This window comes from Streptomyces sp. NPDC055287 (assembly GCF_053646035.1).
The window spans coordinates 1-56287 of record NZ_JBSHNE010000017.1 but is presented as its reverse complement, the minus strand read 5'-3'; the positions used below and the strand labels follow the sequence as shown (position 1 = coordinate 56287).

The window sequence follows — 56287 nt, the reverse complement described above, 5'->3', positions numbered from 1 at the left end:
GTGGGGGAAAGCCCAGCTCCGTGCCCGCGCCGACAAGGTGAACGCCCGCGTCGAGCGCGACCGGCTCGCGGTCGTGGCGGCGGGCGTCGACGGTGCCGGACACGGTGACACGCAGCGGCCGGACGAGGTCGATGCGTACGGTGTCGTCGATCCGTACGACGGTGTGCTCGCGGAAGGTCGCGGGCTCCGCGAACCTGGCGCGCGGCGCGTCGTCCCCCAGCCAGGCGACGACGAGGAACAGCGCGGGCACGAGCAGTGCGGTGAGCTTGAGCCAGTACTGGAAGGCCTGCACGAAGGTGATGCTGCGCATCCCGCCGGCTGCCACCGCCCCCGTCACGACGAGCGCCACGACGAGTCCGCCGACCCAGTCGGGTGCGCCGGTGAGGATCTCCAGTGTCAGGCCCGCGCCCTGGAGCTGGGGCAGCAGGTAGAGCCACCCGATGCCGACCACGAAGAGGCTGGCGAGCCTGCGGACCTGCGGCGATTCGAGCCGGGCCTCGGCGAAGTCGGAGAGGGTGTAGGCCCCCGAGCGGCGCAGCGGGGCCGCGACGAGGACGAGGAGTACGAGATATCCGGCGGTGTAACCGACGGGGTACCAGAGCATTTCGGGGCCCTGGAGGAGGACCAGGCCCGCAACGCCGAGGAAGGAGGCGGCGGAGAGGTACTCGCCGCTGATGGCGGCGGCGTTCAGGCCCGGCTTGACGCTGCGGGACGCCACGTAGAAGTCGGAGGTGGTGCGGGAAATGCGCAGGCCGAGCGCGCCGATGAGCACGGTGGCGAGCACGACGACGGTGACGGCGGCCACCGCGTACGCCTGGTTCACTCAGCGTCCTTCGACGAGCTTGCTGAACGCGCGCTCGCCCCGCTCCGCGCGCCGGACGTACCAGCGGGCGATCAGCCACATGACCGGGTAGACCGCCACGCCGAGCACGGCCCAGACGAAGGGCCCGGGCGACGGCAGGTCGGAGGCGGTGAAGACCTCCGGGAGCGAGAACAGCAGCGGCAGCGACCCGACGAGCAGGGCGAGCGCGCCCAGCGAGATCAGCGCGGTCCGCAGCTGGCTGCGCATCAGGGAGCGCACGTACGTCGCCCCCAGGGTCGTCTGCTCGGTGATCTCGGACCGCGCCGGTGCGTGCCCCGGAGGGCGCCGGGCGCTGCGGGGTACGCCGGTGACGGTCTCGCGGCGCGGCGGACGGCCCGGGGACGGCTGCGCCGAGGACGGCTGATCTGCGGACATCGGCGCGAGTCTACGCAGCGCTGATTACGCCGGGTAGGGCCCCCGCCCGGGCTTTCGGCCGCTTCCGCCGCAGTCGTCCAGCGCGAATTCCAGCTCGACGTACGACTCCTCGGCCCTGCGGAAGGCGATCTCCAGGGCGGCGGCGGTGCGCGGGCCCGCGATGCGCTGTGCCGCCTCCCGCACTTCGTACAGCACATCGGCCCAGCGGCCCGCCGCGCTCTTGATCCCGGTCAGCAGCGCTTCGAGGTCGCGCGCGTCGGACGGCCGGGCCGGCGGCAGCCTGCGGAGTTCCTCCAGCAGTGCCTCGAGTTCGGACATCCGGGCTCCTTGTGACGGGTGGCCCGACCGAGCGTAGGCGGCGCGCGGGGGCCGCACGGCCGTGCGCGGATCAGGTGCGGCGAGCGGCAGGTGTACGGCGGCGAACGGCGGCCCGGGCCGGGTCAGCGGTCGGCCGGGCAGCGGCGTCCGCCGTCGTCGGTCAGCCGCGCGCGCGGCGCATCAGCAGGTCGCGGAGCTCGCGCGCGTGGCGGCGGCTCACCGCGAGTTCGGCGGCTCCGACCCGCACGGTCGTCGCCCCCGCGTCCAGCCTCAGTTCGTCGATGCGGCCGAGGGCGACGAGGTGACGCCGGTGGATCCGGACGAATCCGCGGGTGGCCCAGCGCTCCTCCAGGGTGGAGAGCGGTATCCGTACAAGGTGGCTGCCGGCGTGCGTATGGAGACGGGCGTAGTCGCCCTGCGCCTCGACGTACGCGATGTCGTCGATCGGGATGAAGCGGGTGACGCCGCCGAGTTCGACGGGGATCTGGTCGGCGGCGGCGCTCTGCGGCAGCACGCCGGGCGAGGAGGCCGTCGGGAAGCCGACCGTTGGTGCGGGGCTCGCTTCGACCTGGTCGCAGACGCGGCGCACCGCTTCGGCCAGGCGTTCCCGGCGCACGGGCTTGAGCACGTAGTCGACGGCCTTGAGGTCGAAGGCCTGGACGGCGAACCCCTCGTGGGCGGTGACGAAGACGATGAGCGGCGGGCGGGCGAATCCGGCGAGGAGCCGGGCGATGTCGAGGCCGGTGAGTCCGGCCATGTGGATGTCGAGGAAGACGACATCGATGGCGTCCTCGCCGCCGGGGCCCGCGTCGAGGGCGCGGTTGATCCGGCGGAGGGTCCCGGTGGCGTCGGTGGCTCCTTCGGCGCTCCGGACCCGGGGGTCGGCACGCAGCAGGTAGAGGAGTTCCTCCAGCGCCGGTCGCTCGTCGTCGACAGCCAGTGCACGCAACATGGTGGGGAGTGTAGGAGCAGGCGGGGTGACCTGGACATACGGTCGGGCAGGCCAGTGCGGTGAGGGCGGCTTCGGTCGGTGTCGTGGCCCGCCGCCGGGCCGTCCCGTTCCGCGCGGAGCGCCGGGCGCCCCACAAGAACCGCCCGCCACACGGCAATCCGGCCGCATCGCCTCTTTGCGTGAGCAGAAACCCCGTGGATTGCGTATCTGAGGATGACCCGTCGGTTACCCCACGAACCACGCGAGACCCCTAGGAATTGCCCCATGAGCCCGTACCAGCGGCATCGGGACGTCGGCGCGTACGCGCTCGGCGTCCTCGATCCAGCGGAATCGTTCCGCTTCGAGGAACATCTGGCCGACTGCGCGACGTGCGCCGTGCGGCTCAGCGAGTTCGCCGGACTGGAGTCGGCGCTGGCCGCGTACGCCCATCCCGGCGGGGGCGTGGAGGTGCTGCTGCCTCAACGCCCCGCACCCGCACTTCTGGACCGGCTGCTCGCCGGGGTGGACGCGGGGCGCCGGCGCCGCGGCAGGCGCCGCTTGCGGCTGGTCGCCGCGGCGGCGGCGCTGATCATCGCCGGTCCGGTCGCGGCGCTGGGCCTTCAGGCGCGGGCCGGTGCGGACGGCGGCGGTACGGTGCAGCGGTACGCCGCGACGGACCCGGCCTCGGGTGTCTCGGCGTCGGTCGCGCTCCAGGAGCGCGGCTGGGGCTCGGGGGTGGGGCTCGAACTCGCACGGGTCGAAGGACCACTGGCCTGCGAGCTGGTCGCCGTCGGCAAGGACGGTGAGGAGCAGACGGTCACCACCTGGGCGGTACCGCCGGGGGGGTACGGGATGCCGGGTGTCGAGGGCCACGAGGAACCGCTGCGCACCGAGGGCGGCGCGGCGCTGAGCGGCGCCGAGATCGACCGCTTCGAGGTGCGCACGCTCGACGGAAAGCGCCTCGTGACGATCAAGGCGTAACCCGGACGCTATTTGAGCAGCCGCGACAGTCTGCGGTCCGCGAGCGGCTTGCCGCCCGTCTGGCAGGTCGGGCAGTACTGCAAGGACGAGTCGCTGAACGACACTTCGCGGACGGTGTCGCCGCAGACCGGACACGCTTCCCCGGTTCGGCCGTGCACGCGCAGCCCGCTCCTCTTCTCCGCCTTCAGCCGGCCCGCGGCCAGCCCGCGCGAGCGCTCGACGGCCTCGCCGAGGGTGGCGCGCATCGCCTCGTACAGCGTCGTGATCTCTTCGTCGGTCAGGTGCGCGACGGGCTTGAAGGGCGACATCTTCGCCGCGTGCAGGATCTCGTCGCTGTACGCGTTGCCGATCCCGGCGATCAGGCTCTGGTCGCGCAGCGCGCCCTTGAGCTGGCGCCGTTCCCCGTGCAGCAGCTCGGCGAACCGCTCGCGACCGAATCCGTCGGCGAGCGGGTCGGGGCCGAGCCGGGCGATGCCCGGCACATCGGCGGGGTCACGTACCACGTAGACGGCGAGGCTCTTCTTCGTGCCGGCCTCCGTCAGGTCGAAACCCGCGCCGTCGGCCAGGGCGACGCGCAGCGCGAGGGGCCCCTTCCCGGGGCGCGGCGGTTCGGCCGGCAGGTCGTCCCTCCAGCGGAGCCAGCCCGCCCGGGCGAGGTGGGTCACCAGGTGCAGACCGCCCGCGGCGATGTCGAGGAACTTGCCGTGGCGGCCGACCGAGGTGACCGCGGCGCCCTCCAGGGCGGAGGGCGGCGGGTCGTACGTCTTGAGGACACTGACCGCGGCCGGGACGACCCGTGCGATCTCCCGGCGGACCAGGTGTTCGTCGAGGAACTCTCTCAGCGCTTCGACTTCCGGCAGCTCAGGCACGTTCCCAGCGTGCCTCAGCCCGTGGCGGCCCGCAGCAGGGCTGCCAGCTCGTCGGTCATGCTCCCGGCCAGCCGGTCCAGGTCGGGGACCGCCTTGGCGTCCGCGACAAGACCGACGTGCACCTGGCCGCCGTACGTCGTCAGGGCGACGGCCAGGGACTGGCCACGGGCCAGCGGCGCCATCGGGTAGATCGCGCCCAGAGGGCTGCCGCCCAGCGAGAGAGTGGAGCGGGGCAACGGCACGCTCGTCACGAGTACGTCGAAGAGCATCCTGGCCGCGCTGCCCGCGAGCGGTGCGCCGAACCGGTGGGCGAGCGGCGGAAGGTGGTCGGCGAGGACCGCCACCGCACCGGCGCCGCGCCCCGGCCCATCGGCCTTGCTGCGGTCCATGGCCCGGCGCACCGACGTGAGCCGCGCCCAGGCGTCGGCCTCCGAGACGGGCAGGCCGACCAGGTACGCCGACAGTTTGTTGCCGGAGGCCGCAGCGCCGCCGGGGCGGCGCCGGGAGACCGGCACCAGGGCGCGCGGGTCCGCGACGGGCAGCTGTTCGCCGCGCTCCAGCATCCACCGGCGCAGACCGCCCGCGACGACGGCGAGCAGCACGTCGTTCGCCGTGCCGCCCGCCACCCTGCGGATCCTCATGACGTCGTCGAGGCCGAGCACGGCGGTGCCGAGCCGCCGCGTGCCGCTGGACCCCGCCGCGAAGGCGCTCGCTCCCCACAGGTCGAACCTGCTGGCCCGCATCACGGACGCGCCGATGCCGACGGCCCGCCCCACTTCCTCGATCCGGTCGCGGGCGAAGCCGACGACCTGGTGCGGGCCCGGCAGCCAGGACCGGGGCGGCACGCTGCGCTCCCGCCGGGCGCCCGCCGCGCCGGCGCCCGCGATCTGGTCGAAGATGCCGGCGCCGATGGCGACGGCGCGCATGCCGTCGGCGAGGGCGTGGTGCAGCTTGACGAGTACGGCGAAGGTGCCGGAGCCGGCCGCGGTCAGGACGTACATCTCCCAGGGCGGCAGACCGCGTTCGAGCGGCTGTTCCATCAGCTCCCCGGCGATCTCGGTGGCGTGAGCCGCGAAGTCGCCGTCGGGGAGCCGGATCTGCCGGACGTGGCGGCGTACGTCGAAGTTCTTGGCCGTGGACCAGGCGGCCCCGCCGATGGGCAGCCAGACGGTGCGTACGCGCATTCTCAGCCGGGGGATCGCGGTGGCGCGCTCGGCGAGCAGCTTCGCGACACGGTCGCCGTCGGCCTCCTCGTCCCCTTCGAAGAAGGCGAGCGCGCCGAGATGCATGGGGTGTTCGGTGGATTCGAGGTGCCAGAACGCCAGATCAAGAGGTGCCAGAAGCTCCGTGCTCAATGAGCCCTCACGTCGTCGGAGGCCGGTGGAGAGCCGCAGTCAATCCCGAACGTTCGGTTACGGTCAAGTATGTAAGGACCACACACCGTTACCGAACGGTACGGTCAGCAGTGTTCAAAGTCGGTCGGGCACGATGAACTCGCACCAGACGCACTTGCCGCTCCCCCGCGACTCCACGCCCCAGACGTCCGCCAGCCGGTCGACCAGCATGAGCCCCCGCCCCGAGACACCGGACTCCCCCGCCTCCCGGCGGCGCGGCAGCGCGCTGGAGCGGTCCTCGACCTCGATCCGCAGCCTGCGCTGCGCCCCCGCCAGCACGCGGGCGGTGATGATGGCCCCGCCGTCCGTGTGCATCAGGGCGTTGGTCATCAGCTCGTCGGCGGCCAGCTCGATCTCGTCCGCCCGCTCCCGGGCGCCCCAGGCCCGTACCGCCGCACGGACCATGTGCCGCGCGGAGCTGAGCGCTTCGGGATCGTTCTGCGCGACATGCTGCTGGAGCCGCCCGCCGGTCTGCGGTACCTCCGCGCCCTTGCGACGCAGGAGCAGCAGCGCCACATCGTCCTGGCCGCCCCGCTCGTCGACCACTTCGCAGAGCTTGTCGGCCAGCTCCTGGAGGTCGCGGGGCCCGTCGCGGACCAGGGCGGACAGCATTTGCATGCCGTCGTCGAGGTCGGCGCCGGGCAGCTCCACGAGCCCGTCGGTGCACAGCAGCAGCGTCTGGCCGGGGTCGAGTTCGACGGTCGTGACGGGGTAGTCGAGCTGCCCGAACTCCGCGGAGAGGCCCAGCGGCATGCCGCCGGCGGCGGGCAGCCGGCGGCACGTGCCGTCGACGTGCCGCACGAGCGGGTCGATGTGCCCGGCCCGTACCAGCTGGACCACGCCGGTGGTCAGGTCGGTCTCCGCGTAGGTGCAGGTGGCGAAGCGGTCGGTGTCCAGCTCGTCGAGGAAGACGGACGCGCGGGCCATCACCGTGGCCGGGGTGTGCCCCTCGGCGGCGTACGCGCGCAGCACGATGCGCAGCTGTCCCATGACGGCGGCGGCGTGCGTGTCGTGGCCCTGTACGTCGCCGATGACCGCGCCCACGCGTCCGTTGGGCAGCGCGATCACGTCGTACCAGTCGCCGCCGATGTCGCGGCCGAGGCGGGCCGAGCGGTAGCGGACGGCGATCTGCGCGCCGGGGACGTTGGGGATGCGGCGCGGCAGCATGGCCTGCTGGAGGCCTTCGGCCAGGTCCTTGTCCTGCTCGAAGAGCATGGCCCGCTGGAGGCTCTGCGCGATGCTGCTGCCCAGCGCGATCAGGACGTTGCGTTCGTCCGACGTGAACCCGATCCGGTCGCTGTAGAGCAGACCGAGCGCGCCGATTGGGCGGGCCTGGGCGATCAGGGGCAGATAGGCAGCGGAGGTGATGCCGAGACTCCTGATGTGCGGCCACAGGACGGGGTAGGAGGTGGCGAAGTCCTCCGGCGACTCGATGAAGCGGGGAGCGAGGGTACGGACCACCTCGCTCATCGGGTACTGCTCGTCGATGCGCGTGTAGCGCGTGCCGGGCACGAACGAGCCGTCGGGGCCGTCGGCGACGAGATGGATGCGGCCCGCTTCGACCAGTCCCACCACCAGACTGGTCGCCCCGAGGTTCTCCAGTCCCTGCGAGTCGTTGAGTACGTCGATGACGTCCTTCACGGTGCGCGCGTGGGCCAGGGCGGCCGTGGTGCCCTGGACCACGCTGGTCCGGCGGCGCCTCTCCGCGTCGTGTTCGAGCCGGTCGGTGGAGTCGGCGAGTTCTTGGGTGGCGTCGCGGACGATGCCGATGATGCGGCGCGGCCGGCCGGTGGCGTCGCGGCGAACGCAGCCCTGGGTGTGGGTCCAGCGCAGGGTCCCGTCGCGGCAGCGGATGCGGAAGTAGGCGCCGTACGTGACGCTGCCGCTCTTCAGCGCCTCGGAGACGAGGGAGTCGAGGCGGGCACCCTCGCTGGGCGGCACGTGCACGCCGAGCTCCTCCGGACGGCCGGAGTACTCGTCGCGGCGCAGATCGAACACGGCAAGGGCGGAATCGTCCATCCGCATGAGGCCGCTGTCGAGGTCCCAGTCGAATCCCCCGAGGCCCAGCTCGGATCCGTACACGTCGAAAAAGCAGCAGGCCACGCCCTCCTCCCGCTCCCAGCAGGCGCAGTACTCCGCCGCCTCTCCACCCCCTGCGCCCGCGTCCATGGGATCACGCTAGGCGCACCCAACGGCGCGCGCATGCGGGGCGGGGACACGCTTGAGAACAGCAGCCATTTCCATACAGTGCGCGGGTGAACCCTCCCCGCGTCAGCGCACGCGGCGACCCTCCGGCGGCGCGGCGCCCGGCCCCTCCTCGGCCTCCTACGGAGAACGAAGACTTGAACGCGTTCAAGAAACGCCGTAGGGTCGGGCCAGGATTGAATTGAACATGTTCAACTCTGGGGGTTTCGCGGTGTCCGTGCTGGTCAACCTGATCGTCATGCTGGGGATGCTCGTCATCGTCCCCGTGGGACTGCGTCTCGTCGCTTCACCGGGGCTCAGCCGCCTCCGGCGGCTGTGGCCGCTGCTCGCGGCGCCCGGTGCCGTCGCCCTGTGGCTGCCACGCGGCCCGGCCGCGACCGCGCTCGCCGCGGTGTACGCCGCCGGAACGGTCGCTCTCGCGCTGCACGCCCCGGCGCGGCTGGCCCGTACGCGCTCCCTCGCCCCGGCCGAGATCGCGGTGCTCACCGCGTTCGCCACGCCGTCGGTCGCGGGGCTCGCGCTGGTCGCCGAGCGTTCCGGACACGAGCTTTTCGGCTTCGACCTCGAGATCCTCGCGCTCACCGTGCCGCACTTCCACTTCGCCGGCTTCGCCGCCGCGCTGGTGGCGGGCCTGGTGTGCCGGACGGCCGCGGACCGGTCGGCGGGCCGGTTCGCGGCCCTGAGCGTGCCGCTCGGCACGCTCCTGGTCCTCGCCGGGTACTTCGTCGACGACTGGGCCGAGCTCGCCGGAGCGCTCGTGCTCACCGCGGGCATGTGGGCGGTGGCGCTGCTGACCTGGCAGGACGTACGCGACGACCGCCAGGACCGGACGACCCGCACCCTGCTCGCCGTCTCGGCCGCCGTCCTCGTCGCGACGATGCTGCTGGCCCTCAGCTGGGCGCTCGGCGAAGCGACCGGCATCCCCCACCCCAACCTGACCTGGATGGCCGCGACCCACGGCCTGGGCAACGCGCTGGGCTTCGCACTGTGCGCGGTGCTGGCCTGGCGACGACTCGAGGAGAGCACCGTATGAGCAGGCTGAACTACCCCGAGACCGGCGCCACCCGGCAGGACACCCTGCCCGCCGGCTACCACCACCTGCGCCACCGCGTGCCCGTGGGCACCGGCCGCGCCGCCTTCGAAACGGCGGGCGCGGCGGTGACCACCTGGCGGCTGCACCGGGAGTCGGGCGTGAAGGTACGGGCGGACGCGGTACGGGCGGCGCCCGGCGTGGCCGTCGAGTGTTCGCTCGGCGTCGGGCCGCTGCGGGTGGCCGCACCGTGCGAGGTGGTGTGGACGGCGTACGAGAACGACAGGATCGGATTCGCGTACGGGACGACCGGCCGGCATCCGGAGCTCGGCGAGGAGTCGTTCGTCGTGGAACGTGCGGACGACGGGACCGTGTGGTTCACCGTCACCGCGTTCAGCCGCGCGGGCCGCTGGTACACCCGGCTCGCCGGACCCGTCGTGCCCGCCTGTCAGCACTGGTACGCCCGGCGCCTCGGCAGGACCCTGCGGCGGATCGCCGCGGAGGCGCCCGCACGCCGATAATGGGCGTGATGGAGTGGTTCGCCGCGACCGACTACTGGCTGAGCCGGCTGGTCTTCCAGCGGGCTCTGGCCGCCGTGTACCTGGTCGCGTTTCTCGCCGCGGCCCTGCAGTTCCGGGCACTGATCGGTTCCCGGGGCATCCTCCCTGTGCCCGCGTATCTCCGGCGGGTGCCCTGGCGCCAGACTCCGACGCTCTTCCGGCTCCACTACTCGGACCGCTTCTTCGCGGGGTGCGCGTGGACGGGGGTGCTGCTCGCGGCGGCGCTGGCGGCGGGCGCGGCGGACCAACTGCCGCTGTGGACCGCGATGCTGATGTGGGCGGTCCTGTGGGCGCTGTACCTGTCGATCGTCAATGTCGGGCAGACCTGGTACTCCTTCGGCTGGGAGTCCCTGCTCCTGGAGGCCGGTTTCCTCGCGGTCTTCCTCGGCAACGAGCGCACCGCCCCGCCCGTGCTGGTGCTGTGGCTGCTGCGCTGGGTGCTGTTCCGGGTGGAGTTCGGCGCCGGGCTGATCAAACTGCGCGGCGACCTCTGCTGGCGGAAGCTGACCTGCCTGGAGTTCCACCACGAGACACAGCCGATGCCGGGCCCGCTGAGCTGGTTCTTCCACCATCTGCCGAAGCCGCTGCACCGGGTGGAGGTGGCGGCCAACCACGTGACCCAACTGCTGGTGCCCGTACTGCTCTTCACCCCCCAGCCGGTCGCGAGCGCGGCGGCCGGCGTGATGATCCTGACCCAGCTGTGGCTGGTGCTCTCCGGCAATTTCGCCTGGCTGAACTGGCTGACGATCGTCCTGGCGCTCTCGGCCGTCGACTTCTCGCCGTGGGTCACCGCTCCGGCCCTTCCCGCTCCCCCGCTCTGGTACGAGGTGCTGGTCATCGCCGTCACGGCGCTGCTGCTCGCCCTGAGCTACCGGCCCGCCCGAAATCTGTTCTCGCGCCGCCAGGCGATGAACCGCTCGTACGACCCGCTCCACCTGGTCAACGCGTACGGAGCGTTCGGCAGTATCAGCCGCGTCCGGCAGGAGATCGTCGTCGAGGGTACGGACGAACCTGTGGTGCACCGGGGCACGGTGTGGCGCGCGTACGAGTTCAAGGGCAAGCCAGGCGACCCGCGCCGACTGCCGCGCCAGTTCGCGCCGTACCATCTGCGCCTCGACTGGATGATGTGGTTCGCGGCGCTCTCGCCCGCCTATGCGTACGCCTGGTTCGATCCGTTCCTGGAGCGGCTGCTGACGGGCGACCCCGCCACGCTGCGGCTGCTGCGCGAGAACCCCTTCCCCGGCGCCCCGCCCACTCATGTCCGGGCCCGTGTCTACCGCTACCGCTTCACCACCTGGCGCGAACTGCGGGACACCGGCGCGTGGTGGCACCGCACGCTCGTGCGCGACTTCCGGCCGCCGACGGCTCTCGCCCGCAGGGCGTCGCCCTGACAGAATCGGCCGTCCATCCGGGGTACGGGGAGGCGGGGGATGACGGCGGGAGCGTTCGAAGCCGCCACCGGCGACGGGCCGGCGCCCGGCAGCCGGCGGGCCGCCGAGGTGCGGGTCGCCTTCGAGGGGCTGATGCAGATCCGGCGCCTGGCCAACACGGGCACCGTCGATCCGCAGGCCGTCCCCGCGGCGTGGGAGATCAACCAGGTGGTGCGGTCCGTCGCCCTGGCGCTGGAGGCTGCGGGCATCGCGCCTTCCGCCGTCGACGAGGCCGGTGCGCGGATCGCGACCGGCTATCGCGTCGGCGCGGGCGAGCGTCCCGGGACGGCCCGCGTGGAGTGGCTCGGCCCGCCGGGCAGCGGCGCGGCCCAGGAGGAGCAGGAGGCGCTGACCGGGTGTGCCGCCGAGCTCGGCCGCCTCGGCTGGACGGCCCTGCTGTACCGGGGGCCGCGCCGGCGGCGCTTCCTGGAGGTGGAGCCCCCGGCCGCCGTCAGCCCCCGCTGACGGACGGCGTCCCCCCTGCCGGGCCGTGTCGGCCCGGCAGGGGGGACGCCGTCGCGCTCAGTTCGCTCAGTCGATCCCCGGCAGGATGTGCGGCTCCGCGAGGTCGTCCTCGTACCCGGCCAGCCGGATGGGGGCCGAGCGCGACCACACCTCGAGGCTGCCCAGTTCGTCGGGCCTCCGGCGGCGGGGCTGACCGGCCCGTTCACCACGTTCATGCGAACGCTTGTCCTGCTTTGTCATTTCTGGCGTCACCGCGCACTCCTTTGTGTCGCGTAACCCGTCGGACGTGTCGCCTCGGCCTGGGCCGACGACGACCTGGGCGCCCGATGGGTCAGGAAAATGGGGCAGTTCGGTCGCGGTGGCGCCGGTTGTTCAGACTGGAGTGGCCTTGGTGAGGCTGTCCGTGACCAACAGAGTACCCATATGAGCGCGGTTCCGCTCGATGGTTTACGTCACCTTTCGGCCTGCTGCCCTTCACGCCATGTTCAGCGGACGTCACGGACCGCCGCAACGCAAAAACCGGTGCGGGACGCCCCGTCCAGGGCGTCCCGCACCGGTCCTGTGCCGGATTCCTACCAGTTGGCGGGCGCGTAGTCCTTGAGGAAGACGCCGAAGAGGTCCTCGCCGTCCTCGCCACGCACGATCGGGTCGTAGACGCGGGCCGCACCGTCGATCAGGTCGAGCGGGGCGTGGAAGCCCTCCTCGGCGAGCCGGATCTTGTCCGGGTGCGGGCGCTCGTCGGTGATCCAGCCGGTGTCCACGGCGGTCATCAGGATGCCGTCGGACTCCAGCATCTCCTGGGCGCTCGTCCGGGTGAGCATGTTCAGCGCGGCCTTGGCCATGTTGGTGTGCGGGTGGCCGGCGCCCTTGTAACCGCGGCTGAAGACGCCTTCCATGGCGGAGACGTTCACGACGTACTTGCGCTGGGCGGCGGACGCGGCCATCACCGGCCGCAGCCGGCTGATCAGGATGAACGGCGCCGTCGAGTTGCACAGCTGCACTTCGAGGAGCTCGACCGGGTCGACCTCGGAAACTGTCTGGATCCAGCTGTTCGTGTCGTCCAGGTCGGGTACGAGCCCGCCCGCGTCGATCGCCGTGCCCGCCTCGATCCTGGCCAGCGACGTCGAGCCCGTGACCAGCGCCAGATCGGTGACCTGCTGGGCGGTGAGGCCCTCGGGGCGGGCCGTGGGCAGGGAGAGCTGGGCGCCGGAGCCGAAGGCGCCGATGACCTCGGCGGCCGGGAGTTCACCGGCGGGCAGCGGGGCGGACTCGGCGCCGATCAGCTCGCTGTACGCGCGCGGGGAGCGGCGTACCGTCTGCGCGGCGTTGTTGATCAGGATGTCGAGCGGGCCCTCGGCCGCGACCGAGTCCGCGAGCGCGACGACCTGGGCCGGGTCGCGCAGGTCGATCCCGACGATCTTGAGGCGGTGGATCCACTCGTCGCTGTCCGGCATCGCCTTGAAGCGGCGGATCGCGTCGTTCGGGAAGCGCGTGGTGATGGTGGTGTGGGCGCCGTCGCGCAGCAGCCGAAGCGCGATGTACATGCCGATCTTGGCGCGGCCACCGGTGAGCAGTGCGCGCCGTCCGGTCAGGTCGGTGCGGGCGTCGCGGCGGGCGCGGTTCTCGGCGGCGCACTTCTGGCACAGCTGGTGGTAGAACGCGTCGACCTCGACGTAACGGGTCTTGCAGATGTAGCAGGAGCGGGGGCGCTGGAGTATCCCCGCGATCTCGGCGGTGGCCGTCGACGACGGCAGGACGCCCTGCGTCTCGTCGTCGATGCGGTCCGCGGAACCCGTCGCGGTCGCGTGCGTGACGGCGCGGTCGTGGGCGGTCTTCGCGGCGCGGCGCTCCTGGCGGCGGCGCTGCTTCACGGTCCGGTAGATACCGGCGGTGGCGCGGCGTACCGCGACGGCGTCGGGGTGGTCGACGTCCAGCTTGTCGAGCTCGTCGAGCACGCTCAGGCAGACGGCCATGCGGTCCGGGTCGATGCCGGGGCCGAACGCCGGGGTGTCCTGGCCGTCCGGGATGTCGTCGTACGCCGCCGGACTGTCCTCTGTCACCGTCATCGCCGCTGCTGTCCTCGTGTCGCTCGTGCCGCATGTGCCGCATGTGAAGTACCAAAATCCGAACTTTACGGAAGCGGGGGGCCCGGCGCCAAACCACCCGCCCCCACAGAGCCCTCGCAGCGACGCATCTCACACCAACCGGTTACGACACCACCTGTCCCTTGCCGAGCGCGATGACGCCGTTCCTGGAGACGGTGTAGAGCTGCTCGTCCCGCTCCGGGTTCACACCGATCGTCGCTCCGGGCGGTACGTCGACGTTCTTGTCCAGTATCGAGCCCCTGACGACCGCTCCCCGGCCGATGCGGACGTTGTCGTGCAGGACGGACCCCTGCACCACGGCTCCCTCCTCCACCACCACACCCGGCGAGAGCACCGAGCGCGTGACCTGGCCTCCGATGCAGCAGCCCGCGCTCACGATCGACTCGCCCGCGATGCCGCCGGACACGAAGCGGGCCGGGGGCAGCTGGCCGGGGTGGGTGTAGACGGGCCAGCGCCGGTTGTGCAGGCTGAACTGCGGGTGGTCGGAGATCAGATCCATATGGGCGTCGTAGTACGTGTCGAGCGTGCCGACGTCACGCCAGTAGCCGTGCTCGCGCGGAGACTCCCCCGGCACGTGGTTGTCGTCGAAGTCGTAGACCTGCGCCACCCCGCGCTCGGTGAGCATGGGCAGGATCGAGCCGCCCATGTCATGCACCGAACGCTCGTCCTCGGCGTCCCGGTGCAGGGCGTCGACAAGCACCTTCGCGGTGAACATGTAGTTGCCCATGGAGGCGAAGACACGGCGCGGGTCGCCCGGCAGGCCCGGCGGGTCGGCGGGCTTCTCCAGGAACTGCTCGATGCGGGTCCCGTCCGACGCGGGCGTGATGACGCCGAAGGACGACGCCTCCGAGCGCGGCACCCGGATGCCGGCGACCGTGACCCCCGCACCGCTCTCGATGTGGCGTTGCAGCATCTGCCGGGGGTCCATGCGGTAGACGTGGTCGGCGCCGAACACGGCGATGTAGTCGGGCTGTTCGTCGTGTACGAGGTTGAGGGACTGGAGGATCGCGTCGGCGCTGCCCAAGTACCAGCGCGGGCCGAGCCGCTGCTGGGCCGGGACCGGGGTGACGTAATTGCCGAGGAGGCTGGACATCCGCCAGGTGGTGGTCACATGGCGGTCGAGCGAATGCGACTTGTACTGCGTCAGCACGCAGTTGCGCAGGATGTCGCCGTTCACCAGGTTCGACAGGACGAAGTCGACGAGCCGGTACGTGCCGCCGAACGTCACCGCCGGTTTGGCCCGGTCGGCGGTCAGCGGCATCAGCCGCTTGCCCTCCCCGCCTGCCAGCACGATCCCGAGCACCGAAGGTCCACCGCGCATCTGCCGCCCCTTTGGTCGCTACTTGGACTTGAGGATCTCCTCGTACACGCCGGCCGTACGGCGCGCGACGGCGTCCCAGCCGAACTCCCGCACCGCGCGCTCACGGCCCGCCGCGCCCATCCGCGTCCCCGTGTCCCGCTCCCCGGTCAGCCGGTCGACCGCGGCGGCCAGGCCCGCTTCGAACCCCTCGGGGTCCGACTCCTCGTACGGCACGAGCAGCCCGGTGCCGCCGTGGTCGACGACCTCGGGGATGCCGCCGACCGCCGAGGCGACGACGGGCGTGCCACACGCCATGGCCTCCAGGTTGACGATGCCGAGCGGCTCGTACACCGAAGGGCAGACGAACACGGCCGCATGGGTCAGGAGTTGGACGACTTCCGGGCGCGGCAGCATCCGTTCGATCCAGTGCACACCGTCACGGGTGCGGCGCAGCTCGTCGACGAGCTCGCGGAACTCCCGCTCGATCTCCGGGGTGTCGGGGGCGCCGGCGCACAGGACGAGCTGGGTGGCCGGGTCGAGCCGGCGGGCCGCGCGCAGCAGGTGAGGCACGCCCTTCTGGCGGGTGATGCGGCCGACGAAGAGGGCGTACGGGCGCTCCTGGTCGATGCCGAGGCGCTCCAGCACGTCCGTGTCCGGGTCGGGCCGGTAGAGCGAAGTGTCGATGCCGTTGTGCACGATGCGCACCCGGTCGGGCTCGAGCGCCGGATAACTGCTCAGGATGTCGGCGCGCATGCCGCGCGAGACGGCGATGACGGCGTCGGCCGACTCGATCGCGGTGCGCTCGGCCCAGCTGGACAGGGTGTAGCCGCCACCCAGTTGCTCGGCCTTCCAGGGGCGCAGGGGCTCCAGCGAATGCGAGGTCATGATGTGCGGGACGCCGTACAGCAGCTTCCCGATGTGGCCCGCGAGGCTGGTGTACCAGGTGTGGGAGTGGATCAGGTCGCAGCCTCCGAGCGCGGCGGCCATCGACAGGTCGACGGAGAAGGCGCGCAGGGCTTCGTTGGCGTGCGCGAGGACTGTGTCGGGGTGGTGTCCGTGGACCGCGCCGAGGGCGTCGCCCTCGCCCCAGCGGTGCACGTCGACGTCGGCGAGGGACCGTAACTCCCGGGCCAGGAACTCGACATGGACCCCGGCTCCGCCGTAGACGTCCGGCGGGTACTCGCGGGTGAGCAGTCCCACCTTCACCCCGGTTCCCCCGTTCGTCGCCTTCCCTTGATGGTCACTCAGATACGGGCTGCACGGAAGACCGCTGCGGAGGGCGCTCGAATACGCAGTCGCCGCACAGGCCACCGGACGGGCAACGGTAGTAGAGGCAGCAGCTGCGGCGGCGGAAGGACGCGCCGTCCAGGGTGCCGGTGCGGCGCAGGTCCGGGTGGCGGAAGAGCTCGGCGGCCAGTACCAGGGCCCGCTCCCCCACCTCGGGCCGCCCGTTCTTCCGCGCCCAGCCGTGCAGCTCGCGGGCGGCTCCGGCCAGCGCCGAACCCGTGTTGCCCCAAAGCAGCGGGCGAGAGATCCGGCCGTCCCGGCGGAGCGCCTCCGCGAGGGGTAGGAGATGGCCGTGCTGGACCACCTCACGGATGCGGTCGGCGGTGGCGGGCAGCGGGCGCGGCGGCTCCACCAGCCACAGGTCGTGCGGCGACGTCAGGTCCGCGTCCCACCGCAGACCGTCCGGCGGGAGGTCGGGGAACTCGCCGTACAGCGCGGCGGGGCCCAGGGCGAGGGACCACAGCCGGGCCGCGAGCCCCAGATGTGCGATGGAGGCGGCTACTCTGCGCTCCGGGGCACCGAGCCGCGCGGCGACCTTGCCGACGCGGAACGTCAGCGGTGCGGTGTCGCCCGCGTAGATCCGCGCGAGCGGAACGTGCGCACCGCCGTCGGGTGCCTCGGTGCGCAGCGCGAAGAACCCGCCCACCGATGCCACTTCTGCCAGGTCCATGCCGCTGCGCCCTTTCTGCCGGGGCAAGTCTCACACGCCGCTGTGACAGGTGGGGGGCCGGTTGTCCTCCACCTCTGGGCGGGCGAATCCCGCCGGGAGGAGGACTTCTGAGGTACGCACGTACTACGTCGGCAGTACGACCGAATGCCTGCTCCAGGACGACGACGCGAACGCTTTGAAGAGAGATCGTGTAGCACATGAGTGCTCTCGCGCTGTCCGTGCTGCTGGCCGTGGTCTCCGCTGTCGCCTATGCGGCCGGGGCCATTGTCCAGGAGCGCGTCGCGGCCACCACCCCGGGCCGCCCGTACGCTCCGCTGCGCCACGGCGCGTGGTGGGCCGCCGTGGCGCTCAACGGGGTCGGCGCGCTGCTGCATGTCGGGGCTCTGGCGTACGGGCCGCTGAGTCTGGTCCAGCCGCTGGGCGCGCTGACCATCGTCTTCGCGCTGCCGATGGCCGCCGTGTTCGTGGGCCGCAGGGCCGGGGCAACCGCCTGGCGCGGTGCCATCATGGCGTCGGCCGGTCTCGCGGGCCTGCTGTCGCTGACGGGCACGGCCGACGCGCGGTCGCTGGACGGCGGTGAGCGGCTGGCGGTGGCGCTGGTGACCTTCGGCGGGGTGGCGGTGCTGTTCCTCGTGGCGCAGCGGGTGCACCGTGCCGTCGTACGCAGCATTGTGCTGGCCACGGCGGCGGGCGCCGCTTTCGGTATCGCCTCGGTGTTCACCAAGACCGTGGCTGTCGACTGGACGGCGTCGGGCGGCCTCGGCGGACCGGCCGGGCAGCTGCCGAGCCTGTTGACGATCGCGGGGCTCGCGGCCGCGGGCATGATGCTCTCCCAGGCGTCGTACCGGGGCGCCGGCCTGGCCGCCCCGCTCGCCACCGTCACGGTGGTCAACCCCGTGGTCGCGGCCGCCGTGGGCATCACGCTCTTCGGCGAGCACTTCCGGTACGGCGCGACCGGCACGGCCCTGGCGCTGGGCTGCGGGGTCGTGGCCGCGGGCGGGCTGATCCTGCTGACGACGGAGCGGCTCGGGGCACACGCCGAGCGGTCGGCCACGCAGCCGCGGCTGCCGGGTGTACCGCCGCAGACGCCCGCGTCACTGACGGCGTCGTCGGCGCGGACGGTGCCGGCGGCGCCGGCCGGAGCGGCAGGACGGGCGGCGCAGCCGGGGCAGGCAGCGTCGGCGGGAGCCACCGCGACGCAGCCGCGGCGGCGGGCTCCCCGGCCCGCGCGGCCGCGCTCGCGGACTCAGACGGTGACGCCACCCGCCCTGAGGTAGGCCAGCGGGTCGATGTCCGACCCGTAGCCGGGCCCGGTCCGCACCTCGAAGTGGAGGTGGGGGCCGGTGCTGTTGCCGGTGGACCCCGAGCGGCCGATGCGCTGGCCGCCGCCGACCTGCTGGCCGTCGCGGACGGTCAGCGCCGACAGGTGGGCGTACTGGCTGTACTTGCCGTCGGCGTGCCGGATGACGACCTGGTAGCCGTACGCCCCGCCCCAGCCGGCCGAGACGACCCGGCCGGGGGCGATGGACCTCACGGCGGTGCCGGTCCGCACCGGGAAGTCGACCCCGGTGTGGTAGCCCTTGGCCCAGGAGGAGCCGGCCGCGCGGTAGGGCGTACTGGGGCCGGTGTCCACCGGGGCGGTGAGCCCCGGGGATTTGCTCTCCTTCTTCGGCGGCCTGGTGGCCGAGGCGCGGTCGACCTCACTTCCCTTGCCGGTTCCCGGCCGCGTCTTGGAACCAGGCTTGGATCTCTGCGTGCCGTCGAGCGACAACCGCTGGCCCGGGATGATGAGGTCGGGATCGCCACCGACGACCTCGCGGTTCGCGGCGTACAGTCGCTGCCAGCCGCCCCTGACGTCCTCGGCGTCCGCGATGGTGGAGAGAGTGTCCCCGCCGGCGACGGTGTACGTCCTCGCCTTCTCCTCCCCCTTCGCCTCGCCCTTCGCCTCGCCCTTCGTCTTCCCCTGCGGCTTCTCGTTCGCCGGACCGGAGTCCTTGGCGCGTGAGCCGGTGGGAGCAGCGGACTTCTTGCCCTGCGGCGCCGCCTTCGGGACGGACTTCGGCCCGGTGCCGATGTCCGGCGCGTCGCCGCCACGAGTCAGGCCGGCCCGTACGGAACACAGCGGCCAGGCCGTGGGCCCCTGCCCCTTGAGCACCTTTTCGGCCACGGCGATCTGCTGGTCCTTGGTGGCCTGGTCGGCGCGCGGGGCATGGGCCGTGCCGCCGTACGCCTGCCAGGTGGACTGCTTGAACTGCAGTCCGCCGTAGTAGCCGTTGCCCGTGTTGATCTGCCAATTGCCGGTCGACTCGCAAGCGGCGACCTTCTCCCAGACGTCCACCGAAGCGGCGTCGGCCGCTCCCGGCGCGACGAGCGGCAGGGCTATCCCGGCGCCACCGGCCGTGACCGTCAGCGATGCACGGTTGATACGGCTCGGCTGGTACCGGCGGTGTCGACCGGATGCGGCCATGCTCGGTTCCCCCACTCACGTCACGCGTCGGACTCGTCGCAATCGGCAAAAGTACGGGCCCCGTGCCTGCCGTGACAAGGGCCCATACGGCTAACTCACCTCTGCCGGTGGCATATTGACGGGCGGTCCGCTGCCTGTGACCGTTCCGGCCGGGCACTGCGCCGCGCACCGCGTCGGGCGGAAGCCGACGGCGTCCTGGGCGTGGAAGGAGTGGCGGCCGGTCCCGTACGGCCTCCGAACGGGCCCGAACGGTGCCCGCGTGATTTCCCCGGGGCGGAATGCGGGAACCCTCCGGGCGGCTTGAGGATCAATGAACAGCCGGATCCGTCGGTACGTATCCCCACGGACGCAGACACGGACACACCAGGAGCTCACGCATGAGTGGTAAGGCCCAGATCGGTGTAACGGGACTCGCGGTAATGGGCAGCAACCTCGCCCGCAACTTCGCACGCAACGGCTTCACGGTCGCGGTCCACAACCGCACGGCGGCCAAGACACACGCCCTCGTCGAAGAATTTGGTGACGAGGGTTCGTTCGTACCGGCCGAGAAGGCCGAGGATTTCGTGGCGGCTCTGGAACGGCCGCGCCGCCTGGTCGTCATGGTGAAGGCCGGTGACCCGACGGACGCGGTGATCCGGGAGTTCGCGCCGCTGCTGGAACCCGGTGACGTCATCATCGACGGCGGCAACGCGCACTTCGATGACACCCGGCGCCGCGAGAAGGAGATGCGGGCGCTCGGCATCCACTTCGTCGGTACGGGCATCTCGGGCGGCGAGGAGGGCGCGCTGCACGGCCCGAGCATCATGCCGGGCGGGTCCACCGAGTCGTACGAGTCGCTCGGCCCGCTGCTGGAGAAGATCGCCGCGAAGGCGAAGGACGGCTCCCCCTGCGTCAGCCACATCGGGCCTGACGGAGCGGGTCACTTCGTCAAGATGGTGCACAACGGCATCGAGTACGCGGACATGCAGCTGATCGCCGAGGCGTACCACCTGCTGCGGGCCGTCGCGGGGTACAGCCCCGAGCAGATCTCCAGGACGTTCCGCTCGTGGAACACCGGCCGCCTCGACTCGTATCTCATCGAGATCACCGCAGAGGTGCTGGCCCACATCGACGACGCCACCGACGAGCCGTTCGTCGATGTCGTCGCCGACGAGGCGGAACAGAAGGGAACGGGGCGGTGGACGGTCCAGATCGCGCTCGATCTGGGAGTGCCGGTCTCCGGCATCGCGGAGGCGGTCTTCGCCCGCTCGGTGTCCGGCCACACGGACCTGCGCCAGGCGTCGCGCGGCCTGCCGGGGCCCACGGCGACGCCGCTGAGCGAGGCGGAGGCGGCCGCTTTCGCAGACCGGGTGGAGCAGGCGCTCTACGCGTCCAAGATCGTGTCGTACACGCAGGGCTTCCACCAGATCCGGGCCGGCAGCGAGACGTACGACTGGAACATCGATCTCGGCGCCGTGGCCGCGATCTGGCGCTCGGGCTGCATCATCCGGGCGGCGTTCCTCGACCGGATCAGGGCCGCGTACGACGCCGAGCCGGGGCTGCCGAGCCTGCTCTCCGACAAGGGGTTCACCGACGAGATCGGCGCGGCTCAGGACGACTGGCGCGCGGTGGTGGCGGCGGCCGCGTCGCAGGGCGTACCGACGCCGGGCTTCTCGGCGGCGCTCGCGTACTACGACGCGCTGCGCGCGGAGCGGCTGCCCGCGGCCCTCACCCAGGGGCAGCGCGACTTCTTCGGGGCGCACACCTACCGGCGCACCGACCGCGAGGGTTCGTTCCACACCCTCTGGGGCGGTGACCGGTCGGAGGTGCGCACCGACTGATCAGACGGGCCCCGGCTGCGGCTCCGGGTCGGGTACGGGGTCGGGCCCCGGCGGCTTCGGAATCGGATCGGGCGCGGGGCCGGGCGGAACCGGGCCCGGGCCGGGAACCGGTGCGGGGCCAGGGGGCGGTTCCGGGCCGGGGGCGGGGCCCGGTGCGGGGCCGGGACCGGGACCGGGCAGGGGTCCGGGGTCCGGCAGCGGTCCGGGGTCCGGGCCGGGGACGGGACCGGGGGGCGGCGTGGGGGACGGCGGTACGGGGTCGGGGTACGGGTGCGTCATGACTGGCCTCCTGCCTGTCGCCGTTGAGTGACGGATCCGACGAATCAAGACCCACTTTCTCCCCGTGCGGCTGCCCCCGCCCGCCGGAGCCACACGTCGGGGGCCGGATGAACCGGGAAACGATCCCCCTGTCGCCGACGGGCCGGCGGGCCGACGGCGCGCGGTGCTCGGGCCCGGCGTCCGAGCGGCGGATCGAGCCGATCGCGCGCGGTGGTTCCGGGGTGGCGGGCGGACGCCGCTAGCGGGTGGCCGCCGCTGCCGCGCGGAGGCCGAGCGCCGGGCTGGAGAGTACGGGCACGGCGATGTGCGGACGAGTACGGGCAGCCGCGTCCGCCATGGAGGCCTGCGCCAGCACCACCGCGTCCACCCCGGTGATGGCGTCGACAGCCCGCGCGACGTGGTCCAGGTAGCCCTCCCGGTCGCCGTCCTCGAAGTACTTCCACGCGCCTTCGGCCGACACGGTGCGCAGGTCCGCCTGCCGCCCCGCCGCGTCCGCCTCTTCCCGTACCAGGTCGCACGTCGGCCCGAAGGTGCTGTCCACGGTGGCCACCACGGCTATGCGGACCGTGTCGCGCTCCGGCGCCGCGGCGACGGCGGCCGCAGCCATCGGGCGGTCCACGCGCAGCACGGGAACGCCGAGCCGCGCGGCGTACGCCTCCGCCGCCGCACCGATGCTGGAGCAGGTGCACAGTACGGCTGTGGCCCCGTCGTCGACGGCTCCGGCGAGCACCGCGGCGAGCGCGGAGTCCGCGGCGCCGGGCCCGCCGGAGCGGGCCCGGGCCAGCAGTTCCTCGTCGACCACATGGCGCAGGTCGAGGCCGGGGTGTTCCCGGTCGCGCAGGGCGTCGAATACGGGGACGTGGACCGGGGACGTGTGCAGCAGGGTGAGCATGCCGCGATGCTAGGCCAGTGGCGGAAAGCCGGGCCCCGCCTCTCCAGCCGCTGGCCTGCCCAGCACAGGGCGGGGGCGGCGGCCGGCCGCCCCCGCGTTCGCGACCGTACGGTCAGTTCTCGCCGAGCAGCTTGGTCATGCGCGTGATCTCGGCGCTCTGGGACGTGACGATGTCGGCGGCCATGTCCTGGGCGGGCCGGTTGACGCCGTCGGACTGCTCGGTCTTCGCCATCTCGACCGCGCCCTCGTGGTGCTTGACCATCAGTTCGAGGAACGCGGTGTCGAACGCCTCGCCGGAGGACTTCTCCAGCCCGGCCATCTCCTCGGCCGTCATGATCCCGGACATCGAGTGCCCGGCATGCCCTGCGCCCCCGTCCCCGTCGGGCACTTCCTCCCCCCACGAGGTCAGCCACCCGGACAGCGTTTCGATCTCCGGGTCCTGCGCCTTCTTGATCTCTGCCGCGAGCTTCTTGACCTCGGCGGACCCCGCCCGGCTCTCCGCCAGCCCGGCCATCTCCAGTGCCTGCCGGTGGTGCGGGATCATCCCCTTCGCGAAGGCGACATCGGCGGCGTTGCGCGCCCCCGGCTCACCCTGCTCGGCGGAGGCGGACGCGGACGCAGAGGGCGACGGGGCCTTGTCGTGGCCGTTGTGCCCGCCCGGGCTGTCGTCCCCCCCGCCGCAGGCGGTGAGTACGACAGCTGCGGTGGCCACGGCCGCCGCGGCGGTGGCGGCACGGCGGACCACGGAACGGTGTGCGGTCATGGTGATGCGACTCCTGTGTGTGCGCTCAACGGGATCGGCTCTCCACGGCGGCCCGGCCACAGGGGCTCGGGCACGCCGGGGCCGCCCTATATGCGCAGGAGTTGCAGTTCGCTCAATGTGGGCGGTGCCCGCCCGCCCAGCGTCGACGCGGGGACCGGTGCGGGTGCGTCCGCCGTCGGACACGTCGCCACGACGGCCAGAGCCGGCGCGGACAGCGCGGGCGCGCCACTCGTGCCGCCGGCGGCACAGGTGGAGTCGGCGTGCTCGGCATGCCCGCCGGCGCCGCCGTCGTCGTGACGGACGTGGGCGCAGTCCGCACACCCGGCCCCGTCGGAGTGCGACGCAGCCGCGGCGGTGACCGCGTGGTGGACATCCAGCGTGGCGGATGACGACGCCGGAGGGACAGCGGGCCCCAAGCCGTGCATGGCCACCACACCCGCCAGCACAGCGAGCACCAGCAGCAGGTACGCCCGCACCCCACGGGGCCCGGCCGCGCACCATGCCTGCTGTCTCATACCGGCATCCTAAGCGGCCGCCGCAGCCCGCCGACGAGACGACGACACGCGTGACGGATTCCGCTCCGGCCGGCCACGGCCACCCGCACGCACCGGTCCCCGGGCAGAGGGCTGCCCGTGGTGGGAGGGGCGGACGACGGCGCACCGCCACGCGCAGGCCGGCCACCTCGGCGGTGGGGGCGGGTGCGGTGGCGGGCGCCGGTCGACGCGTGCGGCGCACGTGAGACCTTCGCCGGGTGCGGGTCCTGCCTGCCGCACGGGGACGCTCAGTCCTTGAGGTGGCGTTCCATCCAGTCGCCCGCGGTGCGGCGGAACAGCCGCCGGTTGTCCGCCCGCAGGAACTCGTGCCCCTCGTTGCGCAGCAGCAACAGCTCGGCTGGGACGCCGTGTTCGCGGGCGGCTCGCACCATCTGCTCCGACTCGCCGGGCGGCACGTTCGTGTCGTGCTCGCCGTGGACGGCCAGCAGCGGGGCCCGCAGCGCGTCGGCGCGGGTCATGGGAGACAGCGCGTGCAGGAGTTCCCGGTCGTGCTCGGGATGGCCGTACTTCGCTGCCGCCGACTCGGCGATCCACTGCTCGGTCCCCGCGAAGAAGGTGGCGAAGTCCGACATGCCGCAGACCGCGATGCCGGTACGGAACAGCTCCGGGTGCCAGACCAGCGACGCCATGACCAGGTAGCCGCCGTACGAACGCCCCATCACCGCCAGCCGCGTGAGGTCGGCGAGCCCCTCCGCGACGGCGTGCGCGGCGCAGTCGGCGACGTCGTCGATGGCGGCGAACCGTCCGGTGCCCAGGTCCGCGTCGACGAAGGAGCGGCCCCATCCCGAGGAACCGCGGACATCGGGCGCGAAGACGTCCAGGCCCCGGCCGAGCAGTTCGTGGTACAGCGGATTGAACACCGGCCGTTCCTGTTCCTCCGGACCGCCGTGCAGGTGGATCACGCAGGGCGCGGGGCGTCCGGGATCACGCTCCGGTGCCCGGTAGTACCAGCCGCCGAGCGGAAGCCCGTCGCGGGCCCGCAGGCGCACCGGCACCGGTCGCACCGGCGGACGGCCCGGCGGCGCGGCGTCCTCGTCACGCGCCGACCAGCCGGTCCGGACAGGGGTTGCGCCGTCGGGGAGCCTCCACACGCCCGGCCGGCGCCGGGAGCCGGCGAGGGCGAGAAAGCTGCCGCTCGGGCCGGTGGAAGCGATACGGGTGACCACCTCGTGAGGCAGCGTCACGGGCCGCGGTGGCGCGGCGCCGTCCTGACCCGCGCCGGGCAGGGCGACCGTTTCCAGCTCGCTGGCGCCGTGGACGTTCCAGGCCAGTACGGCCGACGTCCCGTCGTCGCAGACGGTCAGCAGTTCGAGGCCCGCGCCGTCGCGCTGGGCCGCCACGCGCAGGCCCGTGCGTTCGCCGCCCGCCCCCAGCGTGGCAGCCACCAGGGCCGGGAACTCGCGGTCGGTGTCGCTGCGCAGCCACAGCGTGCGTGCGTCGGGCGAGAACCGGCCGATCCACGGATCGCCGTCGGCCACCGGCACCACGCAGGTGGTCCGCGGGCCGGTGGTGCCCGCGACCGTCGCTTGACCGGTGGTACGCAGCACCGTCGCTTCGCGTCGCCCGCGCGGCCCGCGCCGCACGAGCGCGAGACGGCCGTCCGCGCTGACGTCGCACACCCGCAAGGAGGCGGCCCCGGCCTCGGAGGTGAGCAGGACGGGCGAGACGGCCCCCCCGGGGTCGACGAGGTAGGCGGCCAGTCCGCCCCGCGACGTGTCGCCGTGTACGGGGGCCGGTTCGGCGACGGTGACGGCCAGGGCGGAACCGTCGCGTGTCCAGCAGCCCAGGTGGGCGAACTGGCCCGGATCGGCGCCGGCGAGCACCCGGCGCCCGGTGCCGTCGGGGCGAACACACAGCACCCGCGTGTGCTCGCCGCCTCCCGGAGCCGAGGTGTACGCGATCCAGTGCCCGTCGGGCGACCAGGACACCTCCGTCACCGGGTCGGGGTCGGCGTCCAGGAGATGGGCGGCGCTCCCTTCCGCCGACGAGGTCCACAGCTGGGGCACGCCGCCCCGGTCGCAGATGAACGCCACCTGTTCGCCCGTGGGATCGGCCGACGGGTACCAGCAGCCGTGCACCACCAGGGGCGTCGGGGCGTCCCGGAGCCCCTGTGCGTCCGGCAGCGGCACCGTGGCGGGAGCCGTCGACCTGAACGGCGAAGGCCCGGACCCGGGCGGCGCGGGCGGGGGCGGCCCGTGCGGCTCCGGGGATCCGGTCGGGCCGGGCGGGCCGGGCGCGAGGCGGGGAGGCGCGGCGGGTGCGGCCTTCGGCTGCCGCCCGCCCCGCTCGTCGATCAGCTGATTCCGTGCGTCTGCAGCCATATCTCCAGCAAAGCTACCTGCCACAGGGCGTTGGCTCCCCGCTTGGTCCGGTGGGTGTCGGGCGCTGCCAGCAGCTCGGCGACGTACGACTCCCGGAAGATTCCACGCCGCCGGGCCTCGGGCGCGGACAGGGCTTCGCGCACCCGGTCGAGGACGGGGCCGGCCATGTGCCGGATCGCCGGGACGGGGAAGTACCCCTTGGGCCGGTCGACGACCTCGTGCGGCAGCACCTGGCGGCCGATGTCCTTGAGTACTCCCTTACCGCCCTGCGCGAGCTTGAGCTCGGGCGGGCAGGCGGCGGCCAGTTCGACCAGCTCGTGGTCGAGGAACGGCACCCTGGCCTCCAGACCCCAGTCCATGGTCATGTTGTCGACCCGCTTGACCGGGTCGTCGGTCATCATGACGTGGGTGTCCAGCCGGAGCGCCGCGTCGAGTGCGCTCTGGGCGCCCGGGGCCGCCATGTGGGCGCGTACGAAGTCGCCGGAGACGTCGTGGTCCGCCAGCATGTGCGGCTGGAGCATCCGGGCCAGGTCCGCGTGCGGCCGGTCGAAGTACACCTCGGCGTACGTCTCGGGCTCCTGCTCGCGCTCGACGGCCGCCATCGCCGGGTACCAGTGGTAGCCGGCGAAGACCTCGTCCGCCCCCTGTCCGCTCTGTACGACGCTCAGTTGCTTGGCGACCTGCTCCGACAGCAGGTGGAAGGCGACCGTGTCATGACTGACCATCGGCTCGCTCATCGCCTCGACCGCCCCGTCCAGCCCGGCCGACACACGGTCGGAGGGAACCATGAGCTGGTGGTGTTCCGTGGCGAACTCCTTCGCCACCGTGTCCGAGTAGGTGAACTCGTCCCCCTCCTCGCCGTTCTCCGACTCGAATCCGATACTGAAGGTGGCCAGGTCCGTCTGCCCCTCCTCGGCCAGCAGGGCCACGATGAGGCTCGAGTCCAGGCCGCCCGACAGGAGTACGCCGACGGGTACGTCCGCGACCATCCGGCGGCGTACGGCCGTGCGCAGAGCGTCCCGTACGGCGTCCCTCCAGTCGGCCGCGTCCATGTCGGCGTGCTCGGGTCTGCGGGTGTACAACGGCTGCCAGTAGCGGTGGTCGTGGTACCTGCCGTCCGGTTCCACGACCCGGACCGTGGCGGGCGGGAGCTTGCGCACCCCGGCGAGTACGGTCCGCGGTGCCGCCACTGTGGCGTGCCAGCTCAGGTACTGGTGCACGGCCTGTGGGTCCAGGGAGGTGTCCACGCCGCCGCCCGCGAGCAGCGCCGGCAGCGACGAGGCGAACCGCAGCCGGTTCATCTCCTCGGCCAGGTACAGCGGTTTGATGCCGAGACGGTCGCGGACCAGCACCAGGCGGCCCGTGTCGTGCTCGGCCACGGCGAAGGCGAACATCCCCAGGAGGTGCTCGACGCAACCGGTACCCCACTGGCGGTAGGCCTTGAGCACCACCTCGGTGTCAGAGGTGGAGAAGAAGCGGTGCCCGAGCCCCTCCAGCTCTCCGCGGAGTTCCCGGTAGTTGTATACACAGCCGTTGAAGACGCCGGTGAGGCGGCTCTCCGCGTCGGTCATGGGCTGGGCGCCGTGCTCGGACAGGTCAATGATCTTGAGCCGCCGGTGCCCCAGGGCGACGGCACCTTGTGACCACAGGCCCCGCCCGTCGGGGCCGCGCGCGGCGAGCCGGTCAGTCATACGCTCGACCCCGGCAATGTCGGGGCGCCCACCGTCGAACCGGATTTCTCCGCTCAGTCCGCACATACGGCACCGTCCAGGTCGGCGGCGGGCAATGGATCAGGAGCACTCACGGCCCTCTCCTCACAGCCGGGCGACGGGCAGCTGCCGCTCTGTCGATCAGTCGGTCAGTTGCTCTCTCGGTCAGTCGCTCTGTCGCTCTGTTCGGTCTCGGTCAGTCGCTCACTTCTCGAGTTCCCCAACACGAGCCACGTATGTCACACCCGCCACGTCCCGAGCGGCCGGTCACCCCTCCTCGGGCCGCGTCCGGGCCGACGGATACTGGCCGTATGGACGTGTCCTCGCCCGCCACCTCCTACCTGCGCCAGCGGCTCGGAAGCAGCCTGTTCGCCCGCGTCGCGGGCCCCTCGGGCGCGGAAAAACGGGCCCGGATCCACGGCACACCCGGCCCCCGCTGGTTCGGCCCGGACAGCCCGATCCGTAGCGTTCACGCGGACGCCTCGATGTTCATCGGCGGGCTGAGAGCCCTGCTGCTGCAGTCTCTGCACCCGCTCGCCATGGCGGCCGTCGCGGCTCATTCCGGTTACCGGGGCGATCCCTGGGGGCGCCTCCAGCGCACCAGCACCTTCCTGGCGGTGACGACCTACGGCACGGCGGACGACGCACAGCAGGCGGTCGACCGCGTACGGGCCGTGCACGAGCGGGTACGGGGGACGACGGCCGCCGGGGAGGCCTACCACGCCGCCGACCCGCATCTGCTGGCCTGGGTGCACGTTGCCGAGGTCGACAGCTTTCTGTCCGCCCACCAGCTCTACGGCGTACAGCCACTGGACGCGGAAGGCTGCGACGCGTACATAGCCGACACCGCGCGCGTGGCGGCCGCGCTCGGCGTGATCGACCCTCCGCGCACGCGGGCGGAGCTGGCCGAACGGCTGGGCGCCTACCGCCCCGAGCTGCGCGCCACTCAAGAGGCCCGTGAGGCCGCCCGTTACATTCTGCTGCACCCGCCCCTGCCCTGGATCGCCCGGGCGCCGTACGCCGTTCTCGCCGCGAACGCGGTCTCGACGCTGCCGCCGTGGGCCCGCGAGCCGTTCAGGCTGCCCTACCTGCCGGGCCTGGAGCGGACCTGTGTGCGTGCCACCGGGCACGCGCTGACCAGGACGATCCGGTGGGCCATGGTGCCGCCCCCGCGCACTCCGGGCTGACGGCCGGCCGGGGGCACCGAGTGCCACCCGCCGCCCGGGGTATTGGCCGGCCACGCCTACATCCCGGGCTCGGCCGCGTCTTCCGCTTGTTCCTTGCCGCGTTTGGTGAGGACCCCGGCGGCCGCCGGCGCGCTGGCGGCCGGCGAGGCCGATGGCAGCCGCGGCGAAGCCGAGGAACGCGGGGTATTCGTAGCCGCCCGACTGGGCGAAGAACCCGGCGGGCGCGTGTACGGCGACGGCTCCGGCGTGCTCCATGGCCGTCGCCGCCCCCTCCACGCCTCCGCCGCCGGACCAGCCGAGCAGCTTCTGCGTGCCGTGTGCCGCCAGCACGGTGCCGGTGCCCACGCGCAGTACGAGCAGGCCGACGTCCCGTCGGTTGAATTGAGCCATGGGTCTCTCCCGGTACGAAAGGGGGTGAAAGGGCGCGCTAAGCCTCCACTTTCGTCACGAAACACACCTCCCGCACCATTTCGCGGCGCATCTCGCCCACCACGTCGCCGCACACAGGCGTTTCAGCGCAGGAGCAACTGGAGGCCGCCCAGCACCGTCGCCCCGATCACCAGCTGTTCGAAGAGCCGCTGATCGATCCGGTCGACGCACGTGCGGCCGAGGTACGCGCCCGGGACGACGAAGAGCACCAGCGCCGCGTCCAGCAGCAGGGACCGCGCGTCGATCAGGCCGAGGCCGACACTGAACGGCACCTTCGAGGTGTTGACGATCAGGAAGAACCAGGCCGACGTGCCGAGGAAGCCGAGCTTCCGGAATCCTGCGGAGAGCAGGTAGAGCGACATGACCGGGCCACCCGCGTTGGCGACCATCGTGGTGAAGCCGCCGAGCACACCGTACGAACGGGCCTTGATCCGGCCACCGCGCGACGCCGTGCCCGCCCCCGCCGCCTCGGCTTCCTTTCCCGCTTCCGGCTCCGCCTCGTAGGGTGTGCGCCGGCGCCACAGCGTGACCCCGGCCATCAACAGCAGGATGGCGCCGATCGACGTAGGTACGGCGTCGTCGTCGGCCCAGAGCATGAACACCGCACCCGCCACCACGCCCACCGCGACCGCCGGGAACAGCCGCAGCAGGGTGGGCCAGTGGGCGTGCCGGCGGTAGACGAGAACCGCGATCAGATCCCCGGCGATCAGGACGGGCAGCAGCACGCCCGTCGATTCGCGCGCCGGGAGCACGGCGGCGAAGACCGCGAGACTGACCGTATTGGCGCCGCTGACGGCCGTCTTCGAGAAGCCGACGAGGGCCGACGCGGCAGCGAGCGCAGCGAATTGCCACAGAGTGATGGTGTCCATGCGGCAGCCGACGCTACAGCCACGCCCGAGCCGTCCAGCCGCCACCTTTCCGGGCCTCCATGCCTGGCGATCTCCATTCCCGGCGGCCTCCCGCCCGGCCGTCTCCCTCCCCCGCAGAGGAGCCCTCGGGGGCGCGACAAGGGTTTTCCCCGTATCGGGTTCATCTCGCCGTTCCCTACTGTCTGCCGCACCGGCGAATCCCGTCTCCTGGCCCTTTGGTGTCAGGTGCATGTAAACGGTGGGTTACGCCGGGGACGGCCTTGACCCAGGGTCGTAGCGCCGGCGGCGGCGCACGGGCTGACCCGGCCCAGAACCGCGGACCGTGGCCCCCACGCCGCACCGCGGTTCCCGCGCCGCCCGCCCGCGCTCCGCACGTATGTCATGAAAGGGAACACCTTGAACGGTTCCAGGCGGAGACTCATATCCGTCGTGGCCGCGACCGCCACGATCGCCGGTGTCGTTGCCACCTCCTCCGTGGCGTCCGCCGCCGCCGCGGGCCCCTCCCCGAAGCCCGCCCCGGCTTCGCAGGCCATGACCGAACTCCCGGCCGCCCCGGTCGAGAAGGTCATCGTCACGTACAAGTCCAAGGCCACCGAGGCCGGTTCCAACACCGCTGCCAAGAACGACGCGGCCGCCAAGGGCAAGGAGACCGGCGAGAGCCTGTCGTTCGAGCGTCGCCTCGCCGGCGGCGCCGCCCTGGTCGACCTGGGCGGCGAGGCGTCCAAGAAGGACCTCACCGAGGTGATGGCGGCCTTCCGCGCCGACACCTCGGTCGCGTCCGTGGAGCCCGACATCCGCGCCTACGCGATGGCGGTCACCCCGAACGACACCGACTACGGCAAGCAGTGGGACCTGTTCGAAGCCACCGGCGGCATGAACGTCCCCGGCGCCTGGGACAAGACCACCGGCAGCGGCGTCACCGTCGCCGTCATCGACACCGGTCACGCCGCGCACACGGACCTGGCGGGCAACGTCGTCGCCGGGTACGACTTCATCTCCTCCTCCGCGGACGCCCGTGACGGCAACGGCCGTGACAACAACGCCAAGGACGAGGGCGACTGGAACGCCACCGACGGCGAGTGCGGCACCGGCTCCAAGGCGAGCAACTCCTCCTGGCACGGCACGCACGTGGCCGGCACCATCGGCGCCACCGCCGACAACGCCAAGGGCATCGCGGGCATCGCGTACAGCGCGAAGATCCAGCCCGTGCGCGTCCTCGGCAAGTGCGGCGGCTCCTCGGCGGACATCGCCGACGCCATCACCTGGGCGTCCGGCGGCACCGTCCCCGGCGTCGCGGCGAACGCGACCCCGGCCAAGGTCATCAACCTGAGCCTCGGCGGCGCCAGCTCCACCTGCCCGAGCGTGTACCAGACCGCGATCAACGGCGCGGTGTCGCGCGGCACCACGGTGGTCGTCGCGGCGGGCAACAGCAACGCCAACGCCTCCGGCTTCACGCCCGCCAACTGCTCCGGCGTCATCAACGTGGCGTCGACCAGCCGTGAGGGCAACCGCTCGTACTACTCGAACTACGGCACCATCGTCGACGTCTCCGCGCCCGGCGGCGAGACCCGTCGCGCCACGGACACGCCCGGTACCGTCACCACCCCCGAGAACGGCATCCTCTCCACGCTGAACTCCGGTACCACCACGCAGTCCACCGAGAACTACAAGCCCTACCAGGGCACTTCGATGGCCGCCCCGCACATCGCCGGGCTCGCCGCGCTCCTGAAGTCGGCCAAGAGCACGCTCACCCCGGCCGAGATCGAGTCCGCGATCAAGGCCAACGCCCGCCCGCTGCCCGGCACCTGCACCGGCGGCTGCGGCTCCGGCATCGCCGACACGGCGAAGACCGTGAACGCCGTCACCGGCACCACCACCCCTGGCGGCACCACCTTCACCAACGCGGCGAACGTGACGATCAGCGACAACACGACCGTCTCGTCCTCGCTGGCCGTGACCGGCCGCACCGGCAACGCCCCCGCCGCCCTCAAGGTCGACGTGGACATCAAGCACACCTGGCGCGGCGACCTGGTCGTCGACCTGGTCGCTCCGGACGGCACCGTGCGCAACCTGAAGGCCTCGTCGTCCTCGGACAGCGCCGACAACGTCATCACGACGTACACGGTCGACGCGTCGAGCGAGGTCGCCAACGGCACCTGGAAGCTCCAGGTGCGCGACGTGGCGTCGGGTGACACCGGCTACATCGACAGCTGGGGTCTCACCTTCTGAGACGCTTAATACGACACATTTGCACTGATCAGGGGCGCGCTCGCGGCATTTCGCGGGCGCGCCCCGTCGCACGCGTGTCCGCATGCCGGACAACAGGTCTGGACGGCGGCTGCCGACTTCGTATTCTCTGCTCGCACGGGCAGAGGGCTCGCGCACGCCTGAAGGTGGTGGTGGGTTCGTGACGTCGGCGGTGTACCGACCCGCGCCGGTCGGGCGGACGGAGCTCCTCGCGCGGCTCGAACGGGTCCTGCACGCCCGCGGCCGCGCCCTGCTCACCGGCCCCGCCGGTGTCGGCAAGACGGAGCTCGCCCTGGCCGCCGCCGCGCGCGCCGAGTCCCGCGGCGAGACCGTGATCTGGCTCGCCACGCTCCCCGCCGACCGTGACATTCAGGGGGCCGCCGCCGCCGCGCTCGTCGCCTCCGTGGCGGCCTGCGTGTCCTGGCCCGCGCCCGGGAGGGCCCACAGCGGACCCGGCGGTCAGGGCGACCCGGGCGGACCGGGGACCTACGACCTTCTCGACGGGCTGCCCGGCCCGCAGCGCAGCGCCGTCGCCATGCTGTGCCGCGAGGCGCTCATCCCCGACGGCGGCTGGGACCCCATCGCCCTGCGGCTCGCCCTCGCCCAGATCCTGCGGACCCTCGCCGCGCGCGGACCCGTCCTGCTGGTCGTCGACGGCGTGCAGCGCGTCGACGACACGAGCGCCGACCTCATGCGGTTCGCCCTGCATCTGGCTCCGTCCGCGCTGCGGGTGCTCGCCGTCGAGACACCGTCCCCGTACGGCTCCGACCCCCCTGACCGTGGTACGCCGCGACCGGACCCGGCCGCCGGCCCGGAGCCCCTGTGGGTGCCCTCCGAGGCCGACGTCCTGTTCGTACCGCCGCTCCAGGCCGACGAGATCGCCGAACTCCTCATCCATCACCGGCTTCCCTCCCGGATGGCGGGCCGGATCCACCGGGCCAGCGGCGGCAATCCGCGGCTCGCGCTCGCCGTCGGCCGCTCCCTCGCGGACGCGCGCACTCCGGTGCATCACGCCGAGGCGCTCTCGCTGTCGGGGCGCGCCCGCGACCTCGCCCGCCAGCTCCTGGGCGCCGCCTCGCCCGGCGTACGCGCGACACTCCTGCTGGCCGCGCTCGCGCTGCGCCCGACGGCCTCGCTGATCCGCCGGGCCGGCCGCCCCACCGCCGAGGCCGATCTCGCCGCCGCCGAACGCGCGAACCTGGTCTCCCTCGGAGAGGACGGGACGGTCGGCTTCACGGCCGGGGTGCTGCCGTCGACCCTCGTGCACGACACCTGCTGGACCGAGCGCAGCGCCGGCCACGCCGCGCTGGCGCGGGTCGTCGACGATCCCGTCGAGGCGGTACGCCACCGGGCCCTGGCCACCGACATCCCCGACGGGGCGCTGGCCGCCGAGGTCGCGGCGTCCGCCGATATCGCGCGGCGCCGCGGCAACAGCGCCCTGGCGGCCGAACTCGCCCTGCTCGCCGCCGAGTCCACACCCGTGCAGCACGGCGCCAAGCGGATAGCCCGGCTCGTCGACGCGGCCGAGGAGGCGGCCCGCGCCGCCCGCGCCGACCTGGCCATGCGGGCGGCCACCGATCTGCTGGCCCGGGACGCCGCACCGGCCGACCGCGTCCGCGCGCGGCTCGCGGTGCTGGACACGGCGGGCCAGGGCCTGTGCAACCTCGACGAGCTCTACGTCCACGCCATGGAGGACTCCGAGAGCGACACGGCGCTGCGCGCGGCCGTCCTGCTCCGGCTGGCGGTGAAATACGTCCTGGCCGACGGCGATCCCGTGCGCTCCAGGGCCGCCGCCGTCGAGTCCGCCGCGCTGGCCGGCTCGGTGGGCGACCGCAGGACCGCGGCGCGGGCGCTGACCGTACAGGCGCGCATGGACCGTGTCCTCGGCTCGCCCGATGCCGAGCGGGTCCTGGCCGAGGCGCGGGCCCTGGAGGTGTTCGAGCGTCCGCTCGGTATCCGCAACGCCGCGCAGATACTGACGATCCGCCACGCGATGTTCGACGGCCGGCTCACCGACGCCCGCGACCAGCTCAACGCCCTGCTGCCGCTGGTCGAGCGCCGCGGACCGGTGGAGGACTCCATCGAGCTGTTCAGTACCCTCGCGGAGATCGAGGCCCGGCAGGGGCAGTGCGCGGCGGCGCTCGCCCACGCGGGCCGGTCGCTCGCCCTGACGCTGGAGGCGGGTCTCTCGCCCGGGCCGGCCTGGTACGCGCTGGCCCTCGCGGAGACCGCGGGCGGCAGTTTCGAGCGCGCCGCGAGCTACGCCCGGCGCAGTGTCCGGGCCTCCGAGGAGGAGGGCGACCACGTCTTCCTCTCCCGCAGTCTGTACGCGCTCGGCCGGGTCCAGCTCGTCAACGGGGACGTGGCGTCGGCGCTGGAGAGCCTGCGCCGGGTCCAGGCCGACGAGCGCGCCCAGTCGACCGTCGACCCGTCCATGCTGCGCTGGCACGAGGAACTCGCCGAGGCACTGTTGGCGAACGACGCCCAGGAGGAGGCCGCTGCCCTGCTCGACGATGTGCGGCCGGTGGCGGAGCGGCTCGGCCGTACGACGGTGCTCCTCGGCTGTGACCGGGCGTACGCGCTGTACCTGGCGGCGAGCGGGAAGCCGGACGAGGCCGCGGACCTGCTGTCCCGTACGGCGGAGAGTTTCGGCGTGGCGGGCCTGCCGCTGGAGCGCGGCCGGGCGCTGATCGCGCTCGCCCGTGTGGAGCGCCGCCGCCGCAGACGGTCGGCCGCCCAGAGCGCGCTGCATGCCGCGGCGGCGGTCTTCGAACGGGCCGGTGCGGTTCCCTGGCTGGGGCTGACGACGGAGACGTCGTCCCGTACGGCCGAACCCGTCCCGGCCGGTGGCGACACGTCGCTTTCCTCGCTCACGGACGCGGAGCTGCGCCTCGCCCTGCTGGTCGGCCAGGGCGCCAGCAACCAGGAGGCGGCGGCGAAGCTGTATCTGAGCGTGAAGACCGTCGAGGCCCGGCTGACGCGCATCTACCAGAAGCTGGACGTCCGCTCGCGCGCCCAGCTGGCGACCGCCCTGAGCGCCTGGCCGGGCCACCGGCCGGCGTCCGCCGCCACGGAAAACCCGGCGGCCGGCTGACGCGAAGATGCGCGGCACGGCAGCCGGGGAGCATCCTTGCTGTGTGACCTGGTACGGCGCGGCCGGGCCCGCACCGCCGAGCAAGCGCGGGGTGACGACCGGCGACCCGAACAGCAACGGTCAAGCTCCTGACGAACTGGCCCTGGTGCTCGCCCAAGCCGCGGTGAACGCGATCGAGTCCACCGGCGGGTTCGCCGGCGGCGTCTACCTGCGCACTCGGACTCCGGGGCTGCTGCGCCTGGCGGTACTGGGCGGGCTGCCGGGCGCGCTGTTCCGCCCCTGGTGGCGCATGCACGTGAACCGCCCGTTCCCGGTGGCCGAGGCGCACCGCTCGGGCCAGCCCGTCCACCTCGCCGACGCCGAGGAGTCCATGCGGCGGTTCCCGCAGCTCATGGCCGGTCTGCCATACCCTTTCGGCTCCCTGTACGTTCCCGTCGCCGACGGGGACGAGAAGTTCGGCGTGCTCGTGGTGCTGCGCGCGGCCACGAGCGGGGTCCCCGTCGACGAGACCGACCGCCGGCGGATCCGGCAGGCCGGGGAACGGCTCTCCTCCGCGCTGGCCGAGCTGTCCGCGGGCGGCGGGGCAGTGGAGTGGGAGGGCGAGCCGGTGTGCCTCCACCTGCCGTCCGTCACTACGCCGCCGGTGCGGATCGGGAATTTCGACTGGGACCTGGCCAGGGGCACGGTGACGGCCGACGACGAGCTGTGCGCCATTCTCGGCACTTCCCCGGCGGCCTTTCCCGGCACGATCGAGGCCCTCTCGCAGCGGCTGGCGCCGGAGGACGCGTACGGACTGTGGGCCGTCGCCCGGCACGTGGCGAAGTCCGGTGCCCCGGCGACGCGCAGGATGCGGCTGCGGGGCCCCGACGGGCGGCCGCACCTGCTGGAACTCACCGCCCGCGCCCGGCCGCCAGGGGGTGGCGTGGGGGGCCACCTGAAGGGTTTCCTGGCGGACTTCGGCCCGGGGCCGGTCGTCGCGGAGGCGACGGACCGGCTTCCGCGCGCCATCCTCTCCCTCGACCGGGTCGGGCGGATCACCTATCTGAACCACAGCGCGGAGACGCTGCTCGGCCACGCCCGGACCCAGCTGATCGGCCGGGTCCTGTGGGAGGTCCTGCCGTGGTTCGGGCACCCGGCCCACGAGGAGCACTTCCGGGCCGCACTCATGTCCGACGAGGACGTCCACTTCACGGCCCGCCGCGCGCCCGGTCCGCAGGAGTGGCTGTCCGTCTCGCTCTATACGGGACACGACGGCCTGACCGCCACGCTCGCCCCGGCGGACGAGCCCACGTACACACCGGGGTCGGTCAGCAGGCCGGGCACCGGGCTCGGCTCTCCGGCCGACCGCGCGTCGGCGCTGTACCGCCCGGTCGCCCTGGCCATCGCGCTGACCGAGGCGGTCACGGCGCGCCAGGTGTCCGCCGTGGTCACCGACGAGCTGCTGCCCGCCTTCGGCGGCCGTCAGCTGGCGATCTACCTGCTCAGCGAGAGGCATCTGTACCTGGCGTGGGAAACCGGCTTCCCACAGGGGTTCCTGGACCGCTTCGACGGTGTGCCACTCGACGCCCAGCTGCCCGGAGTCGAGACGCTCACCTCGGGCCGCCCCCTGTTCTTCGAGTCCATGGAACACCTGGCCGCCGCCTACCCCGGTATCCCGATGGACGCGCATGTCGGCGCCCGGGCCTTCCTGCCGCTGATCGCCTCCGGCCGCCCCGTCGGCTCGTGCATCCTCGGCTTCGACCGGCCACGCGGCTTCAGCCCCGAAGAGCGCACGGTCCTCACCGCCCTGGCCGGTCTCATCGCGCAGGCCCTCCAGAGAGCCCAGCGCTACGACACCGAAGCCGCCCTCGCGCGCGGCCTCCAGAGCGCGCTGCTGCCGCACCGGCTGCCCGTCGTCGAGCAGGTCGACACCGTCGCGCGGTACCTGCCCGGCACCCAGGGCATGGATGTGGGGGGCGACTGGTACGACGTGGTCCGCACCGGAAAGGGGCTGGCCCTGGTGGTGGGCGACGTCCAGGGACACGGCGTCGCGGCGGCCGCCACGATGGGCCAGCTGCGCAGCGCCGTACGCGCGTTCGCCCTGGCCGGACAGGACCCGCAGGAGGTGATGCGCGACACCAACCGGCTGCTCATCGACATCGACCCGGGCCAGTTCGCCAGCTGCTGCTACATCGTCCTCGACCCGGTGTCGGGCGCCGCGCAGGCCGTGCGGGCGGGACACCCGCAGCCGCTGCTGCGCCACGGCGACGGTACGACTGAGGTACTCGACCTGACCGGCGGCATCGTGCTGGGCATCGACGAGAAGGCGTCGTATCCCGTCACCGAGCTGCTGCTCGAGCCGGGCGCCGTCCTGGCCCTGTTCACCGACGGCCTGGTGGAGCAGCCGGGAACCGACATCGACCAGGGCATCGAGCGGCTGCGCGCCACCTTCTCCGCAGCCGGCTCGTCCTCGCTCGGCGAGACCGCGGACCGCCTGGTGCGGGAGGCCCGGCAGGCCGCCGACCGGCCCGACGACATCGCGCTGCTGCTCGCCGCCCGCTGGACGGAACCGACGAGGCAGGTGCCATGAGCCCGGCGCACGCGGCGCACGACGTCGATCTCCTCGGCCCCCTCGACGTCTCCAGGGCGGCCACGGCCGTGCTGGACGCAGACTGCGTGGTCGTCGGCTGGAGTCCGGCGGCGCAACGGCTGCTGGGGTATCCGCCGCAGGAGGTACTCGGGCGGCCCGTCGCCACGTTCCTGGCGGGTCGCGGAAACGAGAGCGGGACGGCCGCGGATCTGCCGGGCGTGGACCGGCCGGGCGCGGCCCCGGTCCGCCGCCGGGTGCTGCGGATGCGTCACCGCGACGGGCGCATCGTGCGCGTGGCCTCGTCCATGCTCGCGATGTCCCCCGCCGGCACCGGGCCCGCCCTGCTGCTGGCGGTGGCCGACGCCGAGGAGACGGAACAGTGGGAGGCCATGCAGTCGATGCTGCGTGGCCTGGCCACCCAGTCGCCCGTCGGCCTGGCCATCTACGACACGAATCTGCGGGTCGTGTGGACGAATGTGGCGCTCTACCAGGAGATGGGGGCCACGGAGTACGTCGGACTGGGCCCCGACGACATGGTCGCCGACGGCGAGATTCTCTCCGAGGGATATCCGCCGACCCTGGAGGAGACGATGCGGCGGGTGCTCGCCACGGGCGAGCCCGTCACCGAACTCCACTACCGCGGCCGCCCGCCCTCGGACCCGGAGCGCGACCACGTCTGGTCGTGTTCCTACTACTGGCTGCGGGACCCCGCCGGCACCTCGCTGGGGGTGTGCGAGGAGACGATGGACGTCACCGACCGTTACCTCGCTCAGCAGCGGCTGGACCTGCTGGTACGGGCCGGCAGGCAGGTGGGCACGACACTGGACATGGCCCGTACGGCCCAGGAGCTGTCGCAGGTCGCCGTCCCTCGGTTCGCCGACGAGGTCACGGTCGACCTCGTGGAGGCCGTACTGGAAGGTGATCACCCCACCCCCGGCGTCCCGGCGGGCACCGTGGTCCGGGTGCGGGGACCGGAAAGCGGAGCCGCCACCCGGGAGCGGCCCGGTGAACGGCCGCGGACCCACTACCCTCCGGACTCCCCGCAGGCGCGCAGCCTGTCCTCCGGCCGCCCGGTGCGGGAACCCCCGGGAAACGCGGAGGGCGCCGACGGGCAGCCGCGCGCGCGGCTGGCCGTGCCCCTGCGCGCCGAGGGATCCACCCTGGGCGTGGTCACCTTCGCCTGGGACCGCCGCCGCGATCCGTTCGACGCCTGGGAGCTGGCGGTGGCCGACGAACTCGTGGCCCGGACCGCCGTGAGCATCGACAACGCCCGCCGCTACACCCGCGAGCACACCGCCGCCCTCATGCTCCAGCACAGCCTGCTGCCGCAGAACCTGCCGCAGCTGTCCGGCGTGGAGCTGGCGTACCGCTACTTGCCCGCGGACAACAAGGCCGGTGTGGGCGGCGACTGGTTCGACGTCATCGCCCTGTCGGGCACCCGGGTGGGCCTGGTCGTGGGTGACGTGGTCGGTCACGGTCTGCGGGCGGCCGCCACCATGGGCCGCCTGCGCACGAGCGTACGGGCGCTCGCACGGCTGGACCTCGCGCCCGACGAACTCCTAGCGCGCCTGGACGACCTGGTCACGCAGGCGGCCGACGAGGGGGCCGTCCCCGTCGACGGCGACACGATGCCCTACGACGAAGCGCTCGGCGTGACGTGCCTGTACGCGGTGTACGACCCCGTGTCCGGCCTGTGCAGGGTGGCCCGGGCCGGCCATCCGTCCCCCGCCGTGGTCGACCCGGGGGCAGGCTCCGTCACCTTCCCCGACCTGCCCGCGGGTCCGCCGCTCGGCCTGGGGGGCCTGCCCTTCGAGACTGCGGAGCTGAGCCTTCCGGAAGGCAGCCTCGTCGCCCTGTTCACCGACGGCCTCGTGCAGAGCCGCGAGCGCGACCTCGACCAGCAGCTCGACGGGCTGCGCTCCGTCCTCACCGAGCACCGGCGCCCGCTGGACGAGCTGTGCGACCGTACGGTGACGGCGCTGCTGCCCGGTGCCGTGGACGACGACGTGGCACTGCTGCTCGTCCGTACGCGCATGCTCGGCCGTGACCAGGTGGCCGTGTGGGACCTGACCGCCGAACCGGAAGCGGTCGCCCACGCCCGCGCCGTGGCCACCAAAAAGGTCGGCGAATGGGGACTGGAGCAGCTGTCGTTCACCACCGAACTGGTGGTCAGCGAACTCGTCACCAACGCGATCCGCCACGCCCCCTCCGGTCCGATCCAGCTACGGCTCATCCGCGACCGGACCCTGATCTGCGAGGTCTCCGACAGCGGGCACACCTCACCCCATCTGCGCCATGCCGGCAGCGACGACGAAGGCGGCCGGGGCCTCTTTCTCGTCGCGCAGATGACCAGGCATTGGGGCACGCGCTACACATCGACCGGCAAGACCATCTGGGCCGAACAGCCGCTCGTACCGGACGAGGGGGACGACGCGTTCTAATCCGTACGGCGGCCCGCCACTTGACGCCGGGAAAACCGAAAAGGCCGTATCGGAATGCTCCGACACGGCCTTCGACCCGCGTAAACGCTGGTCGGGACGACAGGATTTGAACCTGCGACCCCTTGACCCCCAGTCAAGTGCGCTACCAAGCTGCGCCACGTCCCGGTGCCCGCCTGACCTGGGGTTTCCCCTGGCTGGGCGCGCAACAGAACCATACCTCACTCCGCGAGTGGTCCCGACTGCCGGCGGGGCTTCAACGGCTGTTGCGGACGGGTCCGGTGAGCGCGTACGTCAACAAGTGACAATGGGCGGATGGACGACAAGGAACAGGACAAGCTGGACAGGAGGGACCGCGACCCCGAGGGCCGGGCGCGCAGCGCGCGGCCGCGTGACGGGCTCGGCAGGCCGCTGCCGTACGGGGCCGAGGGCGTGGCCCGGCAGCCCGAAGGGGTGCAACGCACCGGGGACGAGACGGTGCGCGAGGCGCAGCGGCTGCTCGACGCCGGTATGCCCTTCCACGCGCACGAGGTCTTCGAGGACGCCTGGAAGTCGGGCCCCGAGGCGGAACGCGCCCTGTGGCGCGGCCTCGCCCAGCTCGCCGTCGGTCTCACCCACGCGGCCCGGGGCAACAGGAGCGGCGGTGCGACGCTGCTGCTGCGCGGGGGCGCCGGACTCGCCGCGTACGGCGACGCGCGTCCGTACGGGATCGCCCTCACGGAACTCACCGCCTGGGCGGAGGCGCTGGCCGACCGGGTGATGGGGCAGGACGAGCCCGTGGCGGCTGCCGGGAACGCTCCTCGCCTGCGCGGGCGGGACGGAGCGGGCGGAGCCGATGGGGCAGACTCCGTCCGGTGAGAAAGATTCATGTCATAGGCATCGGCGCGGGCGACCCGGACCATCTGACGATCCAGGCCGTCAAAGCGCTCAACACGGTCGACGTCTTCTTCCTGCTCGACAAGGGCGAGGAGAAGTCGGACCTGATCCGGCTGCGGCACGAGATCCTCGACCGTCACATCGCGGACGGGCGGCAGTACCGGCTGGTCGAGGGCCGTGACCCGGACCGCGACCGCAGGGCCGGGGGCGCCGACTACTCCCCCGCGGTCGGCGACTGGCGCAGCCGCCGGGCCGACATCTTCGAGCGGATGATCACCGACGAGCTGGGCGAGGACCAGACCGGCGCGTTCCTGGTGTGGGGCGATCCGGCGCTGTACGACAGCACGCTCGGCATCCTGGAGGAGATCCTGGAGCGCGGGGAGGTGGCCTTCGACTACGACGTCGTGCCCGGCGTCAGCAGTGTGTCCGCGCTGGTCGCCCGCCACCGCACCGGGCTGAACCAGGTCGCGAGGCCCGTCCAGATCACGACCGGCCGACGTCTCGCGGAGGGCTGGCCCGAGGGCACGGACGACGTGGTCGTGATGCTCGACGCGCACCAGGTCTTCCAGCGGTACGCCGAGGAGAACCCGTACATCTACTGGGGCGCCTACATCGGCACCGCCGACGAGATCCTCGTGTCCGGCAGACTCTCCGAGGTCTCGGACCGGATTCTGCGGCTGCGTGCCGAGGCCCGCGCCCGCAAGGGCTGGATCATGGACACGTATCTGCTGCGCCGGGAGTCGCGCCGGGGCTGAGGCACCCGAGACGCTCCAGTTCCCCGACCACCCCGGCCGCATCCGGGACGGTTCGTACACCGGACGGCGGAAGCGGCCGCCGTACGACCACGACCGGCAGGCCGAGCTCGCGGGCCGCGGTGAGCTTGGCCGCGGTCGCGGGGCCGCCGCTGTCCTTGGTGACCAGGACGTCGGCGGCGTACGTACGCAGCAGCTCCCTCTCGCCCTCCACGGTGTACGGGCCGCGGTCCAGGAGGAGCTGCGTGTGGCGCGGCAGCGGCGGCTCCGGGGGCTCCACCGACCGTACGAGGAAATGCAGCCCGTCCAGGTCCGCGAAGGGGGCCAGGCCGAGTCTGCCGGTGGTGAGGAACACCCGGCGTCCGAGCCCCGGGAGCAGCGCGGCGGCAGCGTCCAGGCCGTCGGCGTGGTGCCAGTGGTCGCCGGGGCCCGGCTGCCAGCCGGGGCGGCGCAGGGCGACCAGCGGGATGCCCGCGGCGGACGCCGCTGTCGCCGCGTTCGCGCTGATCAGGGCGGCGAACGGGTGTGTGGCGTCGATCACTGCGGTGACCCGGTGCTCGCGCAGCCAGGCCGCCATCGGCCCCGGGCCGCCGAAGCCTCCGACGCGAATCTCACCATCAGGCATCCTTGGTTGTGTCACCCGTCCTGCGAGCGAGGTCGTCACACGCAGGAAGGGGACCGGTGCCAGTGTCCGCGCTAGCTGCCTGGCTTCCGTCGTACCGCCGAGTATCAGTACATGGCCAGTGCCGGTGATCATGCCGTCACGCTACCGGAGGGGCCCCGAGCGGGCTGTTTCGGGAAAGTGGTTCAGGTCACTCTATTCAAGGCGTAACGAAATGGCGCGAGCGTGCGATGAACCCACAGGTGTCGTCGCGCTGCCCCATACGTCATGCGACCTCGCCTAGTCATCATTTTTGCTACGAGAGGCTCCTCGTGTCGGTCAGTCCGTCCCGCCCGTTCCCACAGGAGATTGCGGAATCCCCTTCCCTGGTCGCGCTCATTGAGCGTGGCAAGGAGCAGGGTCACATCAACGGCGACGACGTACGCCACGCCTTCGAGGCGGACAGCATTCCCGCGGACCAGCTCAAGCGGGTGCTGCGCAGCCTCAACCAGGTCCTCGACGAAGAAGGCGTGACGCTCATGGTCACGGCGCCCAAGGCTCCGGCCAAGGCGCCCGTCAAGCGTGCGCGCAAGACCGTCGCGAGGGACGAGGAGAAGCGCCCGGCGACCAAGAAGGCCGCCGTGAAGAAGACCGTCAAGAAGACCGCTTCGGCGACGTCGCAGGCGGCTCCCGCGTCAATATCGGTAATGGACTCCGCCGCCGGCGACGAGGCCCCCGCGGCCCCGGCGAAGCGCGCCGCGAAGAAGACGACCGCCAAGAAGACCGCGGCGAAGAAGGCCGCCGCGGCCCCCGAGGAGCCGCAGGGCGACGCGTGGGCCGACGAGTCGGCCGCCGCCGACGACGCGGACGAGAAGCCGACGAAGCAGCCGCAGCAGGGTGACGGCTACGTTCTGTCCGACGAGGACGAGGACGACGCGCCCGCGCAGCAGGTCATGGTCGCCGGCGCCACCGCCGACCCGGTCAAGGACTACCTGAAGCTGATCGGCAAGGTGCCGCTGCTCAACGCCGAGCAGGAGGTCGAGCTCGCCAAGCGCATCGAGGCGGGTCTCTTCTCCGAGCACAAGCTGGAGGAAGAGGACGAGCAGGACCCGATCTTCCGGCGTGAGCTGGAGATCCTCGTCGAGGACGGCCGCCGTGCCAAGAACCACCTGCTGGAGGCCAACCTCCGTCTCGTGGTCTCGCTGGCCAAGCGCTACACGGGCCGCGGCATGCTCTTCCTGGACCTCATCCAGGAGGGCAACGTCGGTCTGATCCGCGCGGTGGAGAAGTTCGACTACACCAAGGGCTTCAAGTTCTCGACGTACGCCACCTGGTGGATCCGGCAGGCGATCACCCGCGCGATGGCCGACCAGGCCCGCACCATCCGTATCCCGGTGCACATGGTCGAGGTCATCAACAAGCTGGCCCGCGTGCAGCGCCAGATGCTCCAGGACCTGGGCCGCGAGCCCACCCCGGAGGAGCTGGCCAAGGAACTCGACATGACCCCCGAGAAGGTCATCGAGGTCCAGAAATACGGCCGCGAGCCCATCTCGCTGCACACCCCGCTCGGCGAGGAGGGCGACAGCGAGTTCGGTGACCTGATCGAGGACTCCGAGGCGGTCGTCCCGGCCGACGCGGTCTCCTTCACCTTCCTCCAGGAGCAGCTGCACTCGGTGCTGGACACCCTCTCGGAGCGCGAGGCGGGCGTGGTCTCGATGCGCTTCGGCCTGGCGGACGGCCAGCCGAAGACGCTGGACGAGATCGGCAAGGTCTACGGCGTGACGCGTGAGCGCATCCGCCAGATCGAGTCGAAGACGATGTCGAAGCTGCGCCACCCGTCGCGCTCGCAGGTCCTGCGCGACTACCTCGACTAAGAGGTCCCGGGGCTTCAGGGCCCCGTCGACACGGACACCGGCTTCGGCGCCCCGGGCGGATCATTCGCCCGTGGCGCCGAGCCGCGTTCCGGCCCCTTTCACCGCGCCGGCCGCTGCTCGGCGGCCATCGGCCGCTCCTCGCACGGTCAGGGGATCAGGAACGCGTCCGCCGCCACGGCCGCCGCCAGGCCCGCCACCAGCAGCCAGGTGCCGAGCCGTGTGCGTCCGCGTCGGCTGAGCTCGATCACGCCCCCGCAGAGGATCAGCGCGAGCCCGTACACGCCCACGACCAGAACCGACGACCGGCTCGCGAGCCGCACGGCGAGGACCGCCGCCACCGCCACCATCAGGACCGAAGCGGCGGCGATGCGCATGCGCCTGGCCTGGCGGGGCGTGAGGCCGCCGGTCCGTACGGTCGAGGGGTCGGTCACTGCCTGTTCCTGGTCAGAAGCGCTCATGAGTTCGGATCGTAATCGGTCGTACGACGCTCCGTTGCGCCGCCCCGCAACCCGTCCGGCCACGCCAGGACACCCGTGCGATAGGTTTTGCCTCGCCTTGACCACGATCCACTTCACGCGCGGAGAACTGAGACCAATGGAAGACATCGTCAACGGACTTGGCCGCTCCGCCGCCTACGGGGCCCTGGGCGTGGTGCTGCTGACGCTCGGCATATTCCTGGTGGACGCCCTGACGCCGGGCAAGCTCGGCCGGCAGATCTGGGAGGAGCGCAACCGCAACGCCGCGCTGCTGCTCAGTTCGGCGCTGCTGGGCATCGGAGGGATCGTGTTCACGTCGATCTGGACGACGTACAACGACTTCGGCAAGGGGCTCGTGTCGACAGCCGTGTTCGGAGTGCTGGGGCTCGTGATGATGGCAGTGGCGTTCCTCGTCGTCGACCTGGTGACGCCGGGGAAGCTGGGCGAGACACTGGTCCAGGAAGAGCCCCACCCGGCGGTGTGGGTGACCGCTTCGTGCAACGTGGCTGTGGCGGCGATCATCTCGGCGTCCATCGCCTGAACGGAAGTAGACGACAGGCCCATCGCTCGGCCGAGGCCGCTCCCGCTACCGCGGGGGCGGCCTTTGTGCGTACACAGGGCCCATTCGTCACCCGTTCGGTTACTCCTTGCGCACACTCATGAGCCCAGTGTGCAAAATTGGCGAGTCTAAACCCGCCGGGATGGCCCGTGCAGAGGGTTACGTGAATATGCCGTCGCACTGATCCGATCTGGCTAAGCTCGCTCGAAGCGCGCCGAGTTGATATGAAATCACGCACTTGTTCGCAAGTGTCCTGATAGTTCGAAACACATCCCCCGAATCGACCGCCAGAGGGTTTACATGGTTCGCGTTGAATCGCCTCCGACTGACCGAGAATCCCCCTTCTTCCGCGCGCTCGTGCCACCCGTCCTCCTGATGGCCGCGGCCACCGCGGCCGCCTTCGTCGTCGTGCCGGGCCCCGCCCGGATACCGGTCCTCTGGTTCGGCGCCCTCGCGACCGTGGTGGTGACGGCCGTCGCCTCGGAAGTCGTACGCCGAGGCCGGGCCATGCGCGCGCTGCGCGCGGAGTACGGCCAGCGCCTGGCCCTTCTGGACCAGCGCGTCACCGGACACGACCGGCAGACCCTGCGGCTGAGCAACGAACTGCTGCCGGCCACCATCCGCCGCCTGCGGCAGGGCCAGTCGCCCGCCGAGGTCATGCGGGACCTCGTGGACGGGGACCCGACGTATCGCGAACTCCCCGGGCCCGAGCGCGCCCTGGTGCGCTCCGTCCTCGAGATCGTCGACAACGAGGAAGCAATGCGCGACTCCGCGCAGCGCGCCTTCGTCAACATCGCGCGCCGCGTCCAGGCCATCGTCCACCAGCAGTCCAGCGAGCTGCGGTTGATGGAGGAGGACCACGGGCGCAACCCCGCGGTCTTCGACGACCTGCTGCGCATCGACCACGGCACCTCGCTGATCGGCCGCCTCGCCGACTCCATCGCCGTACTCGGCGGCGGCCGCCCGGGTCGTCAATGGCCCGAGCCCGTACCGCTGTTCAGCGTCCTGCGCGGCGCGATGTCCCGGATCCTGGAGTACCAACGGGTCGATCTGCACTCGATCGCCAAGGTCGCCATCATCGGCACGGCCGTCGAACCGCTCATCCACGCCTGCGCGGAACTCCTCGACAACGCCACCCGCTACTCACCCCCGCAGACCCGGGTGCACGTCACCGCGGTGGAGGTGCAGACCGGCATCGCCATCGAGATCGAGGACGGCGGCGTCAGCCTCAGCGAGGAGGCCCGGGGCCGGGCCGAGCGCATGCTGGCCCAGGCCCAGGCGGGCATCGATCTCAACGACCTCGGTGAGACACCGCGGCTCGGCATGGCCGTGGTCGGCCGGCTCTCGCAGATGTACGACCTCAAGGTCTCGTTGCGGCAGTCCGCTTACGGCGGCGTCCGCGCGGTGCTCATCGTGCCGCGCGAAGTGATCACGACCGGCCCCGCCCCCGGCATCGCCCACGGCATCGGAGCCACCGCGGTTCCCCGGCAGGGCCCGTCCGGCCTGTCCGAGGCGGAAGAGGCGCGTGTCCCCCGGCGCAAGCCGCGTCCGGTCGCTCAGCCGAAGCGGCCGGCGCACGTGCCGCTCGCCAGGGAGGAGGACGTCCCCGAGGTGACCGAATGGACGGCGCAGGGGCTGCCGCAGCGCCGCAGCCGGGGCCGCGCACCGCTCGGCTCCCACAACCTGCCGCCCGAGCAGCGCCCGCCGCTCAACGGCCACGCCAACGGCCACGCCCATGGCGGGCCGGCCAAGGAGGAGCCGGAGCCTGGGCTCTGGCTCGAAGCCTTCACCAAGGGGTTCAACGGCACGGCGCCGGACCCGTCCGCCGATGACGAACCCGACGACGCGTTGGACAAGGGAGATCTCAAGTGATCCAGCAACGGGCGAATTTCGACTGGATGCTCAAGGAGCTGGCCGACGGGGTTCCGCAGGTCCAGCAGATCGTCGTCCTGTCCGCGGACGGACTGCGCATCGCCCGGCACGGCGGCGACCCCGACGCCGCCGACCGGCTCGCGGCGGCCTGCGCGGGGCTCCAGAGCCTCGCCGGCGCAGTCGCCGCTGAGATCCCGTACAGCGAGGGCAAGATGCGGCTCGTCGTCATCGAAGTCGACGGGGGCCTCTTCTACTTGATGGCAGCCGGGACCGGGGCGTACCTCGCCGTGCTCGCCGACGACACGGTGGACGCGGGCCTCATGGGGACGCGCATGCGCGACCTGGTCATCCGTATCGGCGCCCACCTGACGAGCCCTCCGCGCCATGACGGGCAGATCGCATGAGTCCCCCCAAACGAGAACGGCGACAACCCGGGACGAAGGACCCGGAGCGGCTGTACGTGCTCACCGGCGGCCCGGACGGTGCCGAGCGGGCCCCGCTCGACCTCGTCACGATGGTCGTCTCCCGCACCGAACCGTCACCGACGGTGCAGCCCGAACAGGCCGCCATCCTGCGGCTGTGCCGGGCGCCGTTGTCCGTCGCCGAGATCTCGGCGTACCTCAGCCTGCCCTTCAGCGTCGTGACGGCGTTACTGACCGATCTCCTCGCCACCGAACTGATCGAATCGCGGGCTCCCATCGTCCGCGCCGCCCTGCCGGACAGGTCCCTCCTCGAAGCGGTGATGCATGGACTTCAGAAGCTCTGACACGATCACCGGCCCGCGCAGCGAGGACATCCTCCCCGACACGGCCAATGCCGCGGTCAAGATCGTCATCGTGGGCGGGTTCGGTGTGGGCAAGACGACGATGGTGGGCTCCGTCAGCGAGATCCGTCCGCTGACCACCGAGGAAACCATGACCCAGGCCGGGGTCGGCGTCGACGACAACCTGGAGGGCAAGACCGCCACCACCGTCGCCATGGACTTCGGCCGGATCAGCATCAGCGACGAACTGATCCTCTACCTCTTCGGCACACCCGGCCAGGAGCGTTTCTGGTTCCTCTGGAACGGGCTCTTCGAGGGCGCCCTGGGCGCGGTGGTGCTGATCGACACCCGCCGCCTGGAGGTCAGCTTCGACGTGATCGGGCGCCTGGAGGAGCGCGGGGTGCCGTTCGTCGTCGCGATCAACACCTTCCCCGACGCGCCCCGGCACCCGGTCGAGGCCCTGCGCACCGCCCTCGACCTGCCCCCGGAAGTGCCGATAGTGGACTGCGACGCGCGAGGGCGCGGGTCCTGCCGTGACGTCCTCCTGACGCTGATGCACTATCTGCACTCCTTGTCCCTGTAACCGCCGGGTCCTGTACCTGCCGGGGCCCCGCACCGCCGGGGCCCCGTACCTGCCGGCCTGATCTCCCGATCCCTGGAGTGACCGTGACAACCCCCTTCCACCATCTGCCCGGAGCGGACGGCGGGGCTCTTCCGCCCCCGGGATGCCCGGCCCACGCCATCACCGGAACAGGCCCCGGCGGCCTGCGCCGGCTGTACGGGCCCGAGCACGCGAACGACCCGATGGCCGTGTACGAGAAGCTGCGCGCCGAGCACGGCCCGGTGGCCCCCGTGCTGCTCAACAACGACGTACCGGCCTGGCTGGTCCTCGGTCACACCGAGAACCTGCACATGACCCGCACCCCGTCGCAGTTCTCCCGCGACTCGCGCCGCTGGCGCCTGGTAGCCGACGGCACCGTGCCCCCCGACCATTCGCTGGCCCCCGTCTTCACCTGGCAGCCCATCTGCGTCTTCGCCGACGGCGCCGACCACGAGCGGCTGCGCGGCGCGGTCACCGACAGCATCGCGCGTATCGACACCCGGGGTGTGCGCCGCCACATCAACCGGTACAGCAACCGGCTCGTCAACGGCTTCTGCCAGGACGGCAAGGCCGATCTGGTGGGCCGGTTCGCCGAGCACCTGCCGATGATGGTGATGTGCCAGATCCTCGGCATGGCCGAGGAGTACAACGAGCGGATGGTGCAGTCCGCCCGTGACATGATCAAGGGCACAGCGACGGCGAACGCCAGCAACGCCTATGTGATGGGCGTACTGACCAGGCATGTCGCCAAGCGCCGGATCGCGCCCCAGGAGGACTTCACCACCTGGCTCGTCGAGCACCCGGCCGGGCTCACCGACGACGAGGTCAGCCAGCATCTGCGGCTGGTGCTCATCGCGGCGTACGAGACGACCGCCAATCTGATCGCCAACGTACTGCGCATGGTGCTCACGGACCCGCGCTTCCGTGCCCAGCTCAGCGGCGGCCACATGACGCTGCCCGAGGCGGTCGAGCAGACGCTGTGGGACGAGCCGCCGTTCACCACGATCCTCGGCCGCTGGGCCGTGGGTGACACCGAGTTCGGCGGCCAGCGGATCAGGAAGGGCGACGCCCTCATCGTCGGCATCGCCGCCGCCAACGTCGACCCGGTGGTACGGCCCGACCCGCACGCCTCGATGCAGGGCAACCGGGCCCACCTCGCCTTCAGCGGCGGGCCCCACGAGTGCCCGGGGCAGGACATCGGACGCGCCATCGCCGACACCGGAGTCGACGCGCTGCTGATGCGGCTGCCGGACCTTCAGCTCGCGGTCGAGGAGCACGAGCTGAAGTACAGCAGCGCTCTGATGTCCAGGCATCTGATGGCGCTCCCGGTGAAGTTCGCCGCGCGAGGGCCGGAGGCCGACTCCGCGGGCTCCATGACCACGGCCGCGCGTACGACGCCGCAGCCGGACTGGCAGGTGAACTCCCCGGCCGCAGCGAGCACGCCACAGCCCGCCCAAGTGCCGGGGCCCTCGCCGGAATCCGTGCCCGCGCCGCCCGCGGCGGGGCAGACGCCGGTCATGATCCCGGCTCAGCGCCGGCCGGTGGCACCGAAGCGGATGTGGCAGGCGGTCACCCGCTGGTGGCGCGGCTACTGACCGCCAGCTGGTCCCACCACCAGGAGATCGTCGGGAGGGGAAGCGGCTCGAAGCTGTCGTCGGCGGGACGCTGCTTCCACCACCCCTCGTCCGGTTTGCCCGACGCTGTCGAGGGCACGCTGTAACGCGGGCAGACGGAGGCCCAGTCGAGGTGCCCTCGGATGAACTGCCCGAGCCCCTGTACGTACCTGCGCAGTCCGCCTCCCGCGTCCCTCAGCACCTGGTCGCGCAGCCGGAGGAAGAGCACCATGACACGGTCCCGCATCGCCACGGCCTCCTGGAGCGCGTGGTGCGGGTCGCAGTCGAATTCCTGGCACAGGACGTCGACCAGGTTGAGGTTGTCGTCGGCCCGCAGCAGCTCCTTGTTGCGGGAGTAGAGGTCGTTGTCCCAGCTGACCAGCGTCCAGGTGATCTCGGTGAGTGCCCGCACGCGCGGGTCCTCGAGGTCGTTGTCGGGTACCGAGTACCCGGCGACGATTTCGATCATCGCGGTGGAAGGGGCCATCCCTATGGCCTTCATCCACATCGTCACGTAGTCATTGAGCGAGGGCAGGTCCGGACTGCGCCGCCAGGCCGCCTCCCACACCAGCCCGGAGGTGTAGACGCGCATGGCGTCGGTCCAGCGGCGGATCTGCTGCCGGGACGCGTATCGCTCCAGCTCGAGGCGGAGTAAGCGCAGCGCCGCCGCGTGCGGCGAGTTCTCCGGCCGGTGAGCGGCTGCCGGGGCCTCGATGGCGCGCATGATCCGGGACGTCTCCTGAGCGAGCGAGTCCGCGGTGACGTAGGCCTCGTCGCACACGCCGTCGTCGAGCGAGAAGAGCACGGCGTGCAGCTTGGCCATCAGGGTGAGCGGCTCGAGCTGCCCGTACGACATGGTCGCTGCCGTGAGACCGCCGAAGTCGCAGAGGGCGAGCCGCCTGCGCTGATGATCGTCCGCGTCGAGGCTCTGCTGGAGCATCCACCGCACCGTCATGTCGTTGACCGCCTCGGCCGACGGGTGGACGACGGACGGCACCGGACAGTAGAAGGGCACCCTCGGCAGTTGCTGGCCCAGTCGACGTGGCGAGATTACGGTCATGTTCGGCCTCCTCCTAAGTGCCCCGCGTACGCTGGGGCCTATATGCCCATGTCCGACCAGCAATAACAATGCAACTGGCCGTTGCCTGCACCAAGTTGATCGGCAGTTGCCCAAAGTTGCAGAAGTCCGCTTTCACCGCTGTGCCGGGGGTTCTCACGGGTTGCGCCGCCGACTGACGCATCAGTCAGCACCTCATCACCAAGCTGATTCCCGTGTGGCACAAAGCCTCATTGGTTCGTCTCGTTGCGCTCTCCTCAACGCGTGGGTACGGTGGCCCACCATGCAGCCAGAACCCGGAAGCCGAGTCGGCGACTCCGGCGGTGAGGTCGCCCAGCGGGTGCGTCAGGTGATCGGTTCCGCCGGGGTGAGCCAGCGCGAGTTCGCCCGACGGATCGTCATGGATCCGTCAAAACTGTCGCGTTCGCTCAGCGGTGCCCGACGGTTCACAGTGGCCGAATTGGCCCGTATCGCCGATACAGCCGATGTGGACCCCGGCTGGCTGCTCGGGTTCCGTACGGAGGCCTCCGCGAAGCCCTCCGCCGTACGCCGCGACCGCGCCGCCGTCGTGGCGGCCGAGGGCGGCAGGCCGCTCCAGATCGTCCGGGAGACCGTGCGACTGATCGCCGCGCGCGGCTTCCATGCCGTACGTGTCGCCGACATCGCCGAGGCCTGCGCCACCAGCACGGCCGCCATCCACTACCACTTCCCCGGCCGGGACGAGCTGCTGGAAGCGGCCGTGCGCTGGTGCATGGACGAGGACACCGCCCGCCGTGCTGCCCGGATCGCCGACGCGGGGGACGCGGCGGACGAGCTGCGGCAGCTGATCGAGCTCCAGACGCCGTACACCGAGCAGCAGCGGTGGCAGTGGAGCGTCTGGCTCGACCTGTGGGCGGAGGCGGCCCGCTCGACCGCCGTGGGCCGGCTGCACATCGCGTACTACCGCCAGTGGCGGGCCACGGTCGCCGATGTCCTGCGGCGCGGCGTCGGCCAGGGCGTCTTCCGCCCCACCACGGACCCGGACGCCGACGCGCTGCGGCTGACGGCGCTCATCGACGGCCTGGCCACCCAGGTACTGGCCGCAGCACCCGGCGCGGAAGCAGGCACGAGCCCCGAGGACATGCAGGCAGCGCTGCTCGCGTACGTCGACGCCACCTTGTCCGTACCCCTCCCCCACCACAAGCGCTGAACCACCCCCTCCCCCCACCAGTCCGAACCACTCCTCCAGGAGAGGCTCCCCCATGCCCATGAACCAGGAAGTCATCATCACGTGCGCCCTCACCGGCGCCGGTGACACCGTCCGCAAGAGCCCGCATGTGCCGGTCTCCCCCGAACAGATAGCCCGCTCGGCCGTCGAGGCCGCCGAGGCGGGCGCCGCCGTCGTGCACATCCACGTCCGCGACCCGGAGAGCGGCATTCCGTCCCGCGACCCGCGCCTTTACCGGGAGGTCGTCGAGCGGATCAAGGAGACCGGCACCGACGTCGTCATCAATCTCACCGCCGGCATGGGCGGCGACCTGGTCATCGACCCCGACGAGCCACTGAAGCACCTGCCGGGCACCGATCTGGTGAGCGGACTCGACCGGCTCCCGCATGTCGAGGACCTGCTGCCCGACATCTGCACTCTCGACTGCGGCTCGCTCAACTTCGGTGACGGCAGCAACCTGTACGTCTCCACCCCCGACATGCTGCGTACGGGCGCCAAGCGCGTCCAGGAGCTCGGTGTGCGCCCCGAGTTGGAGATCTTCGACACCGGACAGCTGTGGTTCGCCAAGCAGCTGCTCGCCGAGGGGCTGCTCGACGACCCGACGGTCTTCCAGCTGTGCATGGGCATCCCGTGGGGCGCCCCCGCCGACCCGGGCGTGCTCCAGTCGATGGTCAACATGCTGCCGCACGGCGCCCAGTGGGCCAGCTTCGCGCTCGGCCGGATGCAGATGCCGTGGGTCGCCCAGTCGATCCTGCTCGGCGGGCACGTGCGGGTCGGCCTGGAGGACAACCTGTACCTGGGCAAGGGCAACAGGGCCACCAACGCACAGCTGGTGGAGCGTGCGGTGACGATCACCGAGTCGCTGGGAGCGCGCGTCGCGACCCCGGACGAGGCCCGGCACCAGCTCGGCCTCAAGCCCCGCGCGTAGCAGAGAGAGGACCGCCCATGACTGACACCACCACCGCGACGACCACCACACCCCCCGCCCCCTGCGCCCCCGAAGACGTACGCCGCATCGCCTGCGTCGGCGCCGGAGTCATCGGCGGCGGCTGGGCGGCCCACTTCCTGGCCCGCGGCTACGACGTCACGGCCTGGGACCCGGCCCCCGACGCCGAAGACAGGCTGCGCCGCCTGGTGGACGCCGCCTGGCCCGCGCTGGAGCAGCTGGGCCTGGCCGACGATGCGTCACGGGACCGGCTGACGGTCACCGCGACGCTGGAAGAGGCGGTGGCGGAGGCCCAGTTCGTCCAGGAGAGCGCACCGGAGAAGCTGGAGCTCAAGCGCGATCTGCTGACCCGCCTCGACGCGGCCGCGCCCTCCGGCGTTGTCATCGCCTCTTCCACCTCCGGCTACCCGATGACGGACATGCAGACGGCCGCCGCCGACCCCGGACGCCTGGTCGTCGGGCACCCCTTCAACCCGCCGTACCTCATCCCTCTCGTCGAGGTCGTCGGCGGCGAGCGGACCGCATCGCACGCCGTCGCGTGGGCCTCGCGCTTCTACGAGGTGGCGGGCAAGTCCGTCATCACCATGGAACGCGAAGTCCCCGGCTTCATAGCCAACCGCCTCCAGGAGGCCCTGTGGCGCGAGGCCCTGCACATGGTCGCCAACGGTGAGGCCTCGGTGCGCGAGATCGACGACTCGATCACCGAAGGGCCCGGGCTGCGCTGGGCGTTCATGGGCCCCATGCTCACCTTCGCGCTCGCGGGCGGCGACGGCGGCATGGCGCACATGCTGGACCACTTCGGGCCGTCGCTGAAGTCACCGTGGACGCGGCTCGAAGCACCTGAGCTGGACAAGGAGTTGTACGACGCGGTGGTCGCCGGATGCGACGAGGCGGCCGACGGCCGCACCATCGCGGAGCTGGTCGCACTGCGGGACCAGGGTGTGATCGACGTACTCCGGGCTACCGGACGACTGGAGAAGTGAGATGAACGAGCCCCTCCCCCTCCTGCACAAGACCGTGCGGCCCGAGTGGATCGACTACAACGGCCATATGAGCGAGGCCTTCTACGTCCTGGTCTTCGGGCACGCGACGGACGCCATGATGATCGAGACCGGCCTGCACTCCTCGTACCGCGAGAGCACCGGCTGTTCGCTCTACACGGTCGAGGCACACATCCGCTATCTGCGCGATGTCGCGGAAGGAAGCCACCTCGCTGTCCGCACCCGCATTCTGGGCGTGGACGCGAAGAAGGCGCGTTTCGCCCACGAGATGTACGTGCTCGACGAGGCCGACGCGACGCCTGCCCCAAGCGCCGCCCCCGTGGCGACGACCGAGCTGCTCGCGGTCCACGTCGACCAGAAGGCGGGCCGGGCGGCCCCGTTCCCCGACACGATCAGGGAGCGGCTGACGAACCAGAAGGAAGAGCCCCCGGTGTGGGCGGGTCGCTCGATCGCGGAGATCCCTTCCGCCTGACCGCGCCGACCGGGGGCTCAGGCACCCGGTCCCGGATCGGGCCTCACCGGCTCGTGGATGCCCGCACGGGCGGCCTCGAGCTGGGCGGCGAACGCGACGCCCAGGAACAGTGCGATCCCGGTGAGGTTCGCCCAGAGCATCAGGGCGACGAAGGCGGTGAGCGGACCGTACACCGCACCGAACGAACCGCTCTTGGCGACGTACAGAGCCAGCAGCCAGGTCGCCGCCACCCACAGAACCAGGTGCACGGCGGATCCGACAGCGAGCCAGGTGTAGCCGGGCTGGTCGCGCCGCGGTGCCCAGCGGAAGATCACCGCGGACGCGAGCAGCGCCAGCAGGACACCCACCGGCACCTCCAGCGGCCCCCACACGTCGAGCAGGGACTCCGGCCATCCGAGCGCCTCGACGAGCGAATCGCCCACCGCTTCGCCGGCGACGAGGACGAGGAAGCCCAGCACCATGGGAAGCCCGGCCCCGAGAGCCAGCAGCAGGCTCCGGCCGTACTTCACGTGGAAGGGCCGGTCTCTCTCAATCCCGTAGATGCGGTTGCTGCCGCGCTCGATCTGGCCCATGGCCGAGGTCAGGTTCAGAACGGCGAAGCCAAGGCCGAGCCACATCGCGACCGCGATCGACGTACTGCCGCCGGCGCTGCGCCGGGTGTCCGCGAGGGCATCTTCCACCAGCTCGTTGCTCGCACCCGGCACGATGTGCCCGAGCGTCAGCTCCACCACCCGCCCCACGCTGTCGGTGTGGACACTCGCGGCGACGCCCACCAGTGCGATGGCGAACGGCACTATGCCCAGCACCACCTGGAAGGCCAGCGACCGTGCATGGCTGAAGCCGTCCGCGTACCGGAAGCGCGCAAAAGCGTCGAGGAACAGCTTGCGCCCGCCGTAGTGCCGCAGAGCCGTCAGCGCTTCGTCGCCGGAGAGTTCCTCCCCGATCATGTCCCGAGTCTGGGGGACATGCACCACAGTTCCCATCGGAGGCCAGCTTTCACTCGAATACCTTGTTCGGACAACTCCGGTCCTGAGACTACGAGTCCCTGAACGCAAAAAAGCCCCGGCCCCTGGACATAAGTCCAGGGGCCGGGGCATAAAATTTGTTCGGCGGCGTCCTACTCTCCCACAGGGTCCCCCCTGCAGTACCATCGGCGCTGAAAGGCTTAGCTTCCGGGTTCGGAATGTAACCGGGCGT

The 56287-nt window shown here is 72.0% G+C and carries 48 protein-coding genes, 1 tRNA gene, 1 rRNA gene and 2 pseudogenes (1 of these 52 cut by a window edge); 26 read left to right on the top strand and 26 right to left on the bottom strand.

What is annotated here, in order from left to right; genetic code table 11:
- From ACWIHY_RS24840 to ACWIHY_RS24825, 4 genes are all read right to left on the bottom strand, one after another.
- A protein-coding gene (locus ACWIHY_RS24840; protein WP_454377874.1) for a sodium/solute symporter crosses the window boundary here: on the bottom strand, positions 1–823 show its 5' end (the start). 923 nt of this gene lie to the left of the window's left edge; the window shows 823 of its 1746 coding nt (coding positions 1–823); it begins with the start codon at positions 821–823; its stop codon lies beyond the left edge, outside the window.
- Positions 824–1237: a hypothetical protein gene (locus ACWIHY_RS24835; protein ID WP_454377873.1), complete on the bottom strand. Its 414-nt coding sequence runs from the start codon at positions 1235–1237 to the stop codon at positions 824–826.
- 24 nt (positions 1238–1261) lie between these two features.
- On the bottom strand, positions 1262–1555 hold the full coding sequence (locus tag ACWIHY_RS24830; RefSeq protein WP_454377872.1) for a hypothetical protein: 294 nt from the start codon (positions 1553–1555) through the stop codon (positions 1262–1264).
- Between the two features lie 160 nt (positions 1556–1715).
- Positions 1716–2507 carry a LytR/AlgR family response regulator transcription factor gene (locus ACWIHY_RS24825; protein WP_454377871.1) on the bottom strand — a complete coding sequence of 264 codons (792 nt, stop codon included), beginning with the start codon at positions 2505–2507 and terminating at the stop codon, positions 1716–1718.
- A 264-nt stretch (positions 2508–2771) separates the two neighbouring features.
- Between ACWIHY_RS24825 and ACWIHY_RS24820 the strand changes: the two genes are divergently transcribed.
- Positions 2772–3467, top strand: a complete 696-nt coding sequence (locus ACWIHY_RS24820; RefSeq protein WP_454377870.1) for a zf-HC2 domain-containing protein — start codon at positions 2772–2774, stop codon at positions 3465–3467.
- 8 nt (positions 3468–3475) lie between these two features.
- Here ACWIHY_RS24820 and ACWIHY_RS24815 read toward each other — a convergent pair whose 3' ends face one another.
- The 3 genes from ACWIHY_RS24815 to ACWIHY_RS24805 form a co-directional block, all read right to left on the bottom strand.
- Complete coding sequence (locus ACWIHY_RS24815; RefSeq protein WP_454377869.1) at positions 3476–4336, bottom strand: Fpg/Nei family DNA glycosylase; 861 nt, start codon at positions 4334–4336, stop codon at positions 3476–3478.
- A gap of 14 nt (positions 4337–4350) precedes the next feature.
- The gene (locus tag ACWIHY_RS24810) at positions 4351–5691 is read right to left on the bottom strand and encodes a wax ester/triacylglycerol synthase family O-acyltransferase (RefSeq protein WP_454377868.1); all 1341 of its coding nucleotides are present in this window, start codon (positions 5689–5691) and stop codon (positions 4351–4353) included.
- A gap of 114 nt (positions 5692–5805) precedes the next feature.
- The gene (locus tag ACWIHY_RS24805) at positions 5806–7899 is read right to left on the bottom strand and encodes a SpoIIE family protein phosphatase (protein WP_454377867.1); all 2094 of its coding nucleotides are present in this window, start codon (positions 7897–7899) and stop codon (positions 5806–5808) included.
- 247 nt (positions 7900–8146) lie between these two features.
- Between ACWIHY_RS24805 and ACWIHY_RS24800 the strand changes: the two genes are divergently transcribed.
- From ACWIHY_RS24800 to ACWIHY_RS24785, 4 genes are read left to right on the top strand one after another with little or no spacing between them, the layout of a single operon-like run.
- A complete protein-coding gene (locus ACWIHY_RS24800) occupies positions 8147–8968 on the top strand; it encodes a YndJ family protein (protein ID WP_454377940.1) in 822 nt (273 codons plus the stop codon).
- Positions 8965–9486, top strand: a complete 522-nt coding sequence (locus ACWIHY_RS24795; protein WP_454377866.1) for a DUF1990 family protein — start codon at positions 8965–8967, stop codon at positions 9484–9486. The genes ACWIHY_RS24800 and ACWIHY_RS24795 overlap by 4 nt, the downstream gene beginning before the upstream one ends.
- A gap of 8 nt (positions 9487–9494) precedes the next feature.
- A complete protein-coding gene (locus ACWIHY_RS24790; protein WP_454377865.1) occupies positions 9495–10916 on the top strand; it encodes a lipase maturation factor family protein in 1422 nt (473 codons plus the stop codon).
- Positions 10917–10955: 39 nt separating this feature from the next.
- Positions 10956–11420 carry a hypothetical protein gene (locus ACWIHY_RS24785; protein WP_454377864.1) on the top strand — a complete coding sequence of 155 codons (465 nt, stop codon included), beginning with the start codon at positions 10956–10958 and terminating at the stop codon, positions 11418–11420.
- 66 nt (positions 11421–11486) lie between these two features.
- Here ACWIHY_RS24785 and ACWIHY_RS24780 read toward each other — a convergent pair whose 3' ends face one another.
- The 5 genes from ACWIHY_RS24780 to ACWIHY_RS24760 all read right to left on the bottom strand — a co-directional run bounded on the left by ACWIHY_RS24780 (position 11487) and on the right by ACWIHY_RS24760 (position 16782).
- Positions 11487–11672: a hypothetical protein gene (locus ACWIHY_RS24780; protein ID WP_454377863.1), complete on the bottom strand. Its 186-nt coding sequence runs from the start codon at positions 11670–11672 to the stop codon at positions 11487–11489.
- A 320-nt stretch (positions 11673–11992) separates the two neighbouring features.
- Entirely contained in the window at positions 11993–13486 is a 1494-nt protein-coding gene (locus ACWIHY_RS24775) for an SDR family NAD(P)-dependent oxidoreductase (protein ID WP_454377862.1), read from the bottom strand.
- A gap of 142 nt (positions 13487–13628) precedes the next feature.
- Entirely contained in the window at positions 13629–14846 is a 1218-nt protein-coding gene (glgC, locus tag ACWIHY_RS24770) for a glucose-1-phosphate adenylyltransferase (protein WP_454377861.1), read from the bottom strand.
- An 18-nt stretch (positions 14847–14864) separates the two neighbouring features.
- On the bottom strand, positions 14865–16031 hold the full coding sequence (glgA, locus tag ACWIHY_RS24765) for a glycogen synthase (RefSeq protein ID WP_454377860.1): 1167 nt from the start codon (positions 16029–16031) through the stop codon (positions 14865–14867).
- 34 nt (positions 16032–16065) lie between these two features.
- Complete coding sequence (locus ACWIHY_RS24760) at positions 16066–16782, bottom strand: (2Fe-2S)-binding protein (protein ID WP_454377859.1); 717 nt, start codon at positions 16780–16782, stop codon at positions 16066–16068.
- A 197-nt stretch (positions 16783–16979) separates the two neighbouring features.
- On the opposite strand from ACWIHY_RS24760, the gene ACWIHY_RS24755 reads away from it, so the two are divergent.
- A complete protein-coding gene (locus tag ACWIHY_RS24755; RefSeq protein WP_454377858.1) occupies positions 16980–18059 on the top strand; it encodes a DMT family transporter in 1080 nt (359 codons plus the stop codon).
- On the opposite strand, the gene ACWIHY_RS24750 is transcribed toward ACWIHY_RS24755, so the two are convergent.
- Positions 18029–19249, bottom strand: a complete 1221-nt coding sequence (locus tag ACWIHY_RS24750; RefSeq protein ID WP_454377857.1) for a transglycosylase family protein — start codon at positions 19247–19249, stop codon at positions 18029–18031. The two genes, ACWIHY_RS24755 and ACWIHY_RS24750, sit on opposite strands and share 31 nt — an antisense overlap.
- A gap of 377 nt (positions 19250–19626) precedes the next feature.
- On the opposite strand from ACWIHY_RS24750, the gene gndA reads away from it, so the two are divergent.
- Positions 19627–21069, top strand: a complete 1443-nt coding sequence (gene gndA, locus ACWIHY_RS24745; RefSeq protein WP_454377856.1) for an NADP-dependent phosphogluconate dehydrogenase — start codon at positions 19627–19629, stop codon at positions 21067–21069.
- 517 nt (positions 21070–21586) lie between these two features.
- On the opposite strand, the gene ACWIHY_RS24740 is transcribed toward gndA, so the two are convergent.
- The 5 genes from ACWIHY_RS24740 to ACWIHY_RS24720 all read right to left on the bottom strand — a co-directional run bounded on the left by ACWIHY_RS24740 (position 21587) and on the right by ACWIHY_RS24720 (position 27635).
- Positions 21587–22240, bottom strand: a complete 654-nt coding sequence (locus ACWIHY_RS24740) for an aspartate/glutamate racemase family protein (RefSeq protein WP_454377855.1) — start codon at positions 22238–22240, stop codon at positions 21587–21589.
- Between the two features lie 112 nt (positions 22241–22352).
- Entirely contained in the window at positions 22353–23003 is a 651-nt protein-coding gene (locus ACWIHY_RS24735) for a DUF305 domain-containing protein (RefSeq protein WP_454377854.1), read from the bottom strand.
- Positions 23004–23089: 86 nt separating this feature from the next.
- Positions 23090–23518: a DUF6153 family protein gene (locus ACWIHY_RS24730; RefSeq protein ID WP_454377853.1), complete on the bottom strand. Its 429-nt coding sequence runs from the start codon at positions 23516–23518 to the stop codon at positions 23090–23092.
- A gap of 266 nt (positions 23519–23784) precedes the next feature.
- A complete protein-coding gene (locus ACWIHY_RS24725; protein ID WP_454377852.1) occupies positions 23785–25878 on the bottom strand; it encodes a prolyl oligopeptidase family serine peptidase in 2094 nt (697 codons plus the stop codon).
- A complete protein-coding gene (locus ACWIHY_RS24720) occupies positions 25851–27635 on the bottom strand; it encodes an N-acetylglutaminylglutamine amidotransferase (protein WP_454377851.1) in 1785 nt (594 codons plus the stop codon). Before ACWIHY_RS24720 ends, ACWIHY_RS24725 begins: the two co-directional genes overlap by 28 nt.
- Positions 27636–27898: 263 nt before the next feature.
- Between ACWIHY_RS24720 and ACWIHY_RS24715 the strand changes: the two genes are divergently transcribed.
- Positions 27899–28774: an oxygenase MpaB family protein gene (locus ACWIHY_RS24715; protein WP_454377850.1), complete on the top strand. Its 876-nt coding sequence runs from the start codon at positions 27899–27901 to the stop codon at positions 28772–28774.
- A gap of 129 nt (positions 28775–28903) precedes the next feature.
- Here the strand turns inward: ACWIHY_RS24715 and ACWIHY_RS24710 are convergent.
- Positions 28904–29164 (bottom strand): annotated as a pseudogene (locus ACWIHY_RS24710) (DoxX family membrane protein); the annotation flags it as partial.
- Positions 29165–29286: 122 nt separating this feature from the next.
- Complete coding sequence (locus ACWIHY_RS24705) at positions 29287–30072, bottom strand: sulfite exporter TauE/SafE family protein (protein WP_454377849.1); 786 nt, start codon at positions 30070–30072, stop codon at positions 29287–29289.
- Between the two features lie 429 nt (positions 30073–30501).
- On the opposite strand from ACWIHY_RS24705, the gene ACWIHY_RS24700 reads away from it, so the two are divergent.
- The 4 genes from ACWIHY_RS24700 to ACWIHY_RS24685 all read left to right on the top strand — a co-directional run bounded on the left by ACWIHY_RS24700 (position 30502) and on the right by ACWIHY_RS24685 (position 40423).
- Complete coding sequence (locus ACWIHY_RS24700; protein WP_454377848.1) at positions 30502–32301, top strand: S8 family serine peptidase; 1800 nt, start codon at positions 30502–30504, stop codon at positions 32299–32301.
- A gap of 178 nt (positions 32302–32479) precedes the next feature.
- Positions 32480–35413, top strand: a complete 2934-nt coding sequence (locus ACWIHY_RS24695) for an AAA family ATPase (protein WP_454377847.1) — start codon at positions 32480–32482, stop codon at positions 35411–35413.
- Between the two features lie 7 nt (positions 35414–35420).
- Complete coding sequence (locus ACWIHY_RS24690) at positions 35421–37982, top strand: SpoIIE family protein phosphatase (protein ID WP_454377846.1); 2562 nt, start codon at positions 35421–35423, stop codon at positions 37980–37982.
- Complete coding sequence (locus tag ACWIHY_RS24685) at positions 37979–40423, top strand: SpoIIE family protein phosphatase (protein WP_454377845.1); 2445 nt, start codon at positions 37979–37981, stop codon at positions 40421–40423. The genes ACWIHY_RS24690 and ACWIHY_RS24685 overlap by 4 nt, the downstream gene beginning before the upstream one ends.
- A gap of 88 nt (positions 40424–40511) precedes the next feature.
- On the opposite strand, the gene ACWIHY_RS24680 is transcribed toward ACWIHY_RS24685, so the two are convergent.
- A tRNA-Pro gene (locus tag ACWIHY_RS24680) sits at positions 40512–40588 on the bottom strand.
- Positions 40589–40735: 147 nt separating this feature from the next.
- On the opposite strand from ACWIHY_RS24680, the gene ACWIHY_RS24675 reads away from it, so the two are divergent.
- Positions 40736–41278 (top strand): DUF309 domain-containing protein, encoded by a 543-nt coding sequence (locus ACWIHY_RS24675; RefSeq protein ID WP_454377844.1) that lies wholly within the window; start codon positions 40736–40738, stop codon positions 41276–41278.
- Positions 41275–42051, top strand: coding sequence for a precorrin-6A synthase (deacetylating) (cobF, locus tag ACWIHY_RS24670; RefSeq protein ID WP_454377843.1), 777 nt, complete (start codon positions 41275–41277; stop codon positions 42049–42051). The genes ACWIHY_RS24675 and cobF overlap by 4 nt, the downstream gene beginning before the upstream one ends.
- Here cobF and ACWIHY_RS24665 read toward each other — a convergent pair.
- A complete protein-coding gene (locus ACWIHY_RS24665; protein ID WP_454377842.1) occupies positions 42008–42805 on the bottom strand; it encodes a cobalt-precorrin-6A reductase in 798 nt (265 codons plus the stop codon). The two genes, cobF and ACWIHY_RS24665, sit on opposite strands and share 44 nt — an antisense overlap.
- Positions 42806–42900: 95 nt before the next feature.
- Between ACWIHY_RS24665 and ACWIHY_RS24660 the strand changes: the two are divergent.
- A pseudogene (locus ACWIHY_RS24660) lies at positions 42901–43200 on the top strand (RNA polymerase sigma factor region1.1 domain-containing protein); the annotation flags it as partial.
- Entirely contained in the window at positions 43189–44523 is a 1335-nt protein-coding gene (locus ACWIHY_RS24655; RefSeq protein WP_454377939.1) for an RNA polymerase sigma factor, read from the top strand. The pseudogene ACWIHY_RS24660 and the gene ACWIHY_RS24655, both read left to right, overlap by 12 nt.
- A 146-nt stretch (positions 44524–44669) precedes the next feature.
- Here ACWIHY_RS24655 and ACWIHY_RS24650 read toward each other — a convergent pair whose 3' ends face one another.
- Positions 44670–44981, bottom strand: coding sequence for a hypothetical protein (locus ACWIHY_RS24650; protein ID WP_454377841.1), 312 nt, complete (start codon positions 44979–44981; stop codon positions 44670–44672).
- A 136-nt stretch (positions 44982–45117) separates the two neighbouring features.
- Here ACWIHY_RS24650 and ACWIHY_RS24645 point away from each other — a divergent pair, with 136 nt between their 5' ends.
- From ACWIHY_RS24645 to ACWIHY_RS24620, 6 genes are all read left to right on the top strand, one after another.
- Entirely contained in the window at positions 45118–45540 is a 423-nt protein-coding gene (locus tag ACWIHY_RS24645; protein ID WP_454377840.1) for a DUF350 domain-containing protein, read from the top strand.
- Positions 45541–45858: 318 nt separating this feature from the next.
- A complete protein-coding gene (locus tag ACWIHY_RS24640; RefSeq protein ID WP_454377839.1) occupies positions 45859–47430 on the top strand; it encodes an ATP-binding protein in 1572 nt (523 codons plus the stop codon).
- On the top strand, positions 47427–47834 hold the full coding sequence (locus ACWIHY_RS24635) for a roadblock/LC7 domain-containing protein (RefSeq protein ID WP_454377838.1): 408 nt from the start codon (positions 47427–47429) through the stop codon (positions 47832–47834). Before ACWIHY_RS24640 ends, ACWIHY_RS24635 begins: the two co-directional genes overlap by 4 nt.
- Positions 47831–48196 (top strand): DUF742 domain-containing protein, encoded by a 366-nt coding sequence (locus tag ACWIHY_RS24630; RefSeq protein ID WP_454377837.1) that lies wholly within the window; start codon positions 47831–47833, stop codon positions 48194–48196. Before ACWIHY_RS24635 ends, ACWIHY_RS24630 begins: the two co-directional genes overlap by 4 nt.
- Positions 48177–48776: a GTP-binding protein gene (locus ACWIHY_RS24625; RefSeq protein ID WP_454377836.1), complete on the top strand. Its 600-nt coding sequence runs from the start codon at positions 48177–48179 to the stop codon at positions 48774–48776. The genes ACWIHY_RS24630 and ACWIHY_RS24625 overlap by 20 nt, the downstream gene beginning before the upstream one ends.
- Positions 48777–48859: 83 nt before the next feature.
- Positions 48860–50389 carry a cytochrome P450 gene (locus ACWIHY_RS24620; protein ID WP_454377835.1) on the top strand — a complete coding sequence of 510 codons (1530 nt, stop codon included), beginning with the start codon at positions 48860–48862 and terminating at the stop codon, positions 50387–50389.
- On the opposite strand, the gene ACWIHY_RS24615 is transcribed toward ACWIHY_RS24620, so the two are convergent.
- On the bottom strand, positions 50364–51467 hold the full coding sequence (locus tag ACWIHY_RS24615) for a terpene synthase family protein (protein WP_454377834.1): 1104 nt from the start codon (positions 51465–51467) through the stop codon (positions 50364–50366). The genes ACWIHY_RS24620 and ACWIHY_RS24615 overlap by 26 nt on opposite strands.
- Positions 51468–51747: 280 nt before the next feature.
- Here ACWIHY_RS24615 and ACWIHY_RS24610 point away from each other — a divergent pair, with 280 nt between their 5' ends.
- The 4 genes from ACWIHY_RS24610 to ACWIHY_RS24595 are packed head-to-tail and all read left to right on the top strand — an operon-like array spanning position 51748 to position 55090.
- Positions 51748–52653 (top strand): TetR family transcriptional regulator C-terminal domain-containing protein, encoded by a 906-nt coding sequence (locus ACWIHY_RS24610; protein WP_454377833.1) that lies wholly within the window; start codon positions 51748–51750, stop codon positions 52651–52653.
- A gap of 52 nt (positions 52654–52705) precedes the next feature.
- Entirely contained in the window at positions 52706–53599 is an 894-nt protein-coding gene (locus ACWIHY_RS24605) for a 3-keto-5-aminohexanoate cleavage protein (protein ID WP_454377832.1), read from the top strand.
- A 17-nt stretch (positions 53600–53616) separates the two neighbouring features.
- The gene (locus tag ACWIHY_RS24600) at positions 53617–54600 is read left to right on the top strand and encodes a 3-hydroxyacyl-CoA dehydrogenase NAD-binding domain-containing protein (protein WP_454377831.1); all 984 of its coding nucleotides are present in this window, start codon (positions 53617–53619) and stop codon (positions 54598–54600) included.
- Between the two features lies 1 nt (position 54601).
- Positions 54602–55090, top strand: a complete 489-nt coding sequence (locus tag ACWIHY_RS24595; protein ID WP_454377830.1) for a thioesterase family protein — start codon at positions 54602–54604, stop codon at positions 55088–55090.
- 17 nt (positions 55091–55107) lie between these two features.
- On the opposite strand, the gene ACWIHY_RS24590 is transcribed toward ACWIHY_RS24595, so the two are convergent.
- Entirely contained in the window at positions 55108–56073 is a 966-nt protein-coding gene (locus ACWIHY_RS24590; protein ID WP_454377829.1) for a YihY/virulence factor BrkB family protein, read from the bottom strand.
- A 121-nt stretch (positions 56074–56194) separates the two neighbouring features.
- Positions 56195–56287: ribosomal RNA gene (rrf, locus tag ACWIHY_RS24585) — 5S ribosomal RNA — on the bottom strand; the annotation flags it as partial.

Coding starts and splice junctions, on each gene's coding strand:
- ACWIHY_RS24835 (WP_454377873.1), bottom strand. CDS start 1,237: ATGTCCGCAGATCAGCCGTCCTCGGCGCAGCCGTCCCCGGGCCGTCCG.
- ACWIHY_RS24830 (WP_454377872.1), bottom strand. CDS start 1,555: ATGTCCGAACTCGAGGCACTGCTGGAGGAACTCCGCAGGCTGCCGCCG.
- ACWIHY_RS24825 (WP_454377871.1), bottom strand. CDS start 2,507: ATGTTGCGTGCACTGGCTGTCGACGACGAGCGACCGGCGCTGGAGGAA.
- ACWIHY_RS24820 (WP_454377870.1), top strand. CDS start 2,772: ATGAGCCCGTACCAGCGGCATCGGGACGTCGGCGCGTACGCGCTCGGC.
- ACWIHY_RS24805 (WP_454377867.1), bottom strand. CDS start 7,899: ATGGACGCGGGCGCAGGGGGTGGAGAGGCGGCGGAGTACTGCGCCTGC.
- ACWIHY_RS24795 (WP_454377866.1), top strand. CDS start 8,965: ATGAGCAGGCTGAACTACCCCGAGACCGGCGCCACCCGGCAGGACACC.
- ACWIHY_RS24790 (WP_454377865.1), top strand. CDS start 9,495: ATGGAGTGGTTCGCCGCGACCGACTACTGGCTGAGCCGGCTGGTCTTC.
- ACWIHY_RS24785 (WP_454377864.1), top strand. CDS start 10,956: ATGACGGCGGGAGCGTTCGAAGCCGCCACCGGCGACGGGCCGGCGCCC.
- ACWIHY_RS24775 (WP_454377862.1), bottom strand. CDS start 13,486: ATGACGGTGACAGAGGACAGTCCGGCGGCGTACGACGACATCCCGGAC.
- glgC (WP_454377861.1), bottom strand. CDS start 14,846: ATGCGCGGTGGACCTTCGGTGCTCGGGATCGTGCTGGCAGGCGGGGAG.
- ACWIHY_RS24760 (WP_454377859.1), bottom strand. CDS start 16,782: ATGGACCTGGCAGAAGTGGCATCGGTGGGCGGGTTCTTCGCGCTGCGC.
- ACWIHY_RS24755 (WP_454377858.1), top strand. CDS start 16,980: ATGAGTGCTCTCGCGCTGTCCGTGCTGCTGGCCGTGGTCTCCGCTGTC.
- ACWIHY_RS24750 (WP_454377857.1), bottom strand. CDS start 19,249: ATGGCCGCATCCGGTCGACACCGCCGGTACCAGCCGAGCCGTATCAAC.
- gndA (WP_454377856.1), top strand. CDS start 19,627: ATGAGTGGTAAGGCCCAGATCGGTGTAACGGGACTCGCGGTAATGGGC.
- ACWIHY_RS24740 (WP_454377855.1), bottom strand. CDS start 22,240: ATGCTCACCCTGCTGCACACGTCCCCGGTCCACGTCCCCGTATTCGAC.
- ACWIHY_RS24735 (WP_454377854.1), bottom strand. CDS start 23,003: ATGACCGCACACCGTTCCGTGGTCCGCCGTGCCGCCACCGCCGCGGCG.
- ACWIHY_RS24730 (WP_454377853.1), bottom strand. CDS start 23,518: ATGAGACAGCAGGCATGGTGCGCGGCCGGGCCCCGTGGGGTGCGGGCG.
- ACWIHY_RS24725 (WP_454377852.1), bottom strand. CDS start 25,878: ATGGCTGCAGACGCACGGAATCAGCTGATCGACGAGCGGGGCGGGCGG.
- ACWIHY_RS24720 (WP_454377851.1), bottom strand. CDS start 27,635: ATGTGCGGACTGAGCGGAGAAATCCGGTTCGACGGTGGGCGCCCCGAC.
- ACWIHY_RS24715 (WP_454377850.1), top strand. CDS start 27,899: ATGGACGTGTCCTCGCCCGCCACCTCCTACCTGCGCCAGCGGCTCGGA.
- ACWIHY_RS24705 (WP_454377849.1), bottom strand. CDS start 30,072: ATGGACACCATCACTCTGTGGCAATTCGCTGCGCTCGCTGCCGCGTCG.
- ACWIHY_RS24690 (WP_454377846.1), top strand. CDS start 35,421: ATGCGCGGCACGGCAGCCGGGGAGCATCCTTGCTGTGTGACCTGGTAC.
- ACWIHY_RS24685 (WP_454377845.1), top strand. CDS start 37,979: ATGAGCCCGGCGCACGCGGCGCACGACGTCGATCTCCTCGGCCCCCTC.
- ACWIHY_RS24675 (WP_454377844.1), top strand. CDS start 40,736: ATGGACGACAAGGAACAGGACAAGCTGGACAGGAGGGACCGCGACCCC.
- ACWIHY_RS24665 (WP_454377842.1), bottom strand. CDS start 42,805: ATGATCACCGGCACTGGCCATGTACTGATACTCGGCGGTACGACGGAA.
- ACWIHY_RS24655 (WP_454377939.1), top strand. CDS start 43,189: ATGGTCACGGCGCCCAAGGCTCCGGCCAAGGCGCCCGTCAAGCGTGCG.
- ACWIHY_RS24650 (WP_454377841.1), bottom strand. CDS start 44,981: ATGAGCGCTTCTGACCAGGAACAGGCAGTGACCGACCCCTCGACCGTA.
- ACWIHY_RS24645 (WP_454377840.1), top strand. CDS start 45,118: ATGGAAGACATCGTCAACGGACTTGGCCGCTCCGCCGCCTACGGGGCC.
- ACWIHY_RS24640 (WP_454377839.1), top strand. CDS start 45,859: ATGGTTCGCGTTGAATCGCCTCCGACTGACCGAGAATCCCCCTTCTTC.
- ACWIHY_RS24630 (WP_454377837.1), top strand. CDS start 47,831: ATGAGTCCCCCCAAACGAGAACGGCGACAACCCGGGACGAAGGACCCG.
- ACWIHY_RS24625 (WP_454377836.1), top strand. CDS start 48,177: ATGGACTTCAGAAGCTCTGACACGATCACCGGCCCGCGCAGCGAGGAC.
- ACWIHY_RS24615 (WP_454377834.1), bottom strand. CDS start 51,467: ATGACCGTAATCTCGCCACGTCGACTGGGCCAGCAACTGCCGAGGGTG.
- ACWIHY_RS24610 (WP_454377833.1), top strand. CDS start 51,748: ATGCAGCCAGAACCCGGAAGCCGAGTCGGCGACTCCGGCGGTGAGGTC.
- ACWIHY_RS24605 (WP_454377832.1), top strand. CDS start 52,706: ATGCCCATGAACCAGGAAGTCATCATCACGTGCGCCCTCACCGGCGCC.
- ACWIHY_RS24600 (WP_454377831.1), top strand. CDS start 53,617: ATGACTGACACCACCACCGCGACGACCACCACACCCCCCGCCCCCTGC.
- ACWIHY_RS24595 (WP_454377830.1), top strand. CDS start 54,602: ATGAACGAGCCCCTCCCCCTCCTGCACAAGACCGTGCGGCCCGAGTGG.
- ACWIHY_RS24590 (WP_454377829.1), bottom strand. CDS start 56,073: ATGGGAACTGTGGTGCATGTCCCCCAGACTCGGGACATGATCGGGGAG.